A 55,734-nucleotide genomic window follows, 5' to 3' on the forward strand; every position below is an offset into this window, starting at 1 on the left:
AACTCGGGGGGATAGCTCCTCGGCATGCTGACCTCTCTCGGGGTTCAGGCATGCCAGTCAACCAAAGTGACTCCATGAAAGCCGGTGAACATCACGCGCTGCCCTTTGGCCGGACCGTGACGGAGGTGCGCCGGATCCCCCGCGAGGAGACCGACCGGCTTCCCGTGCACTCCCGTACACGGCACGCGGCGCCTGCGGATCACCCACTTCTTCGAGCGCCGCGGCGTTCCCTCCATCAGAACCTCCGTAGGGGACCGTCGTCTTCAGGCGACGGGGGAATGCCGTCCCTGAATGGTTTTCTCTCCGGGCCTGCTTTGGCTGACCGGTGATTCCGTGCTTCCTGCCTCCGGGTTTTGTCGGCGCCTTCCAGTAGCGTGGTGATCTGATCACTGAACGTAGGACTGAAGGTGGGGGTGGGTGTGCGCCGGTCGTTCACGTTCCTGCTGCGCCCCACCGGCAAGCAGGCCGCCTCGCTCGCCGCCTGCCTTGAGGATCACCGGGTCCTCTACAACGCCGCCTTGGAGCACCGGCGGACCGCCTACCGCACGGCGGGTGTGGCGGTTCGCTACGGTGACCATTCTGGGGAGTTGAAGGACATCCGTGCCGATGACGCCGCCGGTCAGGGCCGGTGGTCGTTCTCCTTCCAGCAGGCCACCTTGCGGCGGTTGGACAAGGCGTTCGCGGCGTTCTTCCGCCGGGTGAAGGCCGGGCGCACGCCCGGGTTTCCCAGGTTCACGAACATGACCCACTCGGCCTCGGGCACGATCGCCCAGCCTGGGCGGAACGTCGCGGCCAAGTCGGGGTTGAACCGGAGCATCCTGGACGCGGGTTGGGGGGTGTTCCTGCGTGTGCTCGCGCACAAGGCTGAAAGCGCCGGTCGCGAGCTGATCGCGGTTGATCCTCGCAACACCTCCCGCACCTGCTCACGGTGCGGGCACTGCGCGAAGGACAACCGCGTCACCCAAGCCCCGTTCCGCTGCCAGGCGTGCGGCCATGAGGCGCACGCCGACGTGAACGCGGCCAAGAACATTCTCAGGGCAGGGCTTGCCCTTCGCGACGCTGCGGAAGCGGCCTAGCGAGAAGCCGCTCCCTTCAGGGAGCGGAGGAGTCACCGTGTTCACCCTCCGCCGCGTCCGCAGGGACGAGCCCAGGCCCGACCGGCGGCTGGACGTCCCGGGGGTGCTCGCCGCGGCCGTCGTCCTGCTCGCCCTCACCTCCTGCGCCATCGCGTACGGCCACTCGGGCGCCTCTGCGCAGACGGTGGGAGCCGCCGTGGTCGCCGTGCTCGGCACGGCCGTCCTCGTCTGGTGGGAGCGCCGGGCTCCCGAGCCCCTTTTCCCGCCGTCCGTCCTCGGCGACTCCGGCTTCGTCGGCGCCAACGCCGTCGCCGCCCTGATGAACTTCGTCGGGATCGGCTTCGTCTTCGTCGTCACCCTGTATCTCCAGGGCGTCCGCCACCACGACGCCCTGTCCGCAGGCGCCATGCTGCTGCCGTTGTTCGCCCCCCCTCGCACTGTGCGCGCCGATCACCGGGCGGCTCGCCCCCCGCTACGGGCCCAGGCTCCCGATGCTGGGCGGGCTGCTGCTCGGCACGGCCGGCGCCGCCTGCCTGCCGCTGGTCACCCCCACCGGTCCCTACGCGGCGCTCCTCCCCGCGCTCCTCGGTCTCGGCCTTGGCATGGGCCTGCTCACCGCGTCCGTGGTCGCGGCGGCGCTGCGCGCCGGACCTTCCTCCCGCCCCGGCCTGTCCTCAGGCGTCAACAACACCGCCCGGCAGGCGGCCGGCGCCCTCGGCGTCGCCGTCCTCGGCGCCCTGGCAGGGGATTCCGCCGAGGCCGGGAGGTTCACCGGGCGGGCGTCAGCAACTCCACCGCCTCCCAGGCGAGGGCGGACACCGTCCCCAGCCCGCACGCGGCCCGACGTCACCGCAACCTCCTGCTCGACGCGGGCTTCGCGGACGTCACCGCCGAGGTCCGTACGGGTGTCTTCACCGACGGTTCGCTTCTGCCGATGGTCACCGGCGTGGCCGAGGGCGCGTACGCGGCGGGGGCGGTCACCCGGCGGCAGGCCGACGACTGGATCGCGGAGCAGACCGGCCGCGCGCGACGGGGCAGGCTCTTCCTCGCTGTGCCCATGTTCCTGGCCGTCGCCCGGCGCCCGTGACCGTACGGCTCGTCGGACGTGTCTCAGGACATCGCGATGAGCTGCCCGGTGACACAGCGGGCCTGGTGTGAGGCCAGGAAGACGATCACTTCGGCGACCTCCTCCGGCGTGCCGACGTGTCGCAGCGGGCTCGACGTGCGGACGGCCTCCTCGACCACAGGGGTGATCCATCCGGTGTCGGTGGCGGGCGGGCGGACCATGTTCGCCGTGATTCCGTAGCGGCCGAGTTCGGTGGCGGCGGACATGGTGTAGTTCTCCTGAGCCGCCTTGGCCGCGCCGTAGGAGACCTCCTCGGGGAACCCCGCCGGTCCGCCGGAGGTGAGCCCGATGATCCGTCCCCATGTGGCGCCGCGCCGCACGTGACGGCGGGCGAACTCGGCGATCAGCAGGGCCGGTGCGCGGACGTCCACGGCGAACTGCCGATCGTGCGAGTCGGCGTCGACGGGGCGCAGCGCCCGTCCGAAGCGGTCGCGGGCGTCGGGCAGGAAGGTGTCGGCCAGCCAGCCGCTGGCGTTGTTGACCAGGATCTCCACCGGGCCGAAGGCCGCCTCCGCCCGGTCGAACAGGCCGCCGATGGCGGCGGCGTCCGCGAGGTCGGCCTCGATCTGCTCGGCTCGGCCGCCCTCTCGGCGGATCCGGGTCGCGACCTCCTCGGCGTCCCGCGCCCGCAGCCTGCCGTACGTGTCAGGGAAGGCCGGATCATCGGCGTGCTCGGCCGGATCGAGCCGCTTGTACGCGAGGAGGACTGCCGCCCCGCACGCGGCCAGCGCGACCGCGGTGGCCGCGCCGATGCCCTGGTTCGCCCCGGTGACCAGCGCCACCCGGCCGGTGAGTCGAGGATCGATCATCGCCACGAGTCTGGCATCCGCCGCGCGACCCCGGCCACGGATTTTCCCGTCGGCCGTCGGGGCAGCGCCCGTCTGCGCGCGACGGATCGGCCGGAATGTCGGTGGCCGCGGCTACCGTTCGTCCGTGACGATGTTCGATGTTTCATTGCCGGCCGCGGCGGAAGCCGTCCGCGTCGAGGAAGGCGCCTGATGGTCACGGTCGACGACGTGCGGCGGGTCGCGCGGGCGCTGCCGCGCACCGAGGAGGCGCTGGTGCGCGACCATGTGAAGTTCCGGGTCAGGGGCATCGTGTACGCCTCCGTCTCCCCGGACGAGACCCTGATGGGCTTCGCGTTCCCCAAGGAGGAGCGGGCGGCGCTCGTGGCCTCCGAGCCGGAGAAGTTCCTCATGCCCCTTCCCTCGGACGAGCGCTACCAGTGGGTCCGGGTCAGGCTGGCGGCCATCGACGAGACGGAGATGCGGGAGCTCGTCGTCGATGCCTGGCGCGTGGTCGTGCCCAAACGGGTGGCTGCCGCCTACGACGCGGGCTGACCGCGGAGTAGCCCCGATCCGGGGCACGCCGTCTGATCCGGTTTCCCGGCCGACTCAGGCCGGCATCGCCGCCGCCTCGCGGATGCATGCCTGCAAGTCGCTCTCCGCGTCCGCGTCGAGGGCCGCCATGGTCGCCGGGAACGCCTCGGTCAGGTCCACCATCACGTCGAGCACCACCTCGTCCAGCAGCTCTCGACGGGAGGATATGCCCGTCTTCGAGCGGGCGCTCGCCAGCCGGGGCCCGTTGACCAGGCTCCGTGCGATCTGACGCAGATCCTCCTGGGCGAGCATCACGTACGGATCCCAGGGCCGGCTCTGGTCGAAACGCCGCTCGTCGAACTCCTCGATCTTCACCTTGACGGCCGGACGGCGCTCAGGGGCCAGCGGGACGTCCGGCCGCAGGACCATCCCCTCGGCGACGTTGCCCGGAAGGCCGGGCAGCCCGAGCGCGCGCGGCACGCGGGTGGGGAAGCGGCGCGGCAACAGGTCGAGGTCCGCCCGGCTGCCTCTGCCGAGAAGCGGCACGACATCGGCTCCGGCCTCGGCGGCGATCGCGGCGACGTCCGCGTAGGGCAGGAAGATGCCTGAATCATCCGGATCCTGGTGACACAGCACATCGAAGAGGGCGAACCGGACGTCTGGGCTGTACCAGATGCCCGTCTGCACCGGAGCGAGGCCGGGCGCCGGCGGCACGTCCGGGTGAGGATAGTGCCCGCCGTACAGCTCGCCGTAGACGCGTACGGCGGCGGCGCCGCCCCGGGTCAGAGCCGCCCGCGCGGCCCTGCCGAGGGCGTCGCGCAGGAGCTGCCAGCCGAAGAACGGCTCGTCGCCGCGCAGCCACGCCTTGCGCTTTCCCACCCGCAGGTCATCGCCGTCGTAGGCGATCACCATCTGGGCCCCGTGGATCTTCTCGGTGGCCACCCAGGGGCCGCCGGTGACCGTCGTCCCAGGCGCATCCGCCGCAGGAATCTTCGGATAGGCGACATGTCGCATGCAGGCAGTATGGCCGGAGGTGCTGACAAGCAGCCGGGACTCGGCCGGCCGGCCCGGACACCAGGGGGAGAAGCTCTTCCCCGGCTCAGACCCGGGCGCCGCCGTCGACCCGCAGGACGGCGCCGGTCACGAAGGAGGAGCGGTCGCTCAGCAGCCAGGCGGCGGCCTCGGCGATCTCGGCAGGGTCGGCCCCGCGGCGCAGCGGTGTCAGCGCCGTGAGCCGCTCCTGGAGACCGGGGGACTCCGCTTCCCAGGCTCGGATCATCTCGGTGAGTGTGTTGCCGGGAGCGATCGCGTTGACGCGGATGCCTTCGGGGCCGTAGGTGACGGCGGCCGACTCGGTGAGGCTGTTGACCGCCCGTTTCATCGCACCGTAGGCCGGTAGCTCCGGGTTGCCTCCCCAACTGCCGACGGACGAGTTGTTGACGATGGCACCCGTGCCCGCGGTGGCCCGGATCGCCTCCACCTCGGCGACCATGGCCAGCCAGACGCCCTTGAGGTTCACGGCGTAGATGCGGTCGAACTCGGCCTCCGGCATCCGGTCCATCGGGCCGGGCTGCTGGCCGGTCGCCCCGTTGTTGAAGGCGACGTCGAGCCGGCCGTACAGGTCCACGGCGCGGCTCACGGCGGCGCGCACGCTCGCCGCGTCGGCCAGGTCGCACACCACGTGGTCCGCCGTGCCGCCCGCCGCCCGGATCTCCTCGGTCACCGTCTTCAGCTGGGCCTCCGTCCGGGCCGCGAGCAGCACGCGGGCGCCCTCCCGGGCGAACAGCCGCGCCGCCGCGGCTCCGATACCGCGTCCGGCGCCGCTGATGAAGGCGACCTTGCCGGCCAGCAGACCAGGAGCGCCGGGCGTGGCAGGAGTGGATGTGCCGGTGGTGAGTGTGTTGTCCATGGCGATGAGCCTGCGCCAGCCGGGCGTGGCCCATCCAGGCATCGGCGATACCTGGATAGCCTCCACGCCCTGGGCAGACTGGAGGTGTGAACCGACGAGAACTGGCCGATTTCCTGCGCAGCAGGCGGGAGCGGATCAGCCCTGCCGACGTGGGACTGCCCGCCGGGCCCAGGCGTCGCACCCCGGGGCTGCGGCGTGAGGAGGCGGCGCAGCTGGCGTTCATCTCGACCGAGTACTACACGCGGCTTGAGCAGGCCCGCGGTCCGCGCCCGTCGCGCGAGGTGCTGGCCGGGCTCGCCCGGGCCCTGCGCCTGTCGGACGCCGAGCGCGCCTACCTCCACCACCTCGCCGGCGCCCCGCCCGCCCCGCCGCCAGGACCCTCGCGCGAGGTGCGGCAGAGCATCCTGGACCTGCTGGCGAGGCTGCCGCAGGCCGCCGCGTTCGTCACGTCCGCCACGCTCGAGGTGCTCGCCTGGAACGAGCTGGCGGCCGCCCTCATGGAGGACTTCTCGGCCCTGTCGCGGCGCGACCGCAACCTGGTGCGCCGCGTGTTCCTCGGCCCGCATCGCGAGGGACGGCGGTTGTACGGGGTCTCCGACGCCGACGACTTCGCCCGCCACGCGGCCCGGCGGCTGCGTGCCGCCGCCGCCCGATACCCCGACGCGCCGGAGGTGACCGGGCTGGTGGACGAACTCCTCGCGAACAGCGCGGAGTTCGCGCGGCTGTGGGCTTCCCACGACGTGGCGGACGGGCCCACGCTGTGCAAGACCTTCCGGCACCCGCTGGTCGGCCCGATCACCGTCAACTGCGACGTCCTCGACATCGCCGACCGTGATCAGCAGGTGGTGATCTACACCGCCGTCCCCGGTTCGCCATCCGAAGAGGCGCTGCGGCTGCTGTCGGTCATCGGCACCCAGCGCATGGACGCCCCCCGCTGAACAGCCTTGGTGAACCGCGCACGGCCGAGGAGCTCGGGTTATGGATGCCGACGGCTGAGCAGGGTGCCGTCGCGCTGATCCATAAGCGGGGCCAATAGATCCGTGGATGCGGGCCTGGGCACGGGGAGGATGCGGGGCGTTCTGTTCGACGTATGAGGAGTGGTGATGACGTCGTCTTTTCCCGCATCGACCGTGCTGGGGTATCCGCGCATCGGGCCGGATCGGGAGTTGAAGCGGGCGCTGGAGGCGTACTGGGAGGGGCGCGCGAGCCGGGAGGACCTGGAGGAGACCGCGCGGCGGTTGCGGGAGGACACCTGGCGGCGGCTCGCCGCGCTCGGCCTGGAAGGGCTGCCGTCGAACACGTTCTCCTACTACGACCAGGTGCTCGACACGGCGGTGCTGCTGGGCGCGGTGCCCGAGCGTTACCGGCACGGCGACGACCTGGCGACCTATTTCGCGATGGCCCGCGGCGCCGAGGGGATCGCCCCGCTGCGCATGACCAAGTGGTTCGACACCAACTACCACTACATCGTTCCCGAGATCGGCCCGGACACGGTCTTCTCCCTCGACGCCGCCAAGCCGCTGGCCGAGGTGCGCGAGGCCCGCGCGCTGGGGCTGGAGACCCGGCCGGTGCTGGTCGGGCCGGTCACGTTCCTGCTGCTGTCGCAGGCCGCCCCGGACAGTCCGGGCGGCTTCGCCCCGCTCGACCGGCTGGACGACGTCGTCGAGGTGTACGCGCGCCTGCTGGCCGAACTGGCCGCGGAGGGCGTCGGCTGGGTGCAACTGGACGAGCCCGCCCTGGTGGCCGACCGCACCGCCGCCGAACTGGCCGCGGTCGAAACGGCCTACGGACGGCTGGGACGGCTGGAGAACCGGCCCGCGCTGCTGGTCACCTCCTGTTTCGGGGATCTCGGCGACGCCCTGCCGGTGCTGGCCGGGACGCCGGTCGAGGCCGTCGGCCTGGACCTCGTCCGGGGCACGGCCCACGGTGTGGACGCCCTGGCCGGCAAGACGGTCGTCGCCGGCGTGGTGTCGGGCCGCGACGTGTGGCGCACCGACCGGGACCGCGCGCTGGCCACGCTGCTCGCCGTACGGGAGCGCGCCGGGCGGGTCGTGGTGAGCACGTCGTGCTCGCTCCTCCACGTGCCGTACGACGTGGAACGGGAGACCGGCCTCGACCCCGCGCTGCGGGGGCGGCTGGCGTTCGCCGAGCAGAAGGTCGCCGAGGTGGTCGAACTGGCGGCCCTGCTCGCCGCCGCACCCGGCGGGCGCCTGCCCGGACACCCCGCCGCGCAGGACCGTCCGCACGCGTCCCGCGTCCGGACGGCGGAGGGCCGCGCCCCCTACGCCGTGCGGGCGGCGGCGCAGGCCGAGCACCTGAAGCTGCCGCTTCTCCCGGTCACCACGATCGGCTCCTTCCCGCAGACGGGCGAGCTGCGCCGGGCCCGGGCGGCCCTGGCGGCCGGGGAGATCGGCGAGGCGGCGTACGAGAGCATGGTCCGCGCCGAGATCGAGCGGGTGATCGCGCTGCAGGAGCGGCTGGGGCTGGACGTCCTCGTGCACGGCGAGCCCGAGCGCAACGACATGGTGCAGTATTTCGCCGAGCACCTCGACGGCTTCGCCGTCACCCGGCACGGCTGGGTCCAGTCGTACGGCTCGCGCTGCACCCGCCCGCCCATCCTGCACGGCGACGTGCGGCGGCCGGAGCCGATCACCGTCCGCTGGGCGAGGTACGCGCAGTCGCTGACCAGCAAGCCGGTCAAGGGCATGCTCACCGGCCCGGTGACGATCGTGGCGTGGTCGTTCGTCCGCGACGACCTGCCGCTGCGCGAGGTGGTGTTCCAGGTCGCCGACGCCGTCCGGGAGGAGGTGGGCGACCTGGAGGAGGCGGGCATCCGCGTCATCCAGGTCGACGAGCCCGCGCTGCGCGAGCTGGTGCCGCTGCGGCGGGCCGAGCAGGCCGCGTACCTGGAGTGGGCCGTCGCGGCCTACCGGTGGGCCACCTCGGGCGCGAGCGAGCGCACGCAGATCCACACGCACCTGTGCTACTCGGACGCCGACCAGATCCTCGCCGCGATCGACGCCCTCGACGCCGACGTCACGAGCATCGAGTCGGCTCGCTCGCGGGGGCGGGTGCTCGGCGCGGTCGGCGCCTTCCCCCGGGGATTGGGGCCGGGCGTGTACGACATCCACTCGCCGCGCGTGCCGGGCGCCGACGAGGTGGAGCACCTGCTCGCGGAGGCGCTGCGGACGGTGCCCGCCGAACGGTTGTGGGTCAACCCCGACTGCGGGCTCAAGACCCGCTCGTACGAGCAGGTCGAGGCGGCGCTCGCCAACGTGGTCGAGGCGGCGGCCCGCCTGCGCGAGCGCCACTCCTGAACGCCACGCCCGAACGGTGCGGCGGCGGCCCGCCGGCCTGGAACGGTGTCTACGAACCGACGCTGACCAGGACGACACCGCGATAGAGAACGAGCGGCGCGCCGCGGCCGTCGAGGCGGGTGAGGACGATCTCGTCGTCCGGGCCGGGATCGGCGCTTTGGCCGCCCCGCAGGGAGACGACGAGGTGCCGCCCGTCGGCGGTGGGCAGCACGCGGGTGACCGTCTGGCCCTTCCGCGCGCCGGTCGCGATCGGGACCGCGGCGCCCGGCTCGCTCACCGCCGTGAGCGAGCCACCGCCACCGCCACTGTCGCCGTCATCCCCACCGTCGGCGGCGGCGCCGGCGAACAGGATCCGGCGCCCGGGAAGGGCCGTGACCGGGAACGCCCCGGCCGGCCCGGTGACGGCGACCCCTTCGGACGTGAGGGCGACCACGACGCCGTCCGGCGTGAAGCGGATGCCCGTCACCCCCGGGGTGCCCGTCCCCGGGCCGGCCGGCTGCCCTCCTGAGGGGATGGCGGGGAGCGGCACGGCCTGCCGGGCCCGGGGCACGGTGACGGCCCGGCGTGCCCGGGCCTGCCGGAGATCGACCTCCCACACGTCGGCGGGCCGCGGCTCGCCGACGTCCGCGTCACGCGGCAGTGCCGCGACGAGCGCGTGCTCGCCCGCGACGGCGATCTTCACGCTGTCGTCGCCCGCCGGGAAGCCCTTCACCGGTGTGCGTGTGCCCGTCCGGAGATCGACGACGACCAGGCGCGGGCGGGCGGCGCCTTCCATCGCCAGCGCGCGCCGCCCGTCGGACGTGAAGGCGACCGCGCCGACCTCCTCCACCAGCCTGCGAATCCCGCCGTGGGACCTGCCACCGTGGAGTGTGCCGCCGTGAAACCCTGCGACGGCCAGCACCGACGCGCCGTCGTCCTGCCGCAGGATCGTCGCGTACCCGTCGCCGGTGAAGACGCCGGGGGCGCCGCGGTCCGACCGGCCCACGGTCACCGCGCCGCCGTCCCGGGTGTCGGTCATGACGAGCGAGTCGTCCCGCAGCGACGCCAGGTAGCGCCCGTCGGGGGAGACGGCCACCGGAAACGCCGGCACGGAGGTCCTCGGGGTCGCCGTGCCGTCGCGCAGGTCGACGCCGCCCGCACTGGTCGGTCCCGTGCCGTACCAGTACACGCCGCCGTTGGGCGCGCGCTCGCACTGCGCCTCCGGCCCGGGCTGCTCGGTCCGGCCGTCCGCACGGACGAGGACGCACCGCCCGGTGGTCGCGGACACGGTGGGGCCGACGGGGAAGGTCCCGGTGACGAAGACGTGACCGGGGAGCGCGGCGTCGACCACGTCGCCGGAGACCAGGACGGCGTCCCGGTAATCCCCGGCCAGGCCGCGCACCGGGATGGGGATGGCCGGGTCGCCGAGCGCGACCTCCACGTGCCGGCGCACCCACGTGCCCTTCGCCAGCGCGTCGCCGAACCGGTCCACCCGGATCAGGCCGAGCATGTCGCCCCGCGTCTCGTCGGGGACGCGGGCGAGGAAGACGGCCCCGCCGTGGCCCTCGCCACCGTTCCCTTCGGCACCGTTCCCTTCACCACCGGGCCCTTCGACGCCGGCGGGCAGCGGGTTGACGCGTGCGGCCAGGCTTTCCGGCGGCGCCGAGCCGCCCGGGGAGCAGGCCGCGAGCGAGAGCAGGGCGAGCACCATGGCCGCGGGCGTACGCAGACCCATGAGCGCGATCTTAGATGTCCCCGCCGTCCGCGACCCAGGGGGGCGGGGAGAACGGCTCAGCCGGGCTTGGCGGAACCTCGGGGGACCACCAGGCCGGACTCGTAGGCGAAGACGACGAGCTGGGCGCGGTCCCGCGCGCCGAGTTTGGTCATCGCCCTGCTCACGTGGGTCTTGGCGGTGAACGGGCTGATCACCATGTGCGCGGCGATCTCCTCGTTGGTGAGGCCGCGCGCGACCAGGGCGACGACCTCCCGCTCGCGGTTGGTGAGCTCCTCGAGGGCGGCCGTCGGCACGGCGTCCGGCGGGCGGGAGACGTACTCGCTGATGAGCGTCCGGGTGACCGCCGGGGACAGCAGGGCGTCGCCGCGCGCCGCGACCCTGATCGCCTGGAGAAGCTCCACCGGGTCGGTGTCCTTGAGCAGGAAGCCGCTCGCGCCCGCCCGCAGCGCGTCGAACACATACCGGTCGAGGCCGTAGTTGGTCAGGATCACCACCCGGGTGGCGGCCAGGCGGGGATCGGCGGCGATGCGGCGGGTCGTCTCGATGCCGTCCATCACCGGCATCTGGATGTCCACGAGCGCGACGTCGGGGACGTGCCGCTCGGCCAGCGCCAGGCCCTGGCTGCCGTCGCCCGCCTCGCCGACCACCTCCACGCCCTCCTCGGCGTCGAGCAGCGCCCTGAACCCGGCCCGGATGAGCGCCTGGTCGTCCACGAGCAGCACCCTGATCACGCGGCTCCCTCCCGGGCGGGCAAGGGCAGCTCGGCGTGGACGGCGAAACCGCCGTCCGGCCCCGGGCCGGTCTGGAGCCGCCCGCCGAGCGCGGACACCCGCTCCCGCATGCCGATGAGTCCGACACCCACACGAGCCGCTCCGGGCCGGACCGCGGCGCCGGTCCCGGCGGTTCGGTCCGCCTCATCCCGTGACGTGGCGCCGGGCAGGCCCCTGCCGTCGTCCTCGACGCGTACGACGAGGGCGTCGGGCAGGTAGCCGACGTGCACGGACGCGGAGGCGGGGCCCGCGTGCCGCGCCACGTTGGTGAGCGCCTCCTGCACGATCCGGTAGGCGGCCAGGTCGACCTCGGGCGGCAGGCCGCGGGGCGTGCCGGTGACCGCCAGCGTGGCCGGCACGCCCGCCGACCGCGCCCGCTCGACCAGCTCGCCGATCCGGTCGGCCCGGGCCGTGCCCGGCGCGTCGTCCGGGCCGGGTTCGCGCAGCACCTCCAGCGTCGCGCGCAGCTCCCGCATGGCGTCCGCGCTCGCGTCCTGGATCGCCAGCAGCGCGGCCGGCACGTCCTCGCCCCGCTTGCGCGCCAGGTGGACGGCCACGCCGGCCTGCACCTTGATGATCGAGATGCTGTGGGTGAGCGAGTCGTGCAGTTCCCTGGCGATGCGCAGCCGCTCCTCGCCGGCCCGGCGACGCGCGACCTCCTCCCGGGTGCGCTCCGCCTCGATGGCGCGCTGCTCGGCCTGGCGCAGGTACGCCCGGCGCTGCCGGGAGACGACTCCCGCCACGCTGGCGGCCACGAACCAGCCGACCAGCAGGCCGACCCGTTCCACCACCTCGCGCGGGGTCCGCGCGCCGAGATCCGACAGCTCCGCCAGCAGGATGCCGCCGAGGTAGGCCGCGCTCACCGACGCCGCCCACACGCGCCGGCCGGTGGCGGCCGCCGAATACGCCGTGATCATGACGGGAAAGGCGGGCGAGATCTCGGGCTGCACCCGCAGGGCGTAGGCGAGCATGCAGGCCGCGGAGACGACGAGCGCCGTCACCGGCGCCGCCCGCCGCGCGGCCAGCGCGGCGGACCCGCCCACCAGGAGCAGGTAGCCCACCACACCCACCTGCCCGGGGCCGTTCGGCGAGCCGGGAATCAGGGTGCCGCCCGCGAGCAGCACCGCCATGACCGCCGCGATCGCGGCGTCCGCGGCGTACGCCCCGAGAACGCTGGGGGACGCCTGCCGTCCGCGATCGCCGTCCATGTCCGAAGCGTAAACCGCGCCCGATCCCCGCCGCCTCCTTCCGGCGGACCGGTCCGGCACTACTCCCGCCGGAGTATGGCGAACCGCCACTCGCCGTGGCGGGAGCGGCCCCGAACGCCTTCCGCCGTACGACGACGGGGGCGGCCTCGCCCGGCAGGATCGGGCCGCATGACAGGACGACCGTTGGGGAGGCCGAGATGCCGACGCCGTACCGCTATGTGACCCCCGTGCCCACGGAGGCGGCGACGGGGCTGATCGCCGAGGTGTACGGCCAGATCGCCCGTGACTTCGGCGTGGCCCGCATGCCGCTGTTCATGACGCTGTCCCCGGCTCCCGAGGTGCTCGTTCCCACCTGGGCGGTGCTGCGTGAGTCGCTGCTCGCCGGGCGGGCGCCGAGGGCGGCCAAGGAGGTCGTCGCCACCGGGGTCTCCCTCGCCAACAGGTGCCCGTTCTGCGTCGACGCGCACACCGTGCTCCTGCACGCGACCGGCGAGCACCGGCTGGCCGAGACCGTGGCGCGCGGGGAGACGCCGTCCGATCCCGAGCACGCCCGGCTGCTCGCCTGGGCCACCGGCACGGCCACGTCCGGGCAGGCGCCGCCGTGCCCGCCGGGTCACGAGGCCGAGCACATCGGCACGGCCCTCGCCTTCCATTTCATCAACCGGATGGTGTCGTCGCTGCTGACCGACAACCTCCTGCCCGGCGGCCTGCAGCGGTCCCGGCTCGTACGCGGCCTGGGCGGCAGGGCCCTCGCCAGGACGGTACGCCGCAGACTGCCGCAGGGCGAGGCGCTGCCCTTGCTGCGTGGGCTGCCGTCGGGCCCGGTCCCGGCCTGGGCGGCGGGCGCCCCGGCCGGGACCGCGTTCGCCGCGCTGCGGGCCGCGGTGGGGGAGGGGGCCGCCCTGCTGGGTGACGCGGCCAGGGAGGCGGTCGTGGAGGCCGTCGCGGCCTGGGACGGCGAACACCCTCCGCTGTCCGGCTGGCCTTCCGGTCCGCTGGCGGACGTCGCGCCCGCACAACGCCCGGCGGCCCGGCTCGCCCTGCTGGCCGCCCTCGCGCCCTATCGGGTGACCGACGCCGACGTCGCCGCCTGGCGGGAGGCCGGGGGCGGCCGGTCCGACGCCGACCTCGTGCGGCTGCTGGCGTTCGGGGCGATCACCGCCGTCCGGCGGATCGAGGCCGCCCTCGCCGCACCGGCCTCCTGACACCAGGCGGCTTTCAGGACGCGGCGGTGCAGACCAGACGGCGGTATCTGCCGGGGGAGATCCCGTGCTCGCGTTTGAACGCGTTCCCGAACGCGAACTCCGAGCCGTACCCGACGCGCCTGGCCACCTCCGCCACGGAGGCGTCCGTCTCCTGCAGCAGGCGGGCCGCGGTGGACAGCCGCCACCAGGTGAGATAGGCCAGGGGAGGCTTGCCGACCAGGTCGGTGAAGCGGCGGGAGAACGCGGCCCTGGACAGGCCGGCGCGCTCGCCGAGCGACTGGACGGTCCAGGGGTGGGCGGGGTCGCGATGGATGGCGTCGAGGGCGGCGCTGACGGCCGGGTCGGCGAGGGCGGCGGCCCAGCCCGAGTGGGCGCAGTGCTCTCCCCCGGCCTCGAACCAGGCCCGCAGGATGTAGAGATGAAGGACGTCGAGCAGGGACGAGACCACGGTGTCCGCGCCCAGGCGGGGGGTTTCGATCTCCCCGGCGAGCAGGTCCACCGCGGCGCGCAGCTCGGGATGACGGCCGAGCCGGGCGGGCAGGTGGATCACGCCTGGCAGTGACCGCAGGCTGGGGTGGGTCCTGGCCTGGTCGAGCCGATACCCGCAGCAGAGCGTGACCGTCTCGGCTCCGCCGCCGCCGAGATCGACCGAACTGATCACGCCGGCGTCTCGGTAGGGGTCGCAGACGGGCTCGGCCAAGGGAGTCGCGGGGTTGTCGGCCAGGGCGTACCCGCCGCCCTGCGGGAGGAACACCACGTCTCCCATGCTCAGCGCGACGGGCTCACCCTCGGCCGGGAGGAACCAGCAGGACCCGCGCAGGACCACCTGGAAAGTCGCGGAGCCGGGCTCCGCCGGGAAGCGCTGTCCCCAGGGAGCCCGCCAGGAGACGCGCGCGGAGCGCGGACGGCCCGTACGCATGATGGCGATGACGTCGCTCAGGACATCCATGCGCAGAGTCTAAGCCGCAAGACTCTCGCGTATAAATGCCATATCCATACGCATTGGTCTTCTCGCGGCCGCTTCCTAGAGTTGTCTCCACACGCCGCGGGCCCCGGCGCCGAGTCCCCCTCCTACCGGGAAAGAGACCACTTCAATGATCAAAGTAGGTGTCATCATCGGCAGCACCCGCCCCGGCCGAAACGGAGCGGCGGTCGCCCGCTGGGTCCACGACCTGGCAGTCAAGCGCGGCGACGCCGACTACGAACTGGTCGACCTCGAGGACTACGCGCTGCCGCACCTGGACGAGCCGCTGCCCGCCGCGGCCGGGCAGTACGAGCACGCCCACACCAGGAGGTGGTCCGAGGCGGTCGCGGCCCTCGACGCGTTCGTCTTCGTGACCCCCGAGTACAACCGCTCGACCTCGGGCGCGCTCAAGACCGCGATCGACTTCCTGTACGCGGAGTGGGCGAACAAGGCCGCCGGGTTCGTCGGCTACGGCGTGGACGGCGGCGCGCGCGCCATCGAGCACCTGCGCCAGATTCTCGCCACGGCCGGCGTGGCAGGCGTGGCGCCGCAGGTCACGCTGTCCATCCGCGACGACTTCGAGAACTTCTCCGACTTCCGGCCCGCCGCCCGGCACGAGGATTCCGTGCGGCTCATGCTCGACCAGGTCGTCTCATGGGCGGAGGCCCTGCGTACGGTCAGGGTCTGACGAGCGGAGGAGGTCAGACCTCCAGTTCGCCGGACCATATGGTCACGGCGTGTCCGGCGAGCTCGACGCGGTCGCCGCGCAGGGTCGTGCGCACGGTCCCGCCGCGCTGCGACAACTGCTCCCCGACGAGCGTGTCCCGGCCGAGCCTGCCCGACCAGTACGGCGCGAGCACGCAGTGGGCCGAGCCGGTGACCGGGTCCTCCGGCACGCCCACCCGGGGGCCGAAGAACCGGGAGACGTAGTCGCCGGAGGCCCCCTCGCCGGACGCCGTCACGATGACGCCCCGGGCGTCGACCTCGGCGAGCCGCGCCATGTCGGGGTCGGCCGCCCGCACGTCCTCGGCCGAGCCGACCTCGACCAGGAGGTCGAACTGGCTGCGGCCGGTCCACACCGGCGTGACGCCGAGGGCCTCGACGAGGCCGTCAGGCGGCGGGCACGGCGCGGCCTGCTTCGCCGGGAAGTCCATCGCGATCAGCCCGCCGCCCGCCTGCTCGGTCGCGAGCACGCCGCTCTTCGTGTCGAACTCCAGCCGCCCGGTCTCCCCCAGGGAGTAGAGGACGTGCGCGGTGGCCAGGGTGGCGTGCCCGCACAGCGCGACCTCGACCGCCGGGGTGAACCAGCGCAGCGATCGCGGCCCCTCGTCGCGCCGCAGGACGAAGGCCGTCTCCGAATGGCGCATCTCGGCGGCCACCGCCTGCATCCACTCGTCCGGCACGGTCTCGTCGAGGAGGCAGACCGCGGCGGGATTGCCCCGGAACGGCCGGTCGGTGAAGGAGTCCACGGTGAAGACGCGCATGTCCGCGGATTCTACGGCCGCCCGCCTTCGCCGGCGGAACGGCGGAGCGCGGCGAGGGTCTCCCCGGCCACCTGGAGCTCCTCGCGGGGCCGTACGACGAGGACCGGCAGGCGGGCGCCCGGCGGGCTGACGACGCGATCCCGGTCCACATCGGTCACGGCGGGCGGCTCGACGCCGAGCAGCGACAGCCTGCCGCACACCGCCTCGCGCACCTCGGGCTGGTCCCAGCCGATCTCGCCGGTGAACACGAGCGCGTCGAGCCGGTCGAGGGCGGCGGTAGAGGCGGCGATCTCCCGGCTCACCCGGTAGGCGAACACGTCGAGCGCCAGTGCGGCGGCCTCCTCCTGCGAGTCGACCAGGTCGCGGGTGTCGCCGGACAGGCCGCCGGAGAGCCCGAGCAGGCCGGAATCGTGCTCCAGCCCGTCGCGCAGCTCCTCCAGGGTGAGGCGCGAGCCGGACAGCAGCCACAGGAGCATGCCGGGATCGACGCTGCCCGAACGCTTGCTCATGGGCACGCCCTCCAACGGCGTGAACCCCATCGAGGTGTCCACGCTCCGGCCGTTCCGTACGGCGCAGACCGAGCATCCGCCGCCGAGATGCGTGAGGACCAGGTGGACCTCCCCGGCCGGGCGCCCGAGCAGCTCGGCCGCCCGCCGGGTCGCCCACGCGTACGACAGCCCGTGGAATCCGTAACGGCGCAGGCCCCAGCGGCGCCGCCACCCGGCGGGCAGGGCGTAGGTCGCGGCGGCTGCGGGCAGCCCGGCGTGGAAGGCGGTGTCGGGACACAGCACGTGCGGGACGGACGGCAGCACCCGCCGGGCCGCCTCGACCAGCGCGAGCGCGGGCGGCACGTGCAGCGGCGCGAGGTCGGCGTATCCGCGCACGGCCTTCACCACGTCGTCGTCGGCGACCGCCGGCGCGCGGACGGCCTCGCCGCCGTGGACGAGCCGGTGACCGACAGCGGTCACCTCGGCGTCCGCTCCGGACAGGAAGTCCGACAGCGTACGCTCCGCGGCGGCGGGGTCCGGGCTGTGCTCGCTGTGCTCGGTCCGCAGCACGCGGCCGTCCCGCACCAGATGCAGTTGCAGGCTGCTGGAGCCCGCGTTGACGGTGAGCACGGTCGGTGTCATGGCGTCCGTCTTTCCGGCCACCCGGCGGGCAAACCCCGGCGGGCCGCCGGACAGAGCGGGCGGGGGATCGGCGGGCCGGGCCGATTACGGACGCACGGCGCAGAGCAGGCGGTTGTCGCCGCGCTGCCACAGCGTCCCGATCTCGGCGAAGCCCGCCGCGCGGAGGGCCTCGACGTGGGTGGACAGGTGGAGCGACTCCGAGCCGTGGTGCGCCGCGGTGGCCGGCCGGGGCGCCGCGACACCGGCGAGGTCGGGGTCGGCGGCGACCGCGTCCCACCACTGACGCCAGTCCTCGGGACGGCCGCCGGCGAAGCGCCGCCGCTCCTCGCTCTCGTGCACGGCCCGCTCCAGCCTCGCCAGCGCCGGAGTGGTGTCCTCAGAGCTGAAGTGGTCGCCGTCGAGGAACAGCCCGCCCGGCCGCAGCACGGTCGCGAGCTCGGCGTACACGGCCCGCAGATCGGGCTCGGCCAGCCAGTGCAGCGCGGTCGTGCTCACCGCCGCGTCCGCCGGGCGGTCGAGGCCGAGCGCCTCGCTCCACCCCGGCTCCCGCAGGTCCAGATCGGCGAAGCGCAGGCCGTCGCGGTCGCCGTACGCCGCCCGGGCGAGCGACAGCAGCAGAGGATCGGCGTCGACCGCGACGACCGTGGCCCGGGGAAGGCGGCTCAGCAGGCGGGCCGAAAGCGAGCCGGGGCCGCAGCCGAGGTCGATCACCAGGGGGTCCGGGCGGCCCACGCCCGCCTCGACCGCGTCGATCAGCGCGGTGAAGCGCTCCTCCCGGTCGGGGAGGTAGCCCTCCTGCTGGCGGTCCCAGCGGTCGATCCACCGCGTGGCGACGTCGAACGTGAGCATGCCGTCTCCTTGTAACTGGCGTGTATGATTTCGGCAGTTACAACGTAGAACGCAAGGGCGTAACTGGTCAAGTGAACTTCAACAGTCACACCGATTCCGTGGTGGCGGTCGCCGTCGGCCTGGTCAACGCGCTGACCGAGGGTGAGGCGCGGGGCCGGCCGTACGAGCCGCCGACGGGTGAGGCGCGGGCCGCGGCGGTCGCCGACATCCTCGCGACCGGCGACCGGCGGGCGCCCAATGTCGCCGAGGCCGAGGCGGGCGCGCTCGCGGAGGTCGCGGGGCGGCTGCGCGGCGTGTTCGAGGCGGTGACGCGAGGCGACGTGGACGCGGCGGCGCTCACCGTGAACGGACTGCTGGCGGAGACGGACGCGCGCCCGCACCTCGACCGGCACGACGGGGAGCCCTGGCACCTGCACTTCCACGGCGCGGGCGGCACCCTGGCCGGCAACTACGCGGCCAGTTGCGCGACCGGCCTCGCCGTGGTGCTCGGCAGCGAGCTGCACGACCGGCTCGGCGTGTGCACCGCGCCGCACTGCGACCGCGTGTACGTGGACACCTCCCGCAACGGCACCCGCCGCTTCTGCTCCACGGCCTGCCAGAACCGGGTCAAGACGGCCGCTTTCCGGGCGCGCGGCGCCTGACCGCTCCGCCGCGCCTTCCCCGGCCGAACGCGAGGCCCGAACGCCCGAACGCGAGGCCCGAACGCAAGGTCCGATCGCCGCCGGATCTCCTGCCGCCGTTCCCGCCATGCTCGACACCATGAACGAGAGCAACGACATGAACGGCAAGGCGGCCCTGGTCACCGGGGGTGGCCGGGGGATCGGCGCGGCCGTCGTCCTGAAGCTGGCCGAGCGCGGCGCGGACGTGGCGCTGACCTACGAGCGTGACGAGGACAGCGCGGCCGCCGTGGCCGAGAAGGTGAAGGGGATGGGCCGGCGGGCGCTGGTCATCCGGGCCGACAACGGCGACGCGGCGGCGGTCGCCGCGGCCGTGGACGAGGCCGCCGCGCAGTTCGGCCGGCTCGACGTCCTCGTGAACAACGCGGCGGTCTTCCACGTCGCGCCGATCGAGGACCTGGGGGCTGAGGAGGTCGACCGTACGCTCGCGGCCAACGTGCGCGGGCCGTTCCTGGCCGCGCGGGCGGCGGCGGGCCACATGACCGAGGGCGGCCGGATCATCACGATCGGGAGCAACGTCGCCGAGCGGACCGTCTTCCCCGGGTTCGCCCTGTACGCCATGAGCAAGACGGCCATGACCGGGATGACCAAGGGGCTCGCCCGCGACCTCGGGCCGCGCGGCATCACGGTCAACCTCGTCAACCCCGGCCCGACCGACACCGCCTCGAACCCGGCGGACAGCCCGATGGCGGACACGGTCCGGGGACTGACGGTCCTCGGCCGCTACGCGCAGCCGGACGACATCGCCGAGACCGTCGCCCACCTGGCGGGCGACGGCGGCCGGTACGTCACCGGCGCGACGATCAACGTCGACGGCGGCTGGGCCGTCTGACGCCCGTCCGTCCGCCTGCTCGGGGAGCGGCGCGGGTGCGTGGGGGCGGTGCGGTGAGCTGGGGACGGTGCGGTGAGCTGGGGACGGTGCGGTGAGCTGCCGCGCCGTCCGGGCCCGCGCGGGGAAGCCGTCAGGCGTCGGCGGCTTGGACGTCGGCGACCACGCAGGAGATGTTGTCGGGTCCGCCGCCATCGTTGGCCAGTTCGATGAGCCGGCGGACCGTCTCCTGCGGGTCGGCCACCGTGGTGAGCACGTGGTGCAGCGCCTCGGGTTCGAGCACGGAGGTCAGCCCGTCGGAGCACAGCAGGTAGCGGTCGCCCGGGTACGCCTCGCGCAGCGACAGGTCGGGCTCGGCCAGGCCGCTCGTCTCCAGGGCCCGCAGCAGCAGGGAGCGGCGCGGATGGCGGGCGGCCTGATCGGGGCTCATGCGCCCGTCGTCCACCAGCGACTGCACCAGCGTGTGATCGCGCGTGATCTGGTAGAGCGCGCCGTCACGCAGCATGTACGCCCGCGAGTCGCCCACGTGGGCCAGGGCGAACTTCCCGTGGCCGTCCCAGAGCATGGCGGTGACCGTGGTGCCCATCCGTTCGAGCGTCGGGTCCTGCGCGGCGAGGTCGCCCAGGCGCTGCCCCGCCTCCCGTACGGCGTCCGCGAGGGCGGCCGCTGGGTCGGCGGGAGGGGGGCCGTCCTCCAGCCTGGCCAGTGTGGAGATGACGGCCGCGCTGGCGACCTCGCCGTGTCCGTGCCCGCCCATCCCGTCGGCGATGGCGAGCAGGCGCTCGCCGGCGTGCACCGAATCCTCGTTGTTGGCACGCGAACGCCCGACGTCCGACCCAGCGGCGTACCGAATACGGTTGTGCGTCATGGTTTTGAGTAAACCATTGGTTGAGTCACTTCACAAGCAGGGTGCTAGGCTCGTGTTCATGAGCCACGACGCCCAGGCGGACAACGCGGCGGACACGACGGCGCGCCCCGCCGCCAGCCCGCTGGAGGCCGCCGTCGAAGCGGCGGTCGAAGCGACCGTGAACGCGGGCGACATCGCCCGGCTCGCCGACGTCGGCAGGGCCGCGGTCAGCAACTGGCGCCGCCGCTACGAGGACTTCCCCCAGCCGGTCGGCGGTACCGCCTCCAGCCCGCTTTTCTCGCTTCCGGAAGTGGAGGCGTGGCTGCGCAGGAACGGCAAGTCGTTCGAGGTGTCCCAGGGGGACCGCGTCTGGCAGCGGCTGCGCGCGTCGGCCGACGACCTGCGCCTGGGCGAGGTGCTGGGGGAGGTCGGGGCGTTCCTGCTCTACACGCTCCGCGACCCCGACGGCTGGAAGCGCCTGTCCGCCGCCTCCGACCTCGCCGCGCGGCTCCCGCACGAGGTGGCGGAGGCGACCGCCGACCTGCCCGCGCGCACGGGCGACGCGACCCCGGTCGAACCCGGCCTGCTCCGGCTGGTCGCCGGGATGGCCGAGCGGCACGGCGCGGGCGGCACGTTCGAGTTCCTCTGCGAGCGGTACGCCGAGGCGCACAGCCGCAGGCTGGCACTGACCCGGCCCGACGTGGCCGCCCTGATGACCCGGCTCGCCTGCGCGGGGGCGCGTACGGTGCTCGACCCCGCGTGCGGCATGGGCACGCTCCTGCTGGACGCCGCCGGGGCCGGCGGGGCGGGGGACGAGGCGCGGCTGCTCGGCCAGGACGCCAACGAGACGGTCGCGCTGCTCGCGGCGCTGCGCCTGCTGCTGCGCGGGCTGGACGCCCGGGTCGTCCCCGGCGACGCGCTGCGGCACGACGGGTTCCCGCCGGACCGGCCGGTGGAGGCGCTCGTGGACGCCGTCGTGTGCGACCCGCCGTTCAACGAGCGAGCCTGGGGCCACGAGGACCTCGTCGGCGATCCCCGCTGGCAGTACGGCATGCCCCCGCGGGGCGAGTCGGAGCTGGCCTGGGTGCAGCACTGCCTCGCCCACGTGCGGCCCGGCGGGCTGGTGGCCATCCTGATGCCGGGCGCCGCCGCGAGCCGCCGCCCCGGACGTCGCATCCGGGCGAACCTGCTGCGGGCGGGCGCGCTGCGCGCGGTCTTCACGCTGGCGCCCGGAGGCCCCGACCTGTGGCTGCTGCGCCGCCCCGAGACCGGGGAGCGGCAGCCCGGCGCGATCCTCGTGGCCGACGCGAGTGACGACCCGGCCTCCGTCGAACCGGCCTGGCGGGCCCATCTCCAGGAGACCGAGCTCCCGCGCGGTGGCCGCACGGTCAGGATCATCGACATCCTCGACGACGAGGTGGACGTGAGCCCGGCGCGGCACCTGTCACCCCGGATCGACACGCGGGGCTTTCCCGCGGCCAGGGAGCGATTCCGGGAGGCGGCCGCGGCGCTGGCCGACGACGTGCCCGACCTGGAGGTGCTCACCGGCGGCGCGGCGGGCTGGGACGCGTCGTGGGCGACCGTGGCCGAGATGGCCAGAGCAGGGCTGGTCACCATCCGGCACTCGACGCTGCGGGCGCTGCCCAATGACATTCCCGGCGGTGACATACCCGGCATTCCCGGCGGTGACACTGACGGCGGGGACGCGCCCGCCGGCGAGGCGTCCGGGGGCGGGCTGCCCGTGCTGACGTCCGACGACGTCGCGGCCGGGACGGCGCCGTCGCGGCGGATCCCGCGGGTCCCCGGCCTGGTCGCCGTGCGCCCGGGAGACGTCGTGGCGTCGGCCGTCACCGCCCGGGTGGTCACGGGGGAGGGGGCGGTCCTGGGCCCCCATCTCAGCCTTTTCCGCGTCGCTCCGGACAAGGTGGATCCCGAGTTCCTGGCCGGATTCCTGCGCTACGCGGCGGGCGGCGGGCGGCCACATCTGGGCAGCAGCCGCGTGGAGGCCCGCCGGGCCCGCGTCCCCCAGCTTCCCCTGGCCGTCCAGCGGGCGTACGGCACGGCCTTCCGGCGGCTGCTCGCGCTGGAGGACGGCCTGCGCGAGGCGGCCGCGGCGGGGGAGGCGCTCGCCCGCCTCGGCGTCGAGGGGCTGATCGACGGACGCCTCCGCCCTCGTGGATAACGCGGTCCGGAGCTTCCCAGCTGAGAGAGTCCTGTCCACCCGGCCGCTGAGCCCGAGCATCGCGGCCGGATCCGGTAGCTTTTTCCCCGATAGGCCGACGGGAGGGGCGCATGGTCATCGGCGACCGGTATGAGCTGGACGACCTCCCCCTGGGGCAGGGCGGCATGGGCGCCGTGTACGGCGGGCACGACCGGCGGCTCGACCGCAAGGTGGCGGTGAAGTTCCTGCGGCTGCCCGACGGCCCGGACGAGGAGCTGCAGCGCCGGTTCATCCGTGAGGCGCGGATCCTCGCGAAGCTCGACCATCCGGGCGCGCCCGTGTTGTATGACTTCGGCACCTACGAGCAGCGGCTCTTCCAGGTCATGCAGTTCATCGAGGGCGTGACGGTGGCCGACCTGCTGAGCGAGCACGGCCCGCTGCCGGTGCCGTGGGCCGCGGCCATCGCCGCCCAGGCGTGCGCCGTGCTGACCGCCGCCCACGAGCTGTCGATCTGCCACCGGGACCTCAAGCCGACCAACCTCATGCTCTGCCCGGACGGCAGCGTGAAGCTGCTCGACTTCGGGCTCGCCATGCTGCGCGAGGCGGACGTCGCGGGGTTGACGGCACAGTTCACCCGGATCGGGCAGATCCTCGGCACCCCGGCGTACATGTCCCCCGAGCAGATCCAGCGCGGAATCGCCGGGCCGAAGAGCGACCTGTACTCCCTCGGCTGCGTGCTGCACGAGATGCTGACCGGCAACCAGCTGTTCACCGGGCCCACCGAGTACGCCGTGTTCGACAAGCAGGTGAAGGAGCGGCCGCCCCGGGTTCCGGGGGTCCCCGCCGAGCTGGACCGCCTGATCGCCGAACTGCTGGAGAAGGAACCCGACAACCGGCCGTCCGACGCGCACACGCTGTTCGAGCGGCTGCAGCCGTTCGCGGTCGACCTGCCCCCGCTGCCCGGCTTCCTCAACCCGGCGTCGGTTCCCAGCCCCGGGCGCATGTACGCCCAGATGGTCGGCCGCGTCCGCTGATCCCGGGGATCAGCGGCGCCAGGCGGTCAGGACCTCCTCGACCCGGGGGCGGATGCGTTCGCGGGCCGTCATCCGCGGCACCCCGGACATCAGCAGCTCGTCGTAGTCGGTGTCCAGGTGGCGCACGCTCGCGATCACGGCGAGCGTGATGGCGTTCTCGTCCAGCACGCGGGCGGCGGCGGTGCGGCCCACCCGCCCGCTGCCGCGTACGGCGGCGTGCGCGGCGATGGCCTCGGCCCGCTCGGCCGGGCAGCGGGGGAACAGCCGGCGGATCTCCGCCGCCATCCTCGCCTGGAACTCGGCGTCCTCGCCGGCGCGGCGCTCGCGGTCGCGTTCGCGGCGGCGCAGCCGCGCCTCCTCGTCGGCCAGGCACTGCTCCTCGGCCCGCGCCAGCGCCTCCTCCTCGACCAGGACGCCGAGCCGCTCGTATCTCTTGCGCCGCCGGTTGAAGCGGACCACCACCGCCGACAGGCCGCTCTCCTTCTTGGCGCGGCGGCTCAGCGCCGCGTTCCCCGCGGGCAGGAAGCACAGGTGGTCCATGTCGGCGCAGGTCAGGCAGTGCGGCCGGTCGTCCTCCATGACCAGGTAGGGTCCGGTGTCCCCGCACCCGGCGCAGGTCCACGCGTCCAGCGGCGCCACGGCCACGAGGTCGGGGGCCTTGCTGTGCCGCTCGGTGATCTGCCGCCGCCGCGCCTCGCTCAGGTCCGGCGAGAGCCAGTGGACGCGGAAAGCACGCTCCAGATCCTCGTCGCCCGCCGCCGTGAAGCGCAGCGGCCGCCGGTCGCGGGTGCCCGCCGTGTACGCCGCCTCGCTCTCCACCAGGTCGCGGGACACGGCCCAGGCGCGCAGATGCGACAGGGCTTCGGCCATCCGGCCGGCGTCCACGGCGGCCAGCCGTTCCAGGCTGTCGGCGCGGCCCTGCCGCCACGTCTCCACGTGGCGGTCGTGCAGCCACCGCAGGCCGGTGAGGACGTCGATCGGGGTCACGTACTTGCGGGTGGCCAGGGCGATCTCCGCCGCCTGTGCCACCCGTCCGCCGAGCTTGCTGCGCATTCCTCCAAGACTGCCCTATGCCTGGGTGCGCGTACGCCGGTTCACGGCGGCCAGCAGCCCCACGGCCGCCAGGCTGGAGATCGTGGCCGACCCGCCGTACGACACGAACGGCAGCGGCAGCCCGGCGACCGGCAGCAGGCCCATGGTCATCCCCACGTTCACGAACGTCTGGAACGCCAGCCAGCACACCACCCCGCCGGCCACGGCCGTGCCGAACGGCGAGGGGCTCCTGGCCGCGATCCACAGGCCGCGCCACAGCAGGGCGAGCATCAGCAGGATCACGCAGGCGGCGCCGAGGAAGCCGAGCTCCTCGCCCGCGACCGTGAAGATGAAGTCGGTGTGCTGCTCGGGCACGAAATGGCCCGCCGTCTGCTCGCCGTGGAACAGGCCCTTGCCCAGCAGGCCCCCGGAGCCGATCGCGATTCTCGCCTGGGTGGCGTTGTAGCCCACGCCCATCGGGTCGGCGTCCGGGTCGGCCAGCACCATCAGACGCTGGAGCTGGTAGGGCCGGATGAGGTCGAGCCGCCACACCAGGAGCAGCCCGGCGGCCCCGGCGGCGGCGAACGCCGCGAACCACCTCTTGGGCGCGCCGGACACCGCGATCATCCCGGTGGTCAGCACCAGGAAGACGAGCGCGGTGCCGTAGTCGGGCTGCAGCGCGATCAGCCCGACCGGCAGCGCGGCGAGGCCCAGGGCGAGCAGCACGGCCACGGCGCCCGGCCTGCGCTCGCCGTCGCGCGGCTCGCCGAGCGCCGTCGCGAGCGCGAGCACCGTGGCCGCCTTGGCGAACTCGGACGGCTGGAACTGCAGCCCGTCGCCGAGCACGATCCACGCGTGCGAGCCGTTGATCGTACGGCCCAGCGGGGTCAGCACGGCGACCAGCCCGGCCAGCCCGAGCAGGTACAGCACCGGGACGTAGGCCCGCAGCACCCGCAGGTCGATCCGGGAGACGGCCCACATGAGCGCGAAGCCGATGCCCACGCTGAGCGCCTGCCGCTGCGGCAGCGTCGAGCCCGGCTCGTTGCGGGTGGCCGACCACACGAGCAGCAGCCCGATCGCCGACAGCGCGGCCGCGGGCAGCACCAGCCCCCAGGCGGGGAAGACGGCCAGGCGCGCCCACGCCCTGCGCCTGGTCGCCCGGCTTCCCGGCAGCCGTACGGACAGGGGACCGAGCGCCGTCATCGCTTCCTCTTGTCCTTCTTGTCGTGGGTGAGGGCGGCGATGCCCTCCCAGATCTCCCGGGCGGCGGGGGCCGCCGTGGTCCCGCCCGTGCCGCCCTGCGAGACGACGACCACCACGACATACTTCGGCTTCTTCACCGGGCCGAAGGAGGCGAACCACGAGGTGTCCTGCCTGCCGTACGCCTCGGCGGTGCCGGTCTTCCCGGCGACCGGCAGGCGCTTGAACCGGTAGCCCTCGAACGCGCCGGCGGCCGTGCCCGCGCGCGGCACGCCGGCCAGCGAGTCGCGGATGAAGCGCAGCGTCTTGCGCGAGGCGTCGATCTTTCCCACGACGGGCGGGGTGATCGTGCGGACCACGGTGCCGTCCTGGCGCACGACCTGCTTGCCGATCCTGGGGCTGAAGACCGTGCCGCCGTTGGCGAGCGCGGCGTACCCGCGGGCGAGCTGGAGCGGCGTCACCAGGACGTCGCCCTGGCCGATGGAGAAGTTGGCCGCGTCGCCGGCCCACCAGATCCCGCCGGAGCGGCAGTTGTCGGAGGCGAGAGCCTTGAGGTACGCCGCCCGCCTGCGATCGGACGTCTCCGGATAGCCGGTCTTGGCGCGGCGGCAGGAGTCGGCCCTGGTCCGCTCCCAGTTGGCCTTCTTCCAGGCGCGGTCGGGCACCCTTCCCGGAGCCTCGTGCGGCAGGTCGACGCCGGTGGCACTGCCGAACCCGAACTCCCTGGCCATCGCCTGCATCGGGTCCTTGGGCCGCTTGACCGGCTTGAGCCCGCCGTCGCGCTGCCACATCTTCTCCGCGAACCGGTAGAAGATCGTGTCGCAGGACACCACCAGGGCCCGGCGCATGTCCATCCGGCCCAGTTCGGCGCTCTCGAAGTTATGGAACACCCGGCCGCCGATCGTGTAGCCCCCGGGGCAGTCGTAGGAGGCCCGCAGCGAGTAGCCCGCCTTCGCCGCCGCGGCCGTCGAGGTCACCTTCCACGTCGAGCCCGGCGGCCACTGCCCCTGCACGGCGGCGCTGACCAGCGGCAGCTCCTCGTAGTCGCGCTGGGAGATGCCCCCGGTCCACACGCTCGGGTCGTAGGTGGGATAGTCGGCGATCGCCGTCACCCGCCCGGTCTTCGCCTCCAGCACCACCGCCGCGCCGCTGTCGGCGGGCTCGCCCCGCTTGCGCGCGGCGGTCACGGCCCGGGCCAGCGCCCGCTCGGCCACCTCCTGGATGCGCGCGTCGATGCTGGTCACCAGCGTGTCCCCGGCGACGGCGGCCTCCTCGCGGATCAGGCCGGTGACCTTGCCCGTGCTGTCCACCGCCACCTGCCTGATCCCGGTCCGCCCGGCCAGCTCGCGGTCGTACTGCGCTTCGAGGCCGTCGCGGCCGACCAGCTCCGGGCCTCCCTCGGGGCCGTCGTCGGGGGAGGGCGGCTGCAGATAGCCGAGCACGTGCGCCGCGGCCGAGCCGAGCGGGTAGGTCCTGACCGGCCGCAACGCGGTGCTGACGCCGGGGAACTCGTCCTGCCGCTCCGCGATCCACAGCGCCGTGCGCACGCTCACGTCGTCGGCCACCGTGATCGGCTGGTACGGCGAGCCGGGCCAGCACGGCCGGGGCATGTCCCCGGCGCACAGCCGCGCCCGGTCGGCGATCTCCTGGTAGGGCCGGCCCAGGGCCCGGGCGAGCCGGGTCAGCACGTCCTTCCCGCCGTCGGGCTGGTGGATGAGGGCCATGTAGTCCACCGACACCTGCGGCCTGGTCTCGTTGGCCACCAGCGGCCGGCCGCGCACGTCGAGGATCTGCCCCCGGACCGGTGGCAGGACGACCGAGCGCACCCGCGACTCCGTGGCCGCCCTGACGTACGACGGGCCGGTGACGATCTGCAGATACCACAGGCGGCCGAGCAGGGTCAGCATGAGCGCGGTCACCACGACGAACACGAGCGTGAGACGGCCGCGGTGGGCGGTGGTCCTACGCAAGCCGCCTCCCCCGCGCGTACGGATCACGTGAACTGTTCCGTGATCTCGGCACCCGCCCGAACGACCGGCGGCGGGGCAGCAGGGCGAGCGCCGCCGCCACGAGCGCGGCCAGGCCGGCGGTCCAGGCGACGGCGCCGGGCGCGAGGGCCGTGCCCCACGGCGTGCCGTCGAGCAGGGCCGCGAGCGCACCTGCGGCGAGCGTCGCGCCCAGGGCCACGGCGGCGGCGACGGCGGCCCGCCGCCCGGCCGTGCCGTCCGCGGTGATCCGGGCGCACACCCACCCGGCCAGGCACAGGACCAGGGCGAGCCGCCCGATCGTGTGGTCGGCGGGCGGCGCGATGTCGGCGGCCAGGCCCGCGGCGAACCCCAGGAACGCCCCCGCCCCTCCCCCCGCGGCCCTGGGTCGCAGATGCGGCGCGAGCGCGATGACGGCGACCAGCACGACGTCGGGCCCGCCGCCGGGCAGGGACAGGCCGTTGACCACGGCGACCTGGAGCACCGGTGCGACGAGGACGACAAGTACGGACAGGACGACAGCCTTCATCACGCCCCCTTCGCCTTCTTCGAGCCGCTCTTCCCGGCGTCCTCGTCCTCGTCTCCGGCCCCGGCCGCGCCTTCGCCGGCGGACGCGTCCACCGCCGCCCCGTCCGGCAGCGGCCCCAGCACCACGGTGACGAGGTCGAGCGCGGTGAACCGGGCGAAGGGACGCACGAGCGCCGTCCTGGTCAGCGCGTCCGGCGCGGGCTCGAGCGCGACCACCGTGCCGATCGGCACGTCCGGCACGTACGGCCGCATGTTGCGCGAGCCCAGCGTCACCACCCGGTCGCCGGGCTTCACCTCGGCGGCGGGGTCGAGCAGGCTCAGCCGCATCAGCCCGCGCTCGGGGACGCCGGTCACCAGGCCGACCTCCCTCGAGCCTTCCAGGCGTGCGCCGATCGAGGCGCCGGAGGCCGTGGCGAGCTGGACCGTCGCCGTGCCGGGCCCGGACCGCAGGATCCGGCCGACCAGCCCGTTGCCGTCGAACACCGTCATGTCGCGGTCCACGCCGCCGTCGGAGCCGGTGTCGACGGTCACCGTGCCGTCCCGGCCGAAGCCGACGACATGGGCCGGCACGACGCGGTAGCCGTCCGCCCGCGCGGGAGACGGCGTCGGTCCGCGGGCGGCCAGCAGGTCGGCCCGCAGCCGGGCGTTCTCGCGTTCGAGCTCCTCCAGGCGGCGCTCGCCCGACACCCAGCGGACACCGGCGGACGCCGCGTCCTCCAGCCCGCCGTACACCGCCGACCCGAACGCCCGCAGCGGTTCGAGCGGGGTGACGGTGTCGGCTGCGATCAGGGCGGCGGAGACGAGCACCAGCAGCGCGGGCGCCCGGCGACCGGCGGCCCTCATCTGCGCGTTTCGGGGAGGAACACGTCCTGCATCTCGTCGAAGCGCTCGACGCACCGGCCCGCGCCCAGCACCACCGACTGCAGCGGCTGGTCGACGAGGTTGATCGGCATGCCGACGGCCTTCTCCAGCCGTTCGGCCAGCCCGTCGAGCAGCGCGCCGCCGCCGGTCAGCACGATGCCGTTGTCTATCAGGTCGCCCGCCAGCTCGGCCGGGCACTGGTCCAGCGTGCTCTGCACGGCGTCGACGATCGTCTGCACCTGGTCCTCGATCGCCTCCCTGACCTGCGCCCGGTTGATCGTCGCGGTCTTGGGCAGACCGGTCACCAGGTCGCGGCCCCGGATGGGCAGCGGTGTGGTGTCGTCGCCGCCCGGCCGCGCGCTGCCCAGCTTGATCTTGATGTGCTCGGCCGTGCGCTCGCCGAGCATCAGGGAGTGTTCCTTCTTGACGTAGTTGACGATCGCCTCGTCGAGCTCGTCGCCGCCGACCCGAACGGACTTCGACACGACCACCCCGCCGAGCGAGACGATCGCGACCTCCGTGGTGCCGCCGCCGATGTCCACGACCATGTTGCCGGTCGTGTCGCCCACGTTGAGCCCCGCGCCGATCGCCGCGGCCATCGGCTCCTCGATGATGTGGACGCGGCGGGCGCCCGCCTCGTACGCCGCCTCCCTGACCGCGCGCTGCTCGACGCTCGTGGTGCCGCTCGGCACGGCGACGACGACCCGGGGCTTGGCCAGGTAGCGGTTCTTGTGCGCCACCTGGATGAAGTGCCGCAGCATGCGCTCGGCCGCGTCGAGGTCGGCGATCACGCCGTCCTTGAGCGGGCGCAGCGTGGCGATGTGGGGCGGGGTCCGCCCGATCATCTCCTTCGCCGCGGTCCCGACCGCCACGATCCTGTCCGTGTGCAGGTTGATCGCCACCACCGAGGGCTCGTCCAGGACGACGCCCTTCTTCCGCACGTACACGAGCGTGTTGGCCGTACCGAGATCGACCGCCATGTCCCGGCCGAGCAATCCCCACGGGAAACCCATCGCCGACCAGCTTTCAGAGAGGAGGGAGAGCACGCGTGATCGCTGCCCGGCGGCCCCGCCTCTAAACAGAACGGTCCCTCCCGTACGAACCGGACCGCTAGGCGACGCTGAGATAGAGGTCTCTCGCCAGCTTCGTCACCCGCTCGGCCGACTGCGTGAAGGACGCCCCCGAGGGCTGCAGGGTGAGCACCACCATGATCAGCCGGTCGCCGATCACGCCAGTAGTGTGGAGCACCGGACGGCCGAAATCAACCGGGTTGCCGCCCATTGTGACCGCCCCGATACGGTACGACGTCGCGCTCGCGCGGGTGCACCTGACGGGAGGAACCGCGCCATACCCGGACCAGCCCTGCTTGATCGCCCAGGGGCGGGGAACGGCCCGGGGGATGCCGAAGAACTGGTCGAAGCCGTCGCGGGCACACTGGGACGCCTTGCGCAGGTTGCCGAGGACGAAGTCGCGGACGCGGGGCTCGGCCCGCCGCAGCAGATACCGGTAGACGAGCGCGATGTCGGCCGCGCTGATGGCGGTGTAGCCCCAGAAGCCGGGTTTGGCGGCGGGCGGCGGGGAGGTTTCGGTCAGGCCGATCCTGCGCGCCATCCGTCGCACGATCTCGCCCTGGCCGCCGCGCCGCCACAGGGCCGTCGCCGCGTCGTCGTCGCTGCCGCGGAGCATGGGCGTCAGGAGCGCCAGGTCCCCGGCCGGGATCGTCCCCTTGTGCCGCTCCAGGTAGTCGGCGGCGATGAGGATCTTCACCACCGACGCCGACCGGAACCGGTGGTGTGCCAGGTGCTGGGCGACCGTCTTGCCGGTGGTCACGTCGACCACAGCGTACCCCGCCGTCACCCCGGCGGGCACCCGCACGGGCTTCGCGGGTGACCGGACCGGACGGGCGGCCTCACCCGCCGTCTCCCCGGGCGATTCAGGCGTCGCGGCTCCCGATGCCGTCGTGCCGGATCCCGTCCTCGCCGCCGCCGGGGCGGTCCCGTGGGCGCCTGCCGCACCGTCCCTTGCCGCGCCACCGTCCCTTGCCGCGCCATCCGTGGAGCAGCCGGTCAGCAGCGCCGGGAGCACCGAGGCCACGACCAGGAGTGCGCCGGTTCTCGATCGCGTCACCCGACCATGCCTACCAGATCACCCGATCATGCGCGGCAGGACCATGACAGGCGGAGGCGGTCACGGCGTGAGCGCGGCGGCGGTGGCGAGCCAGCCCTCGCGGGCGCTCGGGTGGCGCGGGGCCCAGCCGGTGGCCGCGCGCAGGCGGACGTTGGCGACTCGGAGAGAGCGGGTGAGCGAGGTGAGACGGTCTCCGAAGAGGTTCGCGGCGCGGCCGGGCACGCACACCCACGGGCGTGCCCCGGCGGCGCGGGCGACGGCGTCGGCGAACTCCCTCTTGGTCAGCGGCTCGTCGTCCACGACGTTGTAGGTGCCCGGCGGCGCCTCAAGGGCGGCGACGACGGCCGTGGCGGCGTCGGTCATATGGATGGAGGAGACGTAGCCGTCGGGTCGTCCGAGGACGAGGCCCACGTGGCGGCGGGCCAGGCCGTACATCTGCTCGCTGTGCGCTGCTCCGGGGCCGTAGAACCACCCGAACCGCAGCACGACGGCCGCGCCGCCCTCCTTGGTGAAGCGGTGGGCGTTCGACTCGGCGGCGAAGTTTCCACGGGTGAGCGGATACCGGTCCACCGGACTCTCCTCGTCGATCCACCGGTCGGCCTGGTCGCGATAGACCATGCACACCGACTCCTGCAACACGCGGACGACGCCGGCGTCGAGGGCGGCGTCCACGACGGCGGCCGAGCCGAGGGCGCGCACCCGGTGGTTCTCCCGCATCGCCCGTGTGCTCATGAACCTGCTCATCGGCGGGATGGCGGTCGCCAGGTTGACCACCGCCTCGTGCCCGGCGAAGGCCGAGGCCAGCGCCTGACGATCGAACAACGACACCGTTACGGGAGTAGCGCCCCGGCGCTGGAGCGCGGCCGCTTTGCCGGGCGTGCGGGCGAGCGCGGTCACCGCGTGCCCGGCGTCGAGCAGCGCCGGAACGGCGTGACGGCCGATCGCGCCCGTGGCTCCCGTGACGAAGATCCTCATAGTGAGAGAGTACTCTCTCACTATGGCGAGAACCACACCGGGCGTCACCCGCCAGCGGCTCATCGACGAGGCCATGCGCCTGTTCTCCACCCGCGGCTACGCCGCGACCTCCGTGGCGGACATCCAGGCGGCGTGCGGCCTGACCACGGGATCGGGCGCGTTGTACAAGCACTTCCCCTCCAAGCGGGCGCTGCTTGAGGAGGCGGTGCGGCGCAACCTGGAGACGGTCTCGGAACGGGCGGCCGCCGCCACCGCCGAGCGGCCGGGCGGCGAGGATCCGCGCGCGGCGCTGGAACGCATGGCGCGCGTCGTGTGGGAAGTGCTGGAGGGCGACCGCGACCTGATCCGCATCATGCTGCGGGAGTTCGACGGGTTCCCGGACCTGTTCGAACGCATGTGGCAGGGGGTTCTGGCAGGCCTGTACCGCCAGGGGGCCGCCTGGATCGCCGCGCAGCGGGAGCTCGGCAACATCGAGACCGGCGACCCCGAGGCGACGGCGGCCGTGCTCCTGTCGTCGCTGACCTACTATCCCCTGCTGCGCATCATGATCGGGCACACGCCCGGCGACCTCGACCCCGAACCGTTCCTCGCCGCATGGGTCGAGCACGCCGCCGCGACGCTCCGGCTCGGCCGTCACGGCGACAGGGTGGCCGGGGCGGGCTCCGCGTAGGCGAGTCTCCGGCCGGGCGGCCGGGTCGGAACGTGGAACGAGGACCGTCAGCGGCCGTCGAGGAGGGGCTGCTTCGGGTCCCAGCGGCTGCCCTCTGCGGCGTCCCTGCGGCGGCGGGCGATCGCCGACAGCGCCTCCAGGACGACCCGGTTGCCGAGGTACGCCGTGATGTCCGCGTGGTCGTACGGCGGGGCCACCTCGACGATCTCCAGGCCGACGACGGGCAGCTCGTAACAGGTCCTGCGTACGGCGTCGAGGAGCTGGCGGGCCGACAGGCCGCCCGGCTCGGGCGTGCCGGTGCCCGGCGCGTGGCCCGGGTCGCAGACGTCCACGTCCACCGACAGGTAGACCCCGTCGCAGTCGTCGAGCGCGATCGCGTACGCCTCGGTGAGGCACTCGTCGAGGCCCCTGGCGACGATCTCGGTCATCTCGTACGACCGCATGCGCTGCCCGGCCATCCAGTCGAGGATCTCCGGCCCGGGCCAGTAGCCGCGCAGGCCGACCTGCAGGAAGCGGTCGCCCCGGATGGCGCCCGACTCGATGAGCCGCCGCATCGGCTGCCCGTGGCCGTGCAGGTGGCCGAACTCGATGTCGCCGGTGTCGGCGTGCGCGTCGAAGTGGATCATCGAGACGCGGCCGAAGCCGTGGTGGCGGGCCACGCCGGTCGCGTCGGGCAGGGCGATCGTGTGGTCGCCTCCGAGGACGACGGGGATCGCCCCGGAGGCCGCGATCCTGGCGACCGCGTCCTCGATCGCGCGCAGGCTGCCCTCGATGTCCCCGGCGTAGGTCTCCACGTCTCCGGCGTCCAGCACCCGCAGGTCCTTGAGGGCGTCCACGCGCAGCGCCAGGCTCGGGCGGGAGCCGTCGTGGGGGAGGTAGCAGGTCTGGCGGATGGCGTTCGGGCCGAAGCGCGCACCCGGGCGGTGGGAGGTGCCGCCGTCGAACGGCGCGCCCAGGATGACGACGTCGGCGTCCGCGTAGCCGGCCGGGTCGTCGAGGTCGCACCGCTCGACGCCGAGGAACGTGATGTCGGGGCCGAACATCTGGCCGTAGCGGGACAATCCAACTCCTGAGATAAAACCGGTCTTATCGGGCATCACATGCTATTAGCCGACAGGGCCGGCACCTCTGCCTCGACGAGGAACGGGTCGAGCAGGCCTGGTGTGCACGCGGTGGCGAGGCGCAGTGCCTCGCCGAGGTCCACGTCGCGGACCTGGTAGCCCTGCTTGCCCGCGGCAGTGGTCGCCGTCAGCGTCGCCAGGCGGGCCCGGCGCTGGAAGAACGACCGCTCGACGTTCCAGCCGATGACGCCGTCGCACTCCAGCGCCACCCGGCGGCGTGCGAGCGAGCCCCACCGGGTGACCAGATAGCCGGACGTCAGAGCGTGGCCGAGGGAGCGGTAGCGGTCGGCGGCGAGCAGGGCGGTCAGCGGCAGCAGGGCGGCGGCGGTGAGCCACGTCCACGAGGGCAGCCCGGCCCACCACCACAGCGCGAGCAGCACGGCCAGCACCAGCGCGTGCACGCCGTACGCCCGGGTGAACCTGCGGCGCAGCGCGGCAGGGCCGTGCGCGGTCAGGTCCGCGGTGACCGGCGAGGCTTCCGAGACGGAGGAGGCCGAGGAGGCGGAGGAGGCGGAGGAGGCAGAGGGCGCGGAGGGGGCACCGGGAACACGGGGGAGCACGAGCCGGGCCACCGACACGGCGTCCCCGCGCGGCGCGGGCGGCAGCAGCAATGATCCGCCGCGCTGGGCGCCCTGAGCCGCCCGCAGCCCGGTCGTCACCGCGGACAGCCGGGCCCCGCGTACGGCGCGCAGCAGCAGCGGCTCGCTGACCTCGATCCCGCGCAGCCGCCGTTCGTCGATGGTGGTGGCCCGCGTGGTCAGCAGCCCCCGGGTCACGTGGAGGGTGCCCTCGGCGTGCCGGGTCAGCCGGAAGTTGCCGAAGGCCAGGACGTAGCCGAGCGTGGAGGCGACGCTCACGAACACCACCAGCACGAGCACCACCGTCGCGATCTCCAGCGGGAGCGACATCCCGCTGAACCACCGCCAGGTCTCCTGGACGGGCCCGACGCTGCCGATGTCGACGTTGCCCTCCGAGACCAGGCGGGACACGAAGCCGGCGACGACGCCCACGGTGACGAGCCCGGACATCGTGAACGGCCCGTACCTCACCCACTCGGGACGCATCCGCGCGAGTTCGGTCTCCGCGGCCGGGGTGCTCCCCGTGGGGGGCCCTGCGGGAGACGCAGTGGGGGACATAGTGGTGGACGCGGTGGGGGAGGCCGCGGCAGGGGCGGCGGGAGAGCGGTGCAGCAGTTCCACGCGCAGGCGGGCGGCCTCGGCGGCGGACAGCGCGTCCAGCTTGAGCCGGCCCTCGTGCCTGCGCTCCGAGGTGCCCGTCCCCACCTCCACCCGGGCCAGGCCGAGCACGCGGTGCAGGACGTGGGAGGTGACGTCCACCGTGCGAACCCGGTCGCGGGGCACGGTCAGCACCTTGCGGGTCAGCAGGCCGCGGCGGACCTGCACGTGCTCGGGGGTGATGCGGTAGGTCGTGGTGAACCAGCGGAGCATGCCGAGCACGACCATGAGGCCGACGCCCGCGAGGCTCCACAGGTGGCCCTGCCCGCCGCTGCCCGACCCCGCGACCAGCAGGCCGAGCAGCGCCGGCGCGGCCCGTACGACCTCCTGGAACGGGTGGATCACCAGCATGCGCGGGCTCAGCCGCCGCCAGGTGGTCTCGACGGCGTCGATCACGTCGCGTCACCCGCCGTCGCCTGCGCGGTCGCGGTGAGCTCGGCGACCAGGCGCTGGGCCGTGTCCCGGTCGAGGCCGCTGATCTTGATCGGGCCGGCGGCGGAGGCGGTGGTGACCGTGACGTTGGCCAGGCGGAAGATCTGCTCCAGCGGGCCGCGCTCGCTGTCCACGGTCTGGATGCGGGAGACGGGCGCGATGCGCCACTCCTGCTTGAACCAGCCCGACTGGGTGAAGACGGCCGCGGACGTGGCCTCCCAGCGATGCACCCGGTAACGCCACTGCGGCATGACCGTGACGTGCGCCACGGCGACGACGGCGGTGACGACGAGACCGGCCACGTGCGCGGTGACGGGCAGGGCGCTCCCGTCGCGGTCGGCCACGAGCCAGACCACCTGGGCCGCGAGGATGACGAGCCAGCCGAGGGCGGCCCGCGCGGCCCAGTACCAGACGGCGGTACGGCTCACGCGGTGCTGTGGGGGTCGGAGGGTCAGGGTGTCCACGCCCCAACTCTGCCCGATCGCGCGCGTCCCGGCGTAGTGGTGCCGATCCTGGTTCTTCCCAGGACAAATGTCACGGCCCCGGCGCCGTACGACGGGTCAGAGGGCGGACAGCAGCGCGTGGACGTGGGAGAGCGGGTCGGCGCCCACAGGGCGGACGGCGACCGTGGACACGCCCGCCTCCCACAACGCCCTGACCTGCGCGGACGCCTCCTCGGGCGAACCCGCCGCCATGACGACCTCCTCCGGCGCCACCTGCAGGAACCCCGCCTGTTCCTCCGCCGCCGGCCGCATGGCCTCGCGCGCGTTGTCGCCGACGTAGAGGTGGATGAACGCCACCACTTCGTGATCGCCGGTCGCGCCGATCCGCTCGATCATCGACCGCAACCGCTCCGGGGGGAGGCCCTCGGGAAGGATGGTGCCCTGGGCGACCCGTCCCGACAGGGCCAGCGAGCGCGGGCTCACCACTCCGGCGAGGACGGGCGGCGGCTCGGCCGGCGGGTGGACGAGGCGGACGCCGTCCAGGCGCACCTCGCGTCCCTGCAGGGTGACGGTCTCGCCGCGCAGCAGCGCCCGTACGGAGGTGATCGTCTCCTCCAGCAGTGACAGCGGCGACGCGGCGGCCGCGCCCACCTGACGCATCCACGCCTGCACGCCGTGCCCGATCCCCGCGGCGAGCCGCCCGGGGTGGAGGCGGGCCAGGTTGGCCAGTTCCATCGCCAGCAGCATCGGATTGCGCAGAGGCGCCGGGGTGATGCCGATGCCCACGCGCAGGCGCGAGGTCGCGGCCAGCGCCGTGGCGGCCGAGGAGATCGCGCCCGTCCAGCCGAGGTCCTCCACCACCCACAGGTCGGAGACCGCCGTGCCGTCGAGTTCCCCGGCGAACGACGGAAGCGACTCCGGCGGGAGATCGCGGTCGAAGACGACTCCAAGCCTCACGGGCGGCCCTCCAGAACAAAGAGATCGGCTCTATGGCCTTCCGAGTATCCAGGACGGAGGGAGGCGCCGCACACGGGCCCCTCGCCGCATGATCAGCGGACGGTGAGGCGGGCCGGCGCGAGCGTGAGGAAGCGGGTGGTGAGGGGGCGGCCGGTGCAGGAGGAGGGCCGGTGCGGGAGGAGGGCCGGGCCACGGTGGGCCCGGCCCGGATCATGGTGGCACCGGTCGTGCGGCCGTCACTCGCTCGCGCCCTCGGCGGGGCGGTTGGCCTTCTTCGCCTGCTTCGCCGAGCGGGCTTCCTTGATGGCCGTCCTCTTCGCCTTGCCGGTGGACTTCGCGGGCTTCTTCTTCTGAGCGTCGTCAGCCATGATTCCCCCGAATGTACGAGGATGCGCCTTATGTGCGCATCTGAGGGGGTTGATACCCAAGAGAGCGGCGAGACACCCGGCGCGGTACGTCTCGCGTGCGAAGGCGCGAGCCGTACCGGTACGCGCGGTCAGACCATCTGGCGCTGCTCGGCGCTGAGCGGGGCGGCGATGTCCTCCAGCGAGCGCCGGGCCGCCTCCACGCCCATGAACCACTGGACCAGCCCGGCCGCCATCATCAGGACGGCGCCGATGACGTAGCCGGCGACGACGTTGCCGACCACCCCGCTCTCCACCAGGCGGCCGAACAGCACGGGGCCGATGATGCCGCCGAGCCCGGTGCCGACCGCGTAGAACAGCGCGATCGCCAGGGCCCTGGTCTCCATCGGGAAGATCTCCGAGACCGTCAGGTAGGCGCTGCTCGCCCCCGCCGAGGCGAAGAAGAAGACCACCATCCAGCAGGCCGTGAGGGTCACCGGGGTCAGCACGTGCGCGTCGAACAGCGCGGCCGTGCCCAGCAGGAGCAGGCCGGACAGCACGTAGGTTCCGGCGATCATCGTCCGGCGGCCGACCGTGTCGAAGAACCGGCCGAGCAGGACCGGGCCGAGGAAGTTCCCGATCGCGATCGGGACGAGGTACCACGGCGTGCTGCCGTCCGGCACCTTGAAGAACGTCGACAGCACCAGCGCGTACGTGAAGAAGATCGAGTTGTAGAGGAACGCCTGACCGACGAACAGCGACAGGCCGACGGTCGTGCGCTTGGGATAGCGGCGCAGCAGCGTGGCCGCCACCTCCGTCAGCGGGGTGTGCGTCCGCTGGTTGATCCGCATCTCCCCGTGGGCGGGTTCGAGCGTCCTGCCGCTCTCCTCGCGGACCTTCGTCTCGATCTCCCGCACGATCTCCTCGGCCTCCCGTTCGCGGCCGTGGATGAACAGCCAGCGCGGGCTCTCCGGCACGGTCCTGCGGACCAGCAGGATCCCCACGCCGAGGATGGCGCCCAGGCCGAACAGCAGGCGCCAGCCGAGACCGGCCGGCAGCAGGCTCGTGTCGAGCGCCGGGATCGCGATGAGCGCGCCGAGCGCGGTGCCCAGCCAGAAGGAGCCGTTCACCACCAGGTCGACCGTGCCGCGCACGCGGGCCGGGATGAGCTCGTCGATCGCCGAGTTGATCGCGGCGTACTCGCCTCCGATGCCGGCGCCGGTGAAGAACCGGCACAGGTAGAAGTACCAGGCGTCGTGCGAGAAGGCCGTGGCCACGGTGGCGGCGAGGTAGACGGCGAGCGTCACCAGGAAGAGCTTCTTGCGCCCGAACCGGTCTGTCAGGTGGCCGAAGAAGAGAGCGCCGAGGCAGGCTCCCGCGACGTACACGCCGGCGGCGATCCCGACCTCGCTGTCGGTGAGTCCCAGCCCGCTGCTCGGGTCGGTGATCCGGGGGCCGATGACCCCGACGATGGTCACTTCGAGCCCGTCGAGGATCCAGACGGTGCCGAGTCCGATGAGCACGAGCCAGTGCCAGCGGGCCCAGGGGAGCCGATCCAGTCGCGCGGGAATGTCGGTGCTTATTTGCGCCATATCGTCCCCTTCTTCGCAAGATATGGCGCCCGTCTACCCCGTATCCGGCCAGAAATTCGTTCTGCTTCTCAACGGTCCCGGCCGCGGCGGTGCTGAGCGGTGTTCAGGCCGTCCTCGTCCCCTCGCTCTCCACGCCCCTGGGCGGCGGTACGGCGGCGTCGTGCCCGAGCTCGAACCACACGCAGACCCCGGTGCGGCTGGCCGACACGCCCCACCGCCGGGTGAACAGGTCCACGAGGTGGACGCCGCGGCCCGGCGTCAGCTCGGGAGACGTCCAGCACCCGCAGCCCTGGGTCGACAACGTGACGCGGGTCGCGGCGGGTGTGGCCAGGACCGACACGCCGTACCCCGGCGGGCGCCCGCAGGAGACAGAGTGCCGCAGCGACTCGGCGACCAGCTCGCCGATCAGTTGCACGGCGTCGTCGCGGCAGGGGTGGCCGTCGCCGAGACGCCTCGCCACGAACCGCCGGGCGGCCCGCACCTGGGACGGGTCTCCCGAGAAGGGGCGTGAGATCGCGATTCTCCCCGAGAGGTTGAGAATTGTCATCCCGTGATAACTCCCTGTGCACCCGTCTGCGGATGGCGATGCGAGGTCCGTGCAAGACTTCGTTCATCCTGCACTTTGCAAAACGGCTACGCAATATGGCGAATGCACGATTGCATAGTTTCCTTTTGCGGCGAAAGGGAGACTTCGGCTCATGAGGGGAGTAGGCGGCCCTACGGTCCGGCTCCGTCGGCTTTCCGGTGAGCTGGTGCGTCTGCGGCGTGAATCAGGGTTTGTCCGCGAGGAGGTCGCGCGGCGGCTCGGCGTGGCGGTCTCCACCGTTTACCGGATCGAGGCCGGCCACACCCGCCCGCAGACCCGGACCATTCGCGACCTGCTCGACCTCTACGGCGTCGAGGGTTCGGAACGAGAGGCGCTGATCGCGCTGGCCAGGGACGCCGCCCGGCGGGGATGGTGGCGCGCCTACGACGACGTCCTGCCCGGGCCGTACGTCGGGCTGGAGGCCGAGGCGTCGTCGGTGCGCAACTACGAGCCGCTGCTGGTGCCCGGGCTGCTGCAGACCGAGGACTACGCCCGCGCGGTCATCGGCGCCGCCCTGGTGAAGGACCCGGCGGAGATCGAGCGGCGGGCGGCGGCCCGGATGGAACGCCAGCGACGTCTGACCGGGCCCGCCCCTCTTGAGCTGTGGGCCGTCCTCGACGAGGCGGCGCTCCGCAGGCCCGTGGGCGGCCCGCCCGTGATGGCCGAGCAACTGCGCAGGCTGCGGGAGACGGCCGTCCAGCCGAACGTCACCGTGCAGGTGCTGCCGTTCGACGCGGGCGCCTACCTCGGCATGGGCAACTCGATGGCGATCCTGGCCTTCCCCGATCCCGGCGACGCCGATGTGGTGCTGCTGGAGAACATGAGCGGTGAGCTCTATCTGGAGGATCCGGCGGAGATCCGCGGATACGTCCAGGTCTTCGATCATCTTCGTGCCGCCGCGCTCGGCCCGGAGAAGTCCATGGAAATAATCATTTCGGTCGAGAAGGAGATGGCAGGACGATGAGGGGACTCGTACCGGCGGACGACCTGGCCTGCGCGGTCTGGCGCAAGGCGGCGCGCTCGAACACTGTCGGCAACCAGTGTGTGGAGGTGGCGCGCCTGCATGAGGGCGTCGCCGTACGGGACTCGAAGGATCCCCAGGGGCCGCGGCTGATGTTCACCCCCGGAGAGTGGGAGGCGTTCATCGAAGGGGTCAAGGGCGGGGAGTTCGACCTGTCCTGAGAACTCCCGTCCCCGCACGGCCCGTCCCCGTCACGCTCTCCGCCGAGCGTGGGGGCGGGCCGTACGGCATTCCGGGGGCGGTGCGGCCGGTCCTGAATGGTGTGCGCTCCACCGGGCAGGAGACCTGGCATGCGAAGAGAAGACGACCGATACATCGATACCGAGGATGAGCCGGACATCGCCGGCGAGTGGGCCCCGTCCGCCACGGATCCGCCGAACGCGGAGCCCGACGACAAGAACCCCGACGAACGCTGGGACAAGCCGACAGAGGTGTGAGGGAGGACCGTCATGACCATGGGAGTCGACCCGCGGGACCTGGGCGACGAGGACCTGATCCGCGAGTTGCGCCACCTGCACGAGACCCGGTCGGATACGTTCTTCCACGGGTCGGACGATGCGCTGGAGCGCCACACCTCGCGGACGCAGGAGCTGGAACGCGAGTACCTCGAACGCTACCCGGACCGGCAGGTCGATCCGGAGCGGCTGCGTGAGGGAGCGAGACAGCGCAGTGCCTGACGAAGAGAGCCTGGAAGACGTCCAGGAGATGACGACCGCGGACATGACGGTCTACGAGGCCGTCGCCGCCCTGAGCGTCAAGAAACGGCCCGCGACCGCCGCCGAGGTCGCCGGAATGACCGGTCTTCCGGAGGACGACGTACGGCGGTGCCTCGACAGCCTGGCTCACGGCGGGAGGCTGGTGCCCAAGGGGGACGCGTACGCACTGGGCGCCCACGACTGGGAAGTCGAATACTGACATCACGAGCGGTGCCTTGGCGTGGTGGGGGCGAACGCGCTCACGAGCGGCGGCCTTGGCACGGCGGGGACTCACCACAGCGCAGAGCGGTGCCTTGGCGTGGTGAGGCTTCAAGAACCGGCGCTCCGGCGGGTTACGCCCTTAAGTGGCCGGCATTGGCTTGTTGAGGCTGAACGCGCTCACGAGCCGGTGGCGCTCTGGCGGGTTGCGCGCTCACGGGCGGTGCTCTGGCGTGGTGAGGAGGGACGCGCTCACGAGCGGGCGGGTGCTCCGGCCGGCCGTGATAGTCGCGGTCCGGTGAGCCGCGGGAGCGGCCATCGCGGGCGCGGTGGTACATGGCACGGTCTTACGCCGGCCTCCGCACCCGCCCGCCCCCGGCGCTCCGCGCCGATCGGCGGGCTTTGGCAAGGTCCCGGACGAGATACCGGGTACGCGGGCCCGGCCGGACCACGGCGGTGCGGGCGGGGGGCGGTGGTGCGCCACACCGCCCGCGTCGCCCGGATCGCCGGACCGGCCGGGAGTCAAGCCGCGCCGCGGGCCTGACGACGGGAACCCCAGCCGCGCGGCGGGCCGGAGGTCAGGAGCAGGCGGAGGCGAGTTCCTGTGTCGCCTTGATGGCCTTCTGGCCGGACTCGGTGAGCTTGGTCGCGGCGGCCGGGTCCGACAGGTCGATCTTGAAGGATCCCCACGAGTCGGCCATGCCGGCGAGCGTCGCCTTCAGGTCGCCGTCGGCCTTGCCGGACAGGTCCTTCAGCTGCGCGGCCAGGTCGCTGGTGGCGGCGTTGATGCCCTTGATGTCACCGGCCGCGGCGGCGGCCTTGCTGCTGTAGTCGGTGAACGCCTTGGTCGCCTCCTCGCAGACGGCCGTCTGGCTCCCGCTGCAGGCGGCGGTCAGACCGAGAAGGGCGGACGCCGCGACGACGGCGAGGCTGTTCCTGAGGATGTTCATGGTGCCTTCCTGAGTGATCTGCAACGCGTCAGACACTAGGAATCTCCTCTTTCACGGTGCTTTCAGCCCGCTTGCAACCGTGTCGTCGAAGATCCTTGGCCCGGCCGCTCCGCGTCGTATGCTTGCCGCCATGACGCGACGGCTTGCGGAGGTTGCGAAGAAGGTCGGGGTCAGCGAGGCCACGGTGAGTCGCGTCCTCAACGGCAAGGCCGGGGTCTCCGAGGCCACCCGGGAGGCCGTGCTGACGGCTCTCGACGTGCTCGGGTACGAGCGGCCCACACAGCTGCGCGGCGAGCGCGCCCGCCTGGTCGGGCTCGTCCTGCCCGAGCTGCAGAACCCCATCTTCCCGGCGTTCGCCGAGGTCGTCGGCGGGGCGCTGGCCCAGCAGGGGTTCACCCCTGTGCTGTGCACGCGTACGGTCGGCGGGATCTCCGAGGCCGACTACGTGGACCTGCTGTTGCAGCAGCAGGTGTCCGGTGTGGTCTTCGCCGGGGGCCTCTACACGCAGACCGGCGTCGTCCACGAGCACTACCTGCGGCTGGTCGAGCGGCGGCTGCCCACCGTGCTGGTCAACGCCGCGGCCGACCACTGGGACTTCCCCCGCGTCTCCTGCGACGACACGATCGCGGTGGAGCAGGCGCTGGGCCACCTGCGCGCGCTCGGCCACCAGCGGATCGGCCTCGTCGTCGGCCCCGCCGACCACATGCCGTCCATACGCAAGCTGGAGGCGTTCCGGGCCGCGGGCGGCGAGCTGGTCGAGCACACGATGCACTCGCTTGAGGGCGGGCACGCGGCGGCGCTGAAGCTCGTGCGGCAGGACGTCACCGGGATCATCTGCGGCAGCGACCCGCTGGCCCTCGGGGCGATCCGCGCGGCGCGGCGGGCCGGCCGGCGCGTGCCCCATGACGTGTCCGTCGTCGGCTACGACGATTCCGCGCTCATGACCTGCGTGGACCCGCCGCTGACGACGGTGCGTCAGCCGATCGAGGCGATGGGCCGGGCCGCGGTGGAGCTGCTGGTCAGCCAGATCGAGGGCGCCGCCGTCGCGACGGGCGAGCTGTTGTTCGAGCCGGAGCTGGTCGTCCGCTCCTCCACCGGCCGCGTGGGCGTCCCCGTCACCTGAACCGTGCCGTACGACCTGGTGGGGGTCATGCTGTGTGGGGGAGCCCGGAGGAGGAGGCGTCCACTCCTCCTCCGGGCGTCCCGTTCCGGGTTACGAGGCGTACGCCTCGAACTCGGAGATCTGCGCGGCCGGCCAGCCGGTGTTACCGGTGACGTTCAGCCGCAGGTGGCGCCGGGCGGCGGCGGGCACGGTGACGGTGACGGTGTTGCCGGTCGCCGGGTCGAACGTGTAGCCCGCGGGTCCGGCGATCGTGGTGTAGTTCGTCCCGTCCGTGCTGCCGAGGACCGTCAGCGTCTGGGTGCGGGCACCCCAGGCGGCGCTCGGCGGCAGCTTGAGCACGACCCTGCCGACCGTGACGGACGCGCCGAGGTCCACGGTCAGGGTCTGCGGGAAGGCGTTGCCGGCCGACTCCCAGTAGGTGTTCGCGTCGCCGTCGGCCGCGTTGGCCGGCGCGTACGACTGGGTGCTGCTGGTCGCGGTGACCGCCTTGCCCCGCGCGAGGTTCCCCGTGGGCAGGGGACTGGGTGAGGCGCTGGGGGACGGGCTGGGGGTGGCGCCGGTGCCGTACACCTCGAAGGCCGACAGCTGCCCGGCAGGCCAGCCGGTGTTGCCGGTGACCGTCACCCGGACATAGCGGACATCCGCCGTGGTGAACGGAATGCTCGCCGTGTTACCCGTGGCCGGGTCGAACGTACGGCCCGCCGAGGGGGACAACGTGGTGTAGTTCGTGCCGTCCGTGCTGCCCAGGACCGCAAGGGTCTGGGTGCGGGCGCCCCAGGCGGCGCTCGGCGGCAGCGTGAGCACCACGCGCTGGACCGGCGTCACCGCGCACAGGTCCACCGTGATCGACTGGGGAAAGGCGTTGCCGGCCGACTCCCAGTAGGTGTTCGCGTCGCCGTCCACGGCGTTGGCCGGCGCGTACGACTGGGTGCTGCTGGTCGCGGTGACCGCCTTGCCGCGGGCGAGGTCGCCGCTGCCGGGAGCGCACGCCGTCGGGCTGGGCGAGGGCGAGGGCGAAGCGGAGGGGGAGGGGGAGGGGGAGGGGGAGGCGGACGGTGACGGGCTCGGGTTGCCGCCGCCGTCGTAGATGTAGTTCGGCGCGGGCCACTCGCCGATGCAGACGGTGGAGCTCGGGCTCCAGCCGGAGTTGCCCGTGCCGTACGTGGGGGCGAATCCAGTGCCGACGCAGTTGTGGATCGCGACGCCCGCGCCGATGTGGGCCGCCCTGACGTTGGTGAAGCTCGCCTTCGCCGCCGCCTGCGCCTGGATCATGTACGTCCCGGTGCCGTCGATGTTCACGTTCGTGAAGTTGACGGTCTGGGTGGCACCCTCGATGAACTGGATGGCCTCGTACGAACTGTCGATGATGTCGGTGTCGGTCACGTTGATCGTCGCGTTGATCGGGTCCTTGAGGCCGTCGAACCAGATCGCGCCGACGCCGAAGTTCCAGTTGTAGTCGCTGTTGCCGGCCCGGATGAGCGTGTTGCGGGCGAGGATGATCGTGCCGGCGACCGCCGTGCCCTCGCCGGAGCTCACGCCGGGATAGCGGTTCGCGACGTGGATGCCGCCGCCGTTGGTGAGCGTGTCGCTGACCACGTTGTCGGTGATCTTTATGTCCCGGCCGCCGTACGTCACGATGTTGTTGGCCAGGACCGGCGCGACCACGGTGTTGTACGTGAACGCGTTGTTCACGTTGGCCATCCGGTCGGGCCACATCGCCAGCCCGTCGTCGCCGGTGTTGCGGACGAAGGTGTTGGTCACCCTGGAGTTGGTGACACCGGTGTGGAAGTTCACGCCGTCGGCGGTCTGGTCGAGGATGCGGCTGTTCTTCAGCGTGAAGTCGTCCATCGGGCCGTCCATCCACGCCCCGACCTTGGTGTGCTGGAGCCACACGTTGTCGACCACCGAATCGGTCATCGCGCCCCCGAGGGCGTTGACCTGGTCGTCGTCCACCCGTTCGGTGATCTCGCCGGTGATCGCGAAGTCCCGCAGGGTGACGTTGCGGCTCGGCCCGCCCGCCTCGTGCGGCCGGATCCCGCCGGTGTAGCCGCCGCCGCTGACGTACTTGCCGTAGACGCCGACGGCCCGGTTGCGCTGGGTGGGATGGCGGCCGGTGAGCACGCTGTACCAGGGCCCGGCGCCGCGCAGCGTGACCCCGTCCACGACCACGTGATCCCACAGGGTGTACGTCCCCGCCGGGATGTAGACCTCCTTGCCCTGGGCCTTCCCGGCGTCCACGGCGGCCTGGAAGGCGGCGGTCGAGTCGCTCGTGCCGTCGCGGTCGGCGCCGAAGTCGTCGACCGACAGCGACCCGGCGGGCCGGGGGATCGCGTCCGGTACGAGTTCGAAGTCGGCGAGATCCACGACGAACCAGGGCGCGACCGAGGTGGAGGCCACCTGGATCCGCACCTTGGTCCCCGCCGCCAGGGTGGAGCCGAACATCGTGCGGGTCTCGTCGTAGAAGTGGTGCGGCTTGTCGCCCGGCGTGTTGCCGAACGGGTAGCCGCCGTAGAACCAGCCGTACCGCGAGGTGAACCGCAGGTCCTTGAGCTTGGTCCCGTCGACCCTCAGATCGACCGGTGCCGTGATGCCCGTTCCGGCCGCGTTGTCCGGCACGCTGTAGCGCACGGTCATGGCGTTGGCCGGCTTGGGCAGGGTGAACTCGACGTACTCTCCCGGCGCGTCGAGCCGTACGGCCCGGCGGCCCGACGCCTCGGACGGCAGGTGGGTGTAGACGCGGTCCGGGCCGATCCGCTCGCCGTTGGTCACGGCGTCCTCGGCCTCGATCTCCGTGAACGGCACGGTGGCGCCTCTTCCCGGGACGGAGAAGGGCGACGGCGACGCCGCGGCCGACGACGTGCCGGGGAACGCCACCACGCTCCCCACAGCGATCAGCGCCCCCGCCACCGCGAGGGCGGCTCCGGATCTTCTCATGAGGTTCCTTTCTGCATGCGAGACCCGGGAGATGCGGCGTGGACGCTGGACCGCCACACCTCCGAAGAAGGTGAGTGGCCACACGATAAGTTGGCGAACATCCATCTGCAATATTGCGACGAGAAATCGCAAGATGACATGCGCGTTACGACACCACATCACTCCAGCGCCGCGCCCTGTGGAACGCTCCGCAGATTGGCCGGGAGGAGGAGCGGGGGCCGTGCCGCGCCGATCACGATCCGCGGGGGAGCCCCTCGGCCACGCCTGCGGAGCACGACGGTGGTCTGACGTGCTGTTCGTGAGCGTATGCGCAAGCGAATGAAAGCGTTTGCGCTCGCTGTCGTATAGTTGCGTCCATGACACGACGGCTTGCGGAAGTGGCCAAGAAGGTGGGCGTGAGCGAGGCGACCGTGAGTCGCGTGCTCAACGGCAAGCCGGGGGTCTCCGACGCCACCAGAGAGGCGGTGCTCACCGCGCTCGACGTGCTGGGATACGAACGGCCCACCCAGTTGCGCGGCGACCGCGGCCGGCTCGTCGGCCTGGTCCTCCCCGAACTGCAGAACCCGATCTTCCCGGCGTTCGCCGAGGTAGTGGGGGGCGCGCTGGCCCAGCAGGGATTCACGTCCGTGCTGTGCACCCGGACCGTGGGCGGCGTCTCCGAGTCCGACTACGTGGACCTGCTCCTCCAGCAACACGTGTCCGGCATGGTCTTCGCCGGCGGCCTGTACGCCCAGGGGGACGCCTCCCACAGCCACTACCGCAGGGTCCTCGAACGCAAGCTGCCGACCGTGCTCGTCAACGCGGCGGTCGAGCATCTCGGGTTCCCGCAGGTGTCGTGCGACGACGTGGCCGCGGCCGAGATCGCGCTCGCCCATCTCATGGCGCTCGGGCACCACCAGGTCGCGATGCTGCTCGGCCCGCCCGATCATGTGCCGTCGCAGCGCAAGCTCGCCGCGTTCCGCGCGTACGCCGCCGCCAACGGCCTGGAACTCGGCCCGGACCACGTCGAGCACACGATGTTCTCGCTGGAGGGCGGGCACGCCGCCGCCACGCGCATGGTCGCCAGGGGCGTGACCGGCATCATCTGCGCCAGCGACGTGCTCGCCCTCGGCGCGATCAGGGCGGCCCGCCGGGCGGGGCTGTCGGTCCCCGAGGACGTCTCCATCATCGGCTACGACGACTCGGCGCTGATGAACTGCGTGGACCCACCGCTGACCACGGTCCGCCAGCCCATCGACGCGATGGGCAGGGCGGCCGTCGAGCTGCTGGTGGCGCAGATCGACGCGGCCGTCGTGCCGGGGGACGAGCTGCTGTTCGAGCCCGAGCTGGTCGTACGCGCCTCGACCGCGCCCGCGCCCCGCTCGTAGCGGGCAGGCTGGTCCGTGTCATGAACCTTGGACGGCCTGGTCACTGCCATGAAGCTTGGGCGGGCCGGTCACTGCGCCAGAAGGAACCTCCGGTCCTCGCGACGCCCGCTCCGCTCCACCCACGAAAATTCCTCGCAAGCTCGGAATTTCCGCGAGGCCCGGTATGGGCCTTCGCTGCGGTCCTCGCTCCCTTCCGCTCCGCTCCCAGCCGGGTGAACGCTCGCGGACAGCACACTCAATCCCCGCCCCGCCGATCGGCGCGGAGCGCCGGGGGCGGGCGGGTGCGGAGGCCGGCGTAAGACCGTGCCATGTACCACCGCGCCCGCGATGGCCGCTCCCGCGGCTCACCGGACCGCGACTATCACGGCCGGCCGGAGCACCCGCCCGCTCGTGAGCGCGTCCCTCCTCACCACGCCAGAGCACCGCCCGTGAGCGCGCGACCCGCCAGAGCGCCACCGGCTCGTGAGCGCGTTTAGCCTCAACAAGCCAAAGCACCGCCCGCCGCCAGAGCGCCGCCGGTTCTTGAGCGCGTCCCTTCTCGCCACGCCAAAGCACCGTTCGTGAGCGCGTAAGACACCCCTCGCCCGGCTCCAGGGCACCGCTCTTCGCGCTGTGGTACGTCCCCGCCGGGCCAAGGCCCCGCTCGTGCACGCGTCGCGCTCGGTCCTGTCCCGCCTGGCCGGTTCCCGAGGCGCTGCCTGAGCATGGCGTGCCAGTGACAGACCAATCACTGTCACTTTTTTGCAGAGTTAATGACGAACTATTGCTCACTCCTGCATGCCTCTGTATGTTTCTCGCAACCGAGCGGATCGGGGCGCTCCAGTCGGCCCCGAGCCGCGTGCTTCGACGGGTCGTGGTGCGCGGTTCCAGAAGGGAACGAGGATGAAATCCCACAAGCTCTCGATACTGCTGGTCTCGGGACTTGCCATTGCAGCGGCCGCGGCGTGCGGCACCGACGACAGCGGTAACGGCGGCGACAAGGCCGGCGCGGCACCGGGCAGTGCGGGGCCGGTGTCGATCTCAGTCAACTGTGAGCCGCCGAAGACGAACAAGGCGGAGCGCGCGACCTTCGAGGAAGACCTGGCGGCCTTCCAGAAGCTGAACCCCAATATCAAGATCTCGAAGGTCACCGACGCGTTCCCCTGCTACGACCCGCGCACCTTCGAGCCCAAGCTGGCCAGCGGCGAGCTGGAGACGGTCTTCTACGTCAACTTCCCCAACGTCGGCCGCCTGATCGAGAGCGGGCAGGCCGCCGACATCACGCCGTACGTCAACGAGATCAAGACGTTCCAGGACTACAACAGCTCGATCGACCTGTTCAAGAAGGACGGCAAGGTCTACGGCCTGCCGACCGACGGCTACGGCATGGGCCTCGTCTACAACAAGGAGGTCTTCACCAAGGCCGGGCTCGACCCGAACAACCCGCCCAAGACGTGGGCGGACGTGCAGGCGGCCGCGAAGAAGATCGCCGGGCTCGGGCCCGGCTACGTCGGATACGGCGAGTACAGCGGCAACAACGTCGGCGGCTGGCACTTCACCGCCTCCATCTACGGCCGCGGCGGGTCGGTCATCACCGACGACGGCAAGAAGGCCGCCTTCAACACCCCCGAGGGCAAGGCCGTGCTGGAGAACCTCCACCAGATGCGGTGGACCGACAACAGCATGGGCTCCCAGCTCTACATCGACTGGCCGGCCCTGATGAAGGCCATGGCCGGCGGCAAGATGGGCATGATGCTGGGCGCGCCCGACGTGCTCATCTCGCTGCGCAACGACTTCGGCGGCAAGTTCGAGAACTACGCCATCACCGCCCAGCCCGAGGCGAAGGCCCTGTTCAACGGCGGCGCCGGCTACATGATCAACCCGAAGGCCACGCCGGAGCAGATCAAGGCCGGCCTCAAGTGGATCGAGTACAAGTTCCTCACCCCCGGCAAGGGCCAGTTCGACTACGTGCGGGCCAAGGGCGCGAACCTGACCGTCGGCCAGCCGTACCCCGACCTGTACGGCTCGGACACGCCGTCCGGCCAGGCCGTGACCGACCTGCGCAAGCAGAACGCGAACATCGACGCCGCGCAGTTCGCCGGATGGGTGGAGGGCTCCAAGGGCATCCCGCCGAAGGCGGAGCCCGGGCCGTACGCCCAGGAGATCTACAAGATCCTCGACACTCCGATGTCGGCCGTGCTGACCCGCAAGGACGCGAACATCGACCAGCTGCTGTCCGATGCCGAGTCGAAGGTCAACTCCCTGCTGGCCTCGAAGGGCTGACCGCCCTGATGATCCGGGCCTAGGTCGTGCCTGACAAACCAAGCCCCGCTGCGCGTGGCCCAGGCGGCGCCTCGCTACGTTCCTCCGCTATGGCCTCCTCCTCGGCCTTGCGACGCATCCGCCTGGATCCACGCTCGCATTTGTCAGACACTCCCAATCCGGGGCGCCGCCCGCGGCCGTGACCCTCGCGGCCGGCGCCCCGGCAATCACGTCGAGATCGGATTCACAACGATGACCACAGCGAGCATCCCGGCAGCGGGCGGCAGGCGGCGGCAGCCGACGAAACTGCGGCGCGCCGTGCGGCGCAACGTGACCGCCTACGGCTTCCTGTGCGGCGCTCTGATCTGTTTCGCGTTCTTCTCCTGGTATCCGATGGTCCGGGAGGTCATCCTCAGCTTCCAGAGGACCAACTTCGTGGACCCGCCCAAATGGGTGGGACTGGAGAACTTCCGCACCATCGTCAACGACCCCGCCTTCGGGCCGGCCTGGGTCAACACCGCACTGTTCACCCTGCTCGCCCTGCTGTGCGGCTACGGCATCCCCTTCGTCACGGCGATCGTGCTGAACGAGCTACGCCACGCGCGCGCCTACCTGCGCTTCGTGGTCTACCTGCCGGTCATGCTGCCGCCCGCGGTGGGCGTCCTGCTGTTCCAGTGGTTCTACAACCCCGACTACGGGCTGTTCAACCAGGTCCTGGACCTGTTCCACCTGCCCGGCCTGCAGTGGCTCAACTCGACGAGCACCGCGCTGATCTCGCTGGTCATCGTCTCCACCTGGATGAACATGGGCAGCGGCACGCTGATCTACCTCGCCGCCCTGCAGACCATCCCGAGCGAGCTGTACGAGGCCGCCGAGCTCGACGGCGCCGGCCTGTTCAAGCGGATCCGGCACGTCACGATCCCGCAGACGAAGCTGATCCTGCTGGTGATGCTGCTGCTCCAGATCGTGGCGACCATGCAGGTCTTCATCGAGCCCTACCTGCTCACCGGCGGCGGCCCGGAGAACGCCACGGTCAGCGTCGTCTACCTCATGTACCAGTACGCCTTCAACTTCGGCAACCTCAACGCGGGCAACGCGCTCGGCCTGATGCTCATGATCGTGCTCATGGTGTTCTCCGCGATCTACCTGCGCGTCTCGCGCGACAACACGGTGTGAGGGGAGCGACCATGTCCAATTCGATGTCCGGCGTCACCGTGACGCGCGACAGCTCGGCCGGGACGCCGGCCGCCTCCGCCGGGCACGAGCGCCGCGGGGAGCGGCGTCCCCGCAAGCCGTTCAACACGCAGTTCCGCACCGCCGTCTCGCCGCACCAGCTCAACACGACCCGCGGCCGGACCATCTACTGGATCGTGCTGGTGATCGTGGTGGTGAGCTTCACCGCCGCGTTCGTCTTCCCGCTCTACTGGATGGTCACCGGTGCGATGAAGTCCACCGAGGAACTCAACGCGATCCCGCCGACCTTCCTGCCGTCGCACTTCTCGCTGGACGGCTACCTGGAGGCGTGGGATCTGCTGGGCCTGGGCACCTTGCTCGGCAACACGGCCCTCTACGCCGGCGGCGCCTGGCTGCTGACGCTCGCGGTGGACGTCTCGGCGGCCTACGCCCTGTCGAAGCTCCGCCCGGCGCTCGGCAAGGTCGTGCTGGCCCTGATGCTGTCGACGCTGATGATCCCGCCCATGGTCATCATGCTCCCGGCGTACCTGACGGTGAAGGACGTGCCGTTCTTCCACTGGAACCTGCTCAACACGCCGTGGGCGATCTGGCTGCCGGCCGCGGCCAACGGCTTCAACGTCTTCCTGCTCAAGCGCTTCTTCGACTCGATCCCGAGGGAACTGCTCGAAGCCGCCGAGATCGACGGCGCGTCGCCGGGCCGCATCCTGTGGTCGGTGGTGATACCGATCTCCCGGCCCATCCTCGGCGTGGTCTCCATCCTCACCGTCGTCAACGTGTGGCGCGACTTCGTCTGGCCCCTGCTGGTCCTGCCGGACAGCGACAAGATGTCGGTGAGCATCGGCATCGCCTCGCTCTCCTCCCAGATGCCGCAGAACGTGCTGGTCGCCTCCCTGGTGATCGCGAGCATCCCGACCATCGTCGTCTTCTTCCTGTTCCAGCGGCACATCATGGCCGGTCTCACCGCCGGCAGCCTCAAGGGCTGACGGACCCTCCCCGTCGCTCATCACTCGTCACCCGTAAGGAGTTGTATTCAGCATGCCCGGCAACACCTCGACCCCCGATTGGTGGCGCGGGGCCGCGATCTACCAGGTCTACCTGCGCAGCTTCGCCGACGGGAACGGCGACGGGACGGGTGACCTGGCGGGGCTGCGGTCACGCCTGCCATACCTGGCGGATCTCGGCGTCGACGCCATCTGGCTGAACCCGTGGTATCCCTCTCCCATGGCCGACGGCGGCTACGACGTCGCCGACTACCGCAGCATCGAGCCGGTCTTCGGCACCCTGGCCGAGGCGGAGAAGCTGATCGAGGAAGCCCACGACCTGGGTATCCGTACGATCGTCGACGTCGTCCCCAACCACGCGTCCGACCAGCACGCCTGGTTCCAGGAGGCCCTGGCGGCCGGTCCCGGTTCGGAGGCCCGGGAGCGGTTCTGGTTCCGCCCCGGCGTCGGCGACGGCCCGCCGAACGGCTGGCAGTCGATCTTCGGCGGCCCCGCCTGGACACAGGTGCCGGACGGCGAGTGGTACCTGCACCTGTTCGCCCCCGAGCAGCCCGACTTCAACTGGAACAACCCCGCCGTACGCCAGGAGTTCCTCGACGTGCTGCGGTTCTGGTTCGACCGGGGCGTGGACGGCGTACGCATCGACTCGGCGGCCGTGCTCGTCAAGAACCTCGACAGTGTGGAGGAGTCGTACACCGACCACGACGGGGTCCACGAGATCTACCGTGAGTGGCGGCGGATCAGCGACGAGTACGAGGGCCGGATCCTCATCGGGGAGGTGTGGCTGCCCGACCAGGAGCGGTTCGCCCTCTACCTGCGCCCCGACGAGATGCACACCGCCTTCAACTTCGACTTCCTGTCGTGCCCGTGGGACCCGGCCGCCCTGCGGCGCAGCATCGACCTGACCCTGGCCACGCACGTGCCGATCGGCGCGCCCGCGACATGGGTGCTGTCCAACCACGACGTCACCCGCCCGGTCACCCGGTATGGCAGGCCCGACACGTCGTTCGACCACGCCGACCGCAAGCACGGCATGCCGTCCGACCTGCAGCTGGGCAGGCGGCGGGCGAGGGCGGCGGCCCTGCTGGCCATGGCCCTGCCGGGCAGCGTCTACGTCTACCAGGGCGAGGAGCTCGGCCTGTGGGAGGTCGAGGACATCCCCGACGACCTGCGCGAAGACCCGATCTGGGCCAGGTCGGGGCACACCGATCCCGGACGCGACGGCTGCCGCGTGCCGCTGCCGTGGTCGGGCGAGGAGCCGCCGTTCGGCTACAGCACCGGCGAGCCCTGGCTGCCCCAGCCCGCCGGATGGCGCGACCTCACGGTGGAGGCCCAGCAGGCCGACTCCGGCTCGATGCTCTGCCTCTACCGCTCCGCCCTGCGCCTGCGGCGCGAGCTGCTCGGCGACGGCACGGTGACCTGGCTGCCGACCGGGAACGACGTGATCGCGTTCCGCCGCGACTCCGGCCTCGTCTGCGTGGTGAACTTCGGCGCGGAGCCGGTGCCGTTCCCGGTCCAGGGCTCGGTGGTGCTGGCCAGCGGCCCCCTCGACGGCGACCTGCTCCCGAGTGACACCGCCGTCTGGATCACCGAGGAGGCCCGATGAGGATCCTGCTGGCGGCGGCCCTCGCCGCCACCGGGCTCGTGGTCTTACAGACGCCCGCGTCCGCCTCGGCGAAGCCCCCCGTCGTAACGCGGGCCGCCCTCGACCCGGCACTCGTGGCCGGGCGCGGGGCCGCGGTCGACTTCGCCGAGCAGGAGGCGGAGAACGCCACGACGAACGGCACGGTCATCGGCCCCGGCCGCGACGCGTACACGCTGCCCGCGGAGGCGTCCGGCCGCAAGGCGGTCAAACTGACCCCCGGGCAGTACGTGGAGTTCACCCTGCCGAAGGCGGCCAACGCGATCAACGTGCGGTACAGCATTCCGGACGCTCCCGGGGGCGGCGGCATCACCGCGCCGCTCGACGTCGCCGTGAACGGCCACAAGCGGGCCACCATGACCCTCACGTCGCAGTACGCCTGGCTCTACAACCAGTATCCGTTCTCCAACGACCCGAACGCCGGGCTGCTGCACCCCGACTGGTGGATCACCGAGTGCTCCTGCGTGCCGAACGCCACCACGCCGGCCCCGGAGATCGCCAAGCCGTTCCGCCCGAACCACTTCTACGACGAGCAGCGCCTCCTGCTCGGCCGTACGTACCGGGCGGGCGACACCGTACGGCTGACGGTCCCGGCCGGGAGCAACGCCGAGTGGACGGTCGTCGACCTGCTCGACTCGCACCTCGTCGGCCCGCCACGCGTCGAGGTCGTCGCGGCGAACGTGCTGGCCTTCGGCGCCGACCCCACCGGCAGGCGCGACTCCGCCGGGGCGATCGACAAGGCCATCGCCTTCGCCAGACGGGCGCACCTCAAGGTCTACATTCCACCGGGCACCTACCAGGTGAACCGCCACATCGTCGTGGACGACGTGACGATCACGGGCGCCGGAAGCTGGTACACGATCATCAAGGGCCGCCAGGCCGACCTGGACACCCCGGCCCCGGACGGCTCCGTGCACACCGGTGTCGGCTTCTACGGCAAGGACGCCTCGGCGGGCGGCAGCCGCAACGTCCACCTGTCGGGCTTCGCCATCGAGGGCGACGTCCGCGAGCGGATCGACACCGACCAGGTCAACGGCGTCGGCGGCGCGATGAGCGACTCGACCGTCGACGGGCTCTACATCCGCCACACCAAGGTCGGCATGTGGTTCGACGGCCCGATGCGCAACATAAAGATCACCAACAATGTGATCGTCGACCAGATCGCGGACGGGCTCAACTTCCACACCGGCGTGACGGGCTCGGTCGTGTCGAACAACTTCTTCCGCAACACGGGCGACGACGCCCTCGCCATGTGGTCCGACAAGACCGCCGACGCGGGCAACACGTTCGACCACAACACGATCCAGACGCCCGTGCTCGCCAACGGCATCGCGATCTACGGCGGCACGGACAACACGGTCTCGAACAACCTGATCGCCGACCCGATCAGGGAGGGCAGCGCCATCCAGGCCGGCTCCCGGTTCGGCGCCGAGCCGTTCGCCGGCAAGCTCCGCATCAGCGGCAACACCACGGTCCGCGCCGGCACGTTCGAGCTGAACTGGAAGATCGGCCTGGGTGCCATCTGGTTCTACGCCCTGGAAAAGGACATCGACGCCGACATCGAGGTCAGCGGCGACCACTACCTGGACAGCACGTACAACGCGATCATGCTGGTCAGCGAGTGGTCGGTGAAGGACCAG

General features: G+C 72.4%; 53 protein-coding genes (1 of these 53 only partly in view). 24 read left to right on the forward strand and 29 right to left on the reverse strand.

From position 1 onward, the window contains the following. The first annotated feature begins 407 nt into the window (after positions 1-407). Positions 408-1,076, forward strand: a complete 669-nt coding sequence (locus ABZ857_RS17585) for a transposase (RefSeq protein ID WP_357044057.1) — start codon at positions 408-410, stop codon at positions 1,074-1,076. A 16-nt stretch (positions 1,077-1,092) separates the two neighbouring features. On the opposite strand, the gene ABZ857_RS17590 is transcribed toward ABZ857_RS17585, so the two are convergent. Further along, the gene (locus ABZ857_RS17590; protein ID WP_357044058.1) at positions 1,093-1,458 is read right to left on the reverse strand and encodes a hypothetical protein; all 366 of its coding nucleotides are present in this window, start codon (positions 1,456-1,458) and stop codon (positions 1,093-1,095) included. Positions 1,459-1,567: 109 nt separating this feature from the next. On the opposite strand from ABZ857_RS17590, the gene ABZ857_RS17595 reads away from it, so the two are divergent. Then, the gene (locus ABZ857_RS17595; RefSeq protein ID WP_357044060.1) at positions 1,568-2,203 is read left to right on the forward strand and encodes a hypothetical protein; all 636 of its coding nucleotides are present in this window, start codon (positions 1,568-1,570) and stop codon (positions 2,201-2,203) included. On the opposite strand, the gene ABZ857_RS17600 is transcribed toward ABZ857_RS17595, so the two are convergent. Continuing rightward, on the reverse strand, positions 2,187-3,011 hold the full coding sequence (locus tag ABZ857_RS17600; protein WP_357044062.1) for an SDR family oxidoreductase: 825 nt from the start codon (positions 3,009-3,011) through the stop codon (positions 2,187-2,189). The two genes, ABZ857_RS17595 and ABZ857_RS17600, sit on opposite strands and share 17 nt — an antisense overlap. A 189-nt stretch (positions 3,012-3,200) precedes the next feature. Here ABZ857_RS17600 and ABZ857_RS17605 point away from each other — a divergent pair, with 189 nt between their 5' ends. Continuing rightward, complete coding sequence (locus tag ABZ857_RS17605; RefSeq protein WP_357044064.1) at positions 3,201-3,542, forward strand: MmcQ/YjbR family DNA-binding protein; 342 nt, start codon at positions 3,201-3,203, stop codon at positions 3,540-3,542. A 54-nt stretch (positions 3,543-3,596) separates the two neighbouring features. On the opposite strand, the gene ABZ857_RS17610 is transcribed toward ABZ857_RS17605, so the two are convergent. Together ABZ857_RS17610 and ABZ857_RS17615 are read right to left on the reverse strand one after the other, a co-directional pair. After that, the gene (locus tag ABZ857_RS17610; RefSeq protein WP_357044066.1) at positions 3,597-4,535 is read right to left on the reverse strand and encodes an RNA ligase family protein; all 939 of its coding nucleotides are present in this window, start codon (positions 4,533-4,535) and stop codon (positions 3,597-3,599) included. Between the two features lie 85 nt (positions 4,536-4,620). Beyond that, positions 4,621-5,472, reverse strand: coding sequence for a glucose 1-dehydrogenase (locus ABZ857_RS17615; protein WP_357044068.1), 852 nt, complete (start codon positions 5,470-5,472; stop codon positions 4,621-4,623). Positions 5,473-5,516: 44 nt separating this feature from the next. Between ABZ857_RS17615 and ABZ857_RS17620 the strand changes: the two genes are divergently transcribed. Both ABZ857_RS17620 and metE read left to right on the forward strand, forming a co-directional pair. Beyond that, on the forward strand, positions 5,517-6,368 hold the full coding sequence (locus tag ABZ857_RS17620; RefSeq protein WP_357044070.1) for a helix-turn-helix transcriptional regulator: 852 nt from the start codon (positions 5,517-5,519) through the stop codon (positions 6,366-6,368). A 165-nt stretch (positions 6,369-6,533) separates the two neighbouring features. Beyond that, a complete protein-coding gene (gene metE / locus ABZ857_RS17625) occupies positions 6,534-8,747 on the forward strand; it encodes a 5-methyltetrahydropteroyltriglutamate--homocysteine S-methyltransferase (protein ID WP_357044072.1) in 2,214 nt (737 codons plus the stop codon). 49 nt (positions 8,748-8,796) lie between these two features. Here the strand turns inward: metE and ABZ857_RS17630 are convergent, their stop codons facing one another. Genes ABZ857_RS17630 through ABZ857_RS17640 form a run of 3 tightly spaced genes read right to left on the reverse strand, consistent with a single transcriptional unit; the run spans position 8,797 to position 12,439 of the window. Further along, positions 8,797-10,461 carry a hypothetical protein gene (locus ABZ857_RS17630; protein WP_357044074.1) on the reverse strand — a complete coding sequence of 555 codons (1,665 nt, stop codon included), beginning with the start codon at positions 10,459-10,461 and terminating at the stop codon, positions 8,797-8,799. A gap of 56 nt (positions 10,462-10,517) precedes the next feature. Continuing rightward, complete coding sequence (locus ABZ857_RS17635) at positions 10,518-11,192, reverse strand: response regulator transcription factor (protein ID WP_357044076.1); 675 nt, start codon at positions 11,190-11,192, stop codon at positions 10,518-10,520. After that, positions 11,189-12,439, reverse strand: coding sequence for a sensor histidine kinase (locus ABZ857_RS17640; protein WP_357044078.1), 1,251 nt, complete (start codon positions 12,437-12,439; stop codon positions 11,189-11,191). Before ABZ857_RS17640 ends, ABZ857_RS17635 begins: the two co-directional genes overlap by 4 nt. Positions 12,440-12,636: 197 nt before the next feature. On the opposite strand from ABZ857_RS17640, the gene ABZ857_RS17645 reads away from it, so the two are divergent. Then, positions 12,637-13,644 carry a carboxymuconolactone decarboxylase family protein gene (locus ABZ857_RS17645; RefSeq protein ID WP_357044080.1) on the forward strand — a complete coding sequence of 336 codons (1,008 nt, stop codon included), beginning with the start codon at positions 12,637-12,639 and terminating at the stop codon, positions 13,642-13,644. A 13-nt stretch (positions 13,645-13,657) separates the two neighbouring features. Here the strand turns inward: ABZ857_RS17645 and ABZ857_RS17650 are convergent, their stop codons facing one another. Beyond that, positions 13,658-14,593, reverse strand: a complete 936-nt coding sequence (locus ABZ857_RS17650) for an AraC family transcriptional regulator (RefSeq protein WP_357044082.1) — start codon at positions 14,591-14,593, stop codon at positions 13,658-13,660. Positions 14,594-14,738: 145 nt separating this feature from the next. Between ABZ857_RS17650 and ABZ857_RS17655 the strand changes: the two genes are divergently transcribed. After that, positions 14,739-15,296 carry an NAD(P)H-dependent oxidoreductase gene (locus ABZ857_RS17655; RefSeq protein ID WP_357044084.1) on the forward strand — a complete coding sequence of 186 codons (558 nt, stop codon included), beginning with the start codon at positions 14,739-14,741 and terminating at the stop codon, positions 15,294-15,296. Positions 15,297-15,309: 13 nt separating this feature from the next. On the opposite strand, the gene ABZ857_RS17660 is transcribed toward ABZ857_RS17655, so the two are convergent. From ABZ857_RS17660 to ABZ857_RS17670, 3 genes are all read right to left on the reverse strand, one after another. Further along, positions 15,310-16,092, reverse strand: coding sequence for a PhzF family phenazine biosynthesis protein (locus ABZ857_RS17660; protein ID WP_357044087.1), 783 nt, complete (start codon positions 16,090-16,092; stop codon positions 15,310-15,312). 11 nt (positions 16,093-16,103) lie between these two features. Continuing rightward, positions 16,104-17,222: an acetate/propionate family kinase gene (locus ABZ857_RS17665; protein ID WP_357044089.1), complete on the reverse strand. Its 1,119-nt coding sequence runs from the start codon at positions 17,220-17,222 to the stop codon at positions 16,104-16,106. Between the two features lie 84 nt (positions 17,223-17,306). Next, positions 17,307-18,071 carry a class I SAM-dependent methyltransferase gene (locus ABZ857_RS17670; protein WP_357044091.1) on the reverse strand — a complete coding sequence of 255 codons (765 nt, stop codon included), beginning with the start codon at positions 18,069-18,071 and terminating at the stop codon, positions 17,307-17,309. A gap of 71 nt (positions 18,072-18,142) precedes the next feature. On the opposite strand from ABZ857_RS17670, the gene ABZ857_RS17675 reads away from it, so the two are divergent. Next, entirely contained in the window at positions 18,143-18,712 is a 570-nt protein-coding gene (locus tag ABZ857_RS17675) for a CGNR zinc finger domain-containing protein (protein WP_357044093.1), read from the forward strand. Positions 18,713-18,830: 118 nt separating this feature from the next. Further along, on the forward strand, positions 18,831-19,580 hold the full coding sequence (locus ABZ857_RS17680; RefSeq protein ID WP_357044095.1) for an SDR family oxidoreductase: 750 nt from the start codon (positions 18,831-18,833) through the stop codon (positions 19,578-19,580). A 130-nt stretch (positions 19,581-19,710) separates the two neighbouring features. On the opposite strand, the gene ABZ857_RS17685 is transcribed toward ABZ857_RS17680, so the two are convergent. Then, the gene (locus ABZ857_RS17685; RefSeq protein WP_357044097.1) at positions 19,711-20,445 is read right to left on the reverse strand and encodes a protein phosphatase 2C domain-containing protein; all 735 of its coding nucleotides are present in this window, start codon (positions 20,443-20,445) and stop codon (positions 19,711-19,713) included. A 58-nt stretch (positions 20,446-20,503) separates the two neighbouring features. Here ABZ857_RS17685 and ABZ857_RS17690 point away from each other — a divergent pair, with 58 nt between their 5' ends. Both ABZ857_RS17690 and ABZ857_RS17695 read left to right on the forward strand, forming a co-directional pair. Beyond that, on the forward strand, positions 20,504-22,606 hold the full coding sequence (locus tag ABZ857_RS17690; protein WP_357044099.1) for an N-6 DNA methylase: 2,103 nt from the start codon (positions 20,504-20,506) through the stop codon (positions 22,604-22,606). 110 nt (positions 22,607-22,716) lie between these two features. Beyond that, positions 22,717-23,619 (forward strand): serine/threonine-protein kinase, encoded by a 903-nt coding sequence (locus ABZ857_RS17695; protein ID WP_357044101.1) that lies wholly within the window; start codon positions 22,717-22,719, stop codon positions 23,617-23,619. A 9-nt stretch (positions 23,620-23,628) separates the two neighbouring features. Here ABZ857_RS17695 and ABZ857_RS17700 read toward each other — a convergent pair whose 3' ends face one another. From ABZ857_RS17700 to ABZ857_RS17735, 8 genes are all read right to left on the reverse strand, one after another. After that, positions 23,629-24,672, reverse strand: coding sequence for a DUF2293 domain-containing protein (locus ABZ857_RS17700; RefSeq protein WP_357044103.1), 1,044 nt, complete (start codon positions 24,670-24,672; stop codon positions 23,629-23,631). 15 nt (positions 24,673-24,687) lie between these two features. Continuing rightward, complete coding sequence (gene rodA, locus ABZ857_RS17705) at positions 24,688-25,854, reverse strand: rod shape-determining protein RodA (protein WP_357044105.1); 1,167 nt, start codon at positions 25,852-25,854, stop codon at positions 24,688-24,690. Next, on the reverse strand, positions 25,851-27,821 hold the full coding sequence (gene mrdA / locus ABZ857_RS17710) for a penicillin-binding protein 2 (RefSeq protein ID WP_357044107.1): 1,971 nt from the start codon (positions 27,819-27,821) through the stop codon (positions 25,851-25,853). Before mrdA ends, rodA begins: the two co-directional genes overlap by 4 nt. After that, complete coding sequence (gene mreD / locus ABZ857_RS17715) at positions 27,814-28,365, reverse strand: rod shape-determining protein MreD (protein WP_357044109.1); 552 nt, start codon at positions 28,363-28,365, stop codon at positions 27,814-27,816. The genes mrdA and mreD overlap by 8 nt, the downstream gene beginning before the upstream one ends. Further along, complete coding sequence (mreC, locus tag ABZ857_RS17720) at positions 28,365-29,207, reverse strand: rod shape-determining protein MreC (protein ID WP_357044111.1); 843 nt, start codon at positions 29,205-29,207, stop codon at positions 28,365-28,367. Before mreC ends, mreD begins: the two co-directional genes overlap by 1 nt. Then, entirely contained in the window at positions 29,204-30,238 is a 1,035-nt protein-coding gene (locus ABZ857_RS17725) for a rod shape-determining protein (protein ID WP_357044113.1), read from the reverse strand. The genes mreC and ABZ857_RS17725 overlap by 4 nt, the downstream gene beginning before the upstream one ends. 97 nt (positions 30,239-30,335) lie before the next feature. After that, positions 30,336-31,352 carry a hypothetical protein gene (locus ABZ857_RS17730; RefSeq protein WP_357044115.1) on the reverse strand — a complete coding sequence of 339 codons (1,017 nt, stop codon included), beginning with the start codon at positions 31,350-31,352 and terminating at the stop codon, positions 30,336-30,338. 60 nt (positions 31,353-31,412) lie between these two features. Then, the gene (locus ABZ857_RS17735; protein ID WP_357044117.1) at positions 31,413-32,327 is read right to left on the reverse strand and encodes an NAD(P)-dependent oxidoreductase; all 915 of its coding nucleotides are present in this window, start codon (positions 32,325-32,327) and stop codon (positions 31,413-31,415) included. A gap of 22 nt (positions 32,328-32,349) precedes the next feature. Between ABZ857_RS17735 and ABZ857_RS17740 the strand changes: the two genes are divergently transcribed. Then, positions 32,350-32,997 (forward strand): TetR/AcrR family transcriptional regulator, encoded by a 648-nt coding sequence (locus ABZ857_RS17740; RefSeq protein ID WP_357044119.1) that lies wholly within the window; start codon positions 32,350-32,352, stop codon positions 32,995-32,997. A 47-nt stretch (positions 32,998-33,044) separates the two neighbouring features. On the opposite strand, the gene speB is transcribed toward ABZ857_RS17740, so the two are convergent. From speB to ABZ857_RS17775, 7 genes are all read right to left on the reverse strand, one after another. Beyond that, positions 33,045-34,058, reverse strand: a complete 1,014-nt coding sequence (gene speB / locus ABZ857_RS17745) for an agmatinase (protein ID WP_357044121.1) — start codon at positions 34,056-34,058, stop codon at positions 33,045-33,047. A gap of 35 nt (positions 34,059-34,093) precedes the next feature. Further along, positions 34,094-35,749 (reverse strand): PH domain-containing protein, encoded by a 1,656-nt coding sequence (locus ABZ857_RS17750; protein WP_357044123.1) that lies wholly within the window; start codon positions 35,747-35,749, stop codon positions 34,094-34,096. Then, positions 35,746-36,249 carry a PH domain-containing protein gene (locus ABZ857_RS17755; protein WP_357044124.1) on the reverse strand — a complete coding sequence of 168 codons (504 nt, stop codon included), beginning with the start codon at positions 36,247-36,249 and terminating at the stop codon, positions 35,746-35,748. Before ABZ857_RS17755 ends, ABZ857_RS17750 begins: the two co-directional genes overlap by 4 nt. A 96-nt stretch (positions 36,250-36,345) precedes the next feature. Then, positions 36,346-37,185, reverse strand: a complete 840-nt coding sequence (locus tag ABZ857_RS17760) for an LLM class flavin-dependent oxidoreductase (protein ID WP_357044126.1) — start codon at positions 37,183-37,185, stop codon at positions 36,346-36,348. Positions 37,186-37,421: 236 nt separating this feature from the next. Next, positions 37,422-37,553, reverse strand: a complete 132-nt coding sequence (locus ABZ857_RS17765) for a hypothetical protein (protein WP_256863183.1) — start codon at positions 37,551-37,553, stop codon at positions 37,422-37,424. Positions 37,554-37,681: 128 nt separating this feature from the next. Continuing rightward, entirely contained in the window at positions 37,682-39,121 is a 1,440-nt protein-coding gene (locus ABZ857_RS17770; protein ID WP_357044128.1) for an MFS transporter, read from the reverse strand. A gap of 103 nt (positions 39,122-39,224) precedes the next feature. Further along, positions 39,225-39,668 (reverse strand): ATP-binding protein, encoded by a 444-nt coding sequence (locus ABZ857_RS17775; RefSeq protein ID WP_357044130.1) that lies wholly within the window; start codon positions 39,666-39,668, stop codon positions 39,225-39,227. A gap of 151 nt (positions 39,669-39,819) precedes the next feature. Here ABZ857_RS17775 and ABZ857_RS17780 point away from each other — a divergent pair, with 151 nt between their 5' ends. From ABZ857_RS17780 to ABZ857_RS17800, 5 genes are all read left to right on the forward strand, one after another. Further along, positions 39,820-40,671, forward strand: coding sequence for a helix-turn-helix transcriptional regulator (locus ABZ857_RS17780; RefSeq protein WP_357044132.1), 852 nt, complete (start codon positions 39,820-39,822; stop codon positions 40,669-40,671). After that, a complete protein-coding gene (locus ABZ857_RS17785; protein WP_357044134.1) occupies positions 40,668-40,889 on the forward strand; it encodes a DUF397 domain-containing protein in 222 nt (73 codons plus the stop codon). Before ABZ857_RS17780 ends, ABZ857_RS17785 begins: the two co-directional genes overlap by 4 nt. 129 nt (positions 40,890-41,018) lie before the next feature. Further along, a complete protein-coding gene (locus ABZ857_RS17790) occupies positions 41,019-41,165 on the forward strand; it encodes a hypothetical protein (RefSeq protein WP_357044136.1) in 147 nt (48 codons plus the stop codon). Between the two features lie 12 nt (positions 41,166-41,177). Beyond that, on the forward strand, positions 41,178-41,405 hold the full coding sequence (locus ABZ857_RS17795) for a DUF6158 family protein (RefSeq protein ID WP_357044138.1): 228 nt from the start codon (positions 41,178-41,180) through the stop codon (positions 41,403-41,405). Next, positions 41,398-41,643: a hypothetical protein gene (locus ABZ857_RS17800; RefSeq protein WP_357044140.1), complete on the forward strand. Its 246-nt coding sequence runs from the start codon at positions 41,398-41,400 to the stop codon at positions 41,641-41,643. The genes ABZ857_RS17795 and ABZ857_RS17800 overlap by 8 nt, the downstream gene beginning before the upstream one ends. A 577-nt stretch (positions 41,644-42,220) precedes the next feature. On the opposite strand, the gene ABZ857_RS17805 is transcribed toward ABZ857_RS17800, so the two are convergent. Then, positions 42,221-42,592 (reverse strand): hypothetical protein, encoded by a 372-nt coding sequence (locus ABZ857_RS17805; protein WP_357044142.1) that lies wholly within the window; start codon positions 42,590-42,592, stop codon positions 42,221-42,223. A gap of 130 nt (positions 42,593-42,722) precedes the next feature. Between ABZ857_RS17805 and ABZ857_RS17810 the strand changes: the two genes are divergently transcribed. Then, positions 42,723-43,715: a LacI family DNA-binding transcriptional regulator gene (locus ABZ857_RS17810; protein ID WP_193207811.1), complete on the forward strand. Its 993-nt coding sequence runs from the start codon at positions 42,723-42,725 to the stop codon at positions 43,713-43,715. Positions 43,716-43,805: 90 nt separating this feature from the next. Here ABZ857_RS17810 and ABZ857_RS17815 read toward each other — a convergent pair whose 3' ends face one another. After that, positions 43,806-46,649, reverse strand: a complete 2,844-nt coding sequence (locus ABZ857_RS17815) for a discoidin domain-containing protein (protein ID WP_357044144.1) — start codon at positions 46,647-46,649, stop codon at positions 43,806-43,808. Positions 46,650-47,005: 356 nt separating this feature from the next. Between ABZ857_RS17815 and ABZ857_RS17820 the strand changes: the two genes are divergently transcribed. The 6 genes from ABZ857_RS17820 to ABZ857_RS17845 all read left to right on the forward strand — a co-directional run. Next, complete coding sequence (locus ABZ857_RS17820) at positions 47,006-48,016, forward strand: LacI family DNA-binding transcriptional regulator (RefSeq protein ID WP_357044146.1); 1,011 nt, start codon at positions 47,006-47,008, stop codon at positions 48,014-48,016. Positions 48,017-48,898: 882 nt separating this feature from the next. Next, positions 48,899-50,278, forward strand: a complete 1,380-nt coding sequence (locus ABZ857_RS17825; RefSeq protein WP_357044148.1) for an extracellular solute-binding protein — start codon at positions 48,899-48,901, stop codon at positions 50,276-50,278. Between the two features lie 231 nt (positions 50,279-50,509). Continuing rightward, positions 50,510-51,433 carry a sugar ABC transporter permease gene (locus tag ABZ857_RS17830; protein ID WP_357044150.1) on the forward strand — a complete coding sequence of 308 codons (924 nt, stop codon included), beginning with the start codon at positions 50,510-50,512 and terminating at the stop codon, positions 51,431-51,433. Between the two features lie 11 nt (positions 51,434-51,444). After that, a complete protein-coding gene (locus ABZ857_RS17835) occupies positions 51,445-52,434 on the forward strand; it encodes a carbohydrate ABC transporter permease (protein ID WP_357044152.1) in 990 nt (329 codons plus the stop codon). 52 nt (positions 52,435-52,486) lie between these two features. Continuing rightward, on the forward strand, positions 52,487-54,058 hold the full coding sequence (locus tag ABZ857_RS17840; RefSeq protein WP_357044154.1) for a glycoside hydrolase family 13 protein: 1,572 nt from the start codon (positions 52,487-52,489) through the stop codon (positions 54,056-54,058). Further along, a protein-coding gene (locus ABZ857_RS17845) for a glycosyl hydrolase family 28-related protein (RefSeq protein ID WP_357044156.1) crosses the window boundary here: on the forward strand, positions 54,055-55,734 show its 5' portion. It continues 297 nt past the right edge of the window; only the first 1,680 of its 1,977 coding nucleotides appear in the window; its start codon is at positions 54,055-54,057; its stop codon lies beyond the right edge, outside the window. The genes ABZ857_RS17840 and ABZ857_RS17845 overlap by 4 nt, the downstream gene beginning before the upstream one ends.

Source organism: Microbispora sp. NPDC046933 (genome assembly GCF_040644635.1).
Taxonomy (GTDB): Bacteria; Actinomycetota; Actinomycetes; order Streptosporangiales; family Streptosporangiaceae; genus Microbispora.

Bases quoted from the DNA above. Each gene is read 5' to 3' on its own strand.
- ABZ857_RS17595 (WP_357044060.1), top strand. From the start codon at position 1,568: ATGCTGGGCGGGCTGCTGCTCGGCACGGCCGGCGCCGCCTGCCTGCCG.
- ABZ857_RS17600 (WP_357044062.1), bottom strand. From the start codon at position 3,011: ATGATCGATCCTCGACTCACCGGCCGGGTGGCGCTGGTCACCGGGGCG.
- ABZ857_RS17605 (WP_357044064.1), top strand. From the start codon at position 3,201: ATGGTCACGGTCGACGACGTGCGGCGGGTCGCGCGGGCGCTGCCGCGC.
- ABZ857_RS17610 (WP_357044066.1), bottom strand. From the start codon at position 4,535: ATGCGACATGTCGCCTATCCGAAGATTCCTGCGGCGGATGCGCCTGGG.
- ABZ857_RS17615 (WP_357044068.1), bottom strand. From the start codon at position 5,472: ATGCCTGGATGGGCCACGCCCGGCTGGCGCAGGCTCATCGCCATGGAC.
- metE (WP_357044072.1), top strand. From the start codon at position 6,534: ATGACGTCGTCTTTTCCCGCATCGACCGTGCTGGGGTATCCGCGCATC.
- ABZ857_RS17630 (WP_357044074.1), bottom strand. From the start codon at position 10,461: ATGGGTCTGCGTACGCCCGCGGCCATGGTGCTCGCCCTGCTCTCGCTC.
- ABZ857_RS17640 (WP_357044078.1), bottom strand. From the start codon at position 12,439: ATGGACGGCGATCGCGGACGGCAGGCGTCCCCCAGCGTTCTCGGGGCG.
- ABZ857_RS17645 (WP_357044080.1), top strand. From the start codon at position 12,637: ATGCCGACGCCGTACCGCTATGTGACCCCCGTGCCCACGGAGGCGGCG.
- ABZ857_RS17650 (WP_357044082.1), bottom strand. From the start codon at position 14,593: ATGGATGTCCTGAGCGACGTCATCGCCATCATGCGTACGGGCCGTCCG.
- ABZ857_RS17655 (WP_357044084.1), top strand. From the start codon at position 14,739: ATGATCAAAGTAGGTGTCATCATCGGCAGCACCCGCCCCGGCCGAAAC.
- ABZ857_RS17660 (WP_357044087.1), bottom strand. From the start codon at position 16,092: ATGCGCGTCTTCACCGTGGACTCCTTCACCGACCGGCCGTTCCGGGGC.
- ABZ857_RS17665 (WP_357044089.1), bottom strand. From the start codon at position 17,222: ATGACACCGACCGTGCTCACCGTCAACGCGGGCTCCAGCAGCCTGCAA.
- ABZ857_RS17670 (WP_357044091.1), bottom strand. From the start codon at position 18,071: ATGCTCACGTTCGACGTCGCCACGCGGTGGATCGACCGCTGGGACCGC.
- ABZ857_RS17680 (WP_357044095.1), top strand. From the start codon at position 18,831: ATGAACGAGAGCAACGACATGAACGGCAAGGCGGCCCTGGTCACCGGG.
- ABZ857_RS17685 (WP_357044097.1), bottom strand. From the start codon at position 20,445: ATGACGCACAACCGTATTCGGTACGCCGCTGGGTCGGACGTCGGGCGT.
- ABZ857_RS17690 (WP_357044099.1), top strand. From the start codon at position 20,504: ATGAGCCACGACGCCCAGGCGGACAACGCGGCGGACACGACGGCGCGC.
- ABZ857_RS17695 (WP_357044101.1), top strand. From the start codon at position 22,717: ATGGTCATCGGCGACCGGTATGAGCTGGACGACCTCCCCCTGGGGCAG.
- ABZ857_RS17700 (WP_357044103.1), bottom strand. From the start codon at position 24,672: ATGCGCAGCAAGCTCGGCGGACGGGTGGCACAGGCGGCGGAGATCGCC.
- rodA (WP_357044105.1), bottom strand. From the start codon at position 25,854: ATGACGGCGCTCGGTCCCCTGTCCGTACGGCTGCCGGGAAGCCGGGCG.
- mreD (WP_357044109.1), bottom strand. From the start codon at position 28,365: ATGAAGGCTGTCGTCCTGTCCGTACTTGTCGTCCTCGTCGCACCGGTG.
- mreC (WP_357044111.1), bottom strand. From the start codon at position 29,207: ATGAGGGCCGCCGGTCGCCGGGCGCCCGCGCTGCTGGTGCTCGTCTCC.
- ABZ857_RS17725 (WP_357044113.1), bottom strand. From the start codon at position 30,238: ATGGGTTTCCCGTGGGGATTGCTCGGCCGGGACATGGCGGTCGATCTC.
- ABZ857_RS17735 (WP_357044117.1), bottom strand. From the start codon at position 32,327: ATGAGGATCTTCGTCACGGGAGCCACGGGCGCGATCGGCCGTCACGCC.
- ABZ857_RS17740 (WP_357044119.1), top strand. From the start codon at position 32,350: ATGGCGAGAACCACACCGGGCGTCACCCGCCAGCGGCTCATCGACGAG.
- ABZ857_RS17765 (WP_256863183.1), bottom strand. From the start codon at position 37,553: ATGGCTGACGACGCTCAGAAGAAGAAGCCCGCGAAGTCCACCGGCAAG.
- ABZ857_RS17770 (WP_357044128.1), bottom strand. From the start codon at position 39,121: ATGGCGCAAATAAGCACCGACATTCCCGCGCGACTGGATCGGCTCCCC.
- ABZ857_RS17775 (WP_357044130.1), bottom strand. From the start codon at position 39,668: ATGACAATTCTCAACCTCTCGGGGAGAATCGCGATCTCACGCCCCTTC.
- ABZ857_RS17780 (WP_357044132.1), top strand. From the start codon at position 39,820: ATGAGGGGAGTAGGCGGCCCTACGGTCCGGCTCCGTCGGCTTTCCGGT.
- ABZ857_RS17785 (WP_357044134.1), top strand. From the start codon at position 40,668: ATGAGGGGACTCGTACCGGCGGACGACCTGGCCTGCGCGGTCTGGCGC.
- ABZ857_RS17790 (WP_357044136.1), top strand. From the start codon at position 41,019: ATGCGAAGAGAAGACGACCGATACATCGATACCGAGGATGAGCCGGAC.
- ABZ857_RS17795 (WP_357044138.1), top strand. From the start codon at position 41,178: ATGACCATGGGAGTCGACCCGCGGGACCTGGGCGACGAGGACCTGATC.
- ABZ857_RS17805 (WP_357044142.1), bottom strand. From the start codon at position 42,592: ATGAACATCCTCAGGAACAGCCTCGCCGTCGTCGCGGCGTCCGCCCTT.
- ABZ857_RS17810 (WP_193207811.1), top strand. From the start codon at position 42,723: ATGACGCGACGGCTTGCGGAGGTTGCGAAGAAGGTCGGGGTCAGCGAG.
- ABZ857_RS17815 (WP_357044144.1), bottom strand. From the start codon at position 46,649: ATGAGAAGATCCGGAGCCGCCCTCGCGGTGGCGGGGGCGCTGATCGCT.
- ABZ857_RS17820 (WP_357044146.1), top strand. From the start codon at position 47,006: ATGACACGACGGCTTGCGGAAGTGGCCAAGAAGGTGGGCGTGAGCGAG.
- ABZ857_RS17825 (WP_357044148.1), top strand. From the start codon at position 48,899: ATGAAATCCCACAAGCTCTCGATACTGCTGGTCTCGGGACTTGCCATT.
- ABZ857_RS17830 (WP_357044150.1), top strand. From the start codon at position 50,510: ATGACCACAGCGAGCATCCCGGCAGCGGGCGGCAGGCGGCGGCAGCCG.
- ABZ857_RS17835 (WP_357044152.1), top strand. From the start codon at position 51,445: ATGTCCAATTCGATGTCCGGCGTCACCGTGACGCGCGACAGCTCGGCC.
- ABZ857_RS17840 (WP_357044154.1), top strand. From the start codon at position 52,487: ATGCCCGGCAACACCTCGACCCCCGATTGGTGGCGCGGGGCCGCGATC.